The sequence below is a fragment of the Pseudomonas pudica genome (assembly GCF_015680405.1).
GTDB lineage: Bacteria > Pseudomonadota > Gammaproteobacteria > Pseudomonadales > Pseudomonadaceae > Aquipseudomonas > Aquipseudomonas pudica.
The window spans coordinates 1-57,671 of sequence record NZ_JADLJS010000027.1 but is presented as its reverse complement, the minus strand read 5'-3'; the positions used below and the strand labels follow the sequence as shown (position 1 = coordinate 57,671).

Annotated in this window: 47 protein-coding genes and 1 pseudogene (1 of these 48 running past the window's edge); 11 read left to right on the top strand and 37 right to left on the bottom strand. The window is 60.2% G+C overall.

Annotated features, from left to right (window positions below):
* The 7 genes from IRZ77_RS18260 to IRZ77_RS18230 form a co-directional block, all read left to right on the top strand.
* Positions 1 to 1,591: the 3' portion of a DUF6270 domain-containing protein gene (locus IRZ77_RS18260; protein WP_108480545.1), read on the top strand. Its footprint begins 107 nt before the window's first position; the window shows 1,591 of its 1,698 coding nt (coding positions 108-1,698); its start codon lies beyond the left edge, outside the window; it ends in the stop codon at positions 1,589 to 1,591.
* Positions 1,592 to 1,611: 20 nt separating this feature from the next.
* Positions 1,612 to 2,055 (top strand): hypothetical protein, encoded by a 444-nt coding sequence (locus IRZ77_RS18255; protein ID WP_196174060.1) that lies wholly within the window; start codon positions 1,612 to 1,614, stop codon positions 2,053 to 2,055.
* 43 nt (positions 2,056 to 2,098) lie between these two features.
* The gene (locus tag IRZ77_RS18250; RefSeq protein WP_085601044.1) at positions 2,099 to 3,838 is read left to right on the top strand and encodes a hypothetical protein; all 1,740 of its coding nucleotides are present in this window, start codon (positions 2,099 to 2,101) and stop codon (positions 3,836 to 3,838) included.
* A complete protein-coding gene (locus tag IRZ77_RS18245; RefSeq protein WP_196174059.1) occupies positions 3,835 to 5,082 on the top strand; it encodes a glycosyltransferase family 4 protein in 1,248 nt (415 codons plus the stop codon). The genes IRZ77_RS18250 and IRZ77_RS18245 overlap by 4 nt, the downstream gene beginning before the upstream one ends.
* Positions 5,079 to 6,320, top strand: coding sequence for a glycosyltransferase family 4 protein (locus tag IRZ77_RS18240; protein WP_085601042.1), 1,242 nt, complete (start codon positions 5,079 to 5,081; stop codon positions 6,318 to 6,320). Before IRZ77_RS18245 ends, IRZ77_RS18240 begins: the two co-directional genes overlap by 4 nt.
* A 120-nt stretch (positions 6,321 to 6,440) precedes the next feature.
* A complete protein-coding gene (locus IRZ77_RS18235) occupies positions 6,441 to 7,643 on the top strand; it encodes an acyltransferase family protein (RefSeq protein WP_196174058.1) in 1,203 nt (400 codons plus the stop codon).
* A 399-nt stretch (positions 7,644 to 8,042) separates the two neighbouring features.
* On the top strand, positions 8,043 to 9,185 hold the full coding sequence (locus IRZ77_RS18230) for a DUF6270 domain-containing protein (RefSeq protein WP_328315833.1): 1,143 nt from the start codon (positions 8,043 to 8,045) through the stop codon (positions 9,183 to 9,185).
* A 101-nt stretch (positions 9,186 to 9,286) separates the two neighbouring features.
* Here IRZ77_RS18230 and rfbA read toward each other — a convergent pair whose 3' ends face one another.
* The 28 genes and pseudogenes from rfbA to mtnA form a co-directional block, all read right to left on the bottom strand.
* Positions 9,287 to 10,168, bottom strand: coding sequence for a glucose-1-phosphate thymidylyltransferase RfbA (gene rfbA / locus IRZ77_RS18225; RefSeq protein ID WP_046615523.1), 882 nt, complete (start codon positions 10,166 to 10,168; stop codon positions 9,287 to 9,289).
* Between the two features lie 5 nt (positions 10,169 to 10,173).
* Positions 10,174 to 11,070, bottom strand: coding sequence for a dTDP-4-dehydrorhamnose reductase (rfbD, locus tag IRZ77_RS18220; protein ID WP_196174057.1), 897 nt, complete (start codon positions 11,068 to 11,070; stop codon positions 10,174 to 10,176).
* Positions 11,067 to 12,137, bottom strand: a complete 1,071-nt coding sequence (gene rfbB, locus IRZ77_RS18215; protein WP_108480543.1) for a dTDP-glucose 4,6-dehydratase — start codon at positions 12,135 to 12,137, stop codon at positions 11,067 to 11,069. The genes rfbD and rfbB overlap by 4 nt, the downstream gene beginning before the upstream one ends.
* A gap of 101 nt (positions 12,138 to 12,238) precedes the next feature.
* A complete protein-coding gene (locus IRZ77_RS18210) occupies positions 12,239 to 14,236 on the bottom strand; it encodes a polysaccharide biosynthesis protein (protein WP_085601038.1) in 1,998 nt (665 codons plus the stop codon).
* A 58-nt stretch (positions 14,237 to 14,294) separates the two neighbouring features.
* On the bottom strand, positions 14,295 to 15,308 hold the full coding sequence (locus tag IRZ77_RS18205; RefSeq protein ID WP_196174056.1) for an MraY family glycosyltransferase: 1,014 nt from the start codon (positions 15,306 to 15,308) through the stop codon (positions 14,295 to 14,297).
* Positions 15,305 to 16,294 (bottom strand): UDP-glucose 4-epimerase family protein, encoded by a 990-nt coding sequence (locus IRZ77_RS18200; protein ID WP_046615529.1) that lies wholly within the window; start codon positions 16,292 to 16,294, stop codon positions 15,305 to 15,307. Before IRZ77_RS18200 ends, IRZ77_RS18205 begins: the two co-directional genes overlap by 4 nt.
* The gene (locus IRZ77_RS18195) at positions 16,294 to 17,403 is read right to left on the bottom strand and encodes a DUF1972 domain-containing protein (protein WP_046615530.1); all 1,110 of its coding nucleotides are present in this window, start codon (positions 17,401 to 17,403) and stop codon (positions 16,294 to 16,296) included. Before IRZ77_RS18195 ends, IRZ77_RS18200 begins: the two co-directional genes overlap by 1 nt.
* On the bottom strand, positions 17,393 to 18,511 hold the full coding sequence (locus tag IRZ77_RS18190; RefSeq protein ID WP_196174055.1) for a glycosyltransferase family 4 protein: 1,119 nt from the start codon (positions 18,509 to 18,511) through the stop codon (positions 17,393 to 17,395). Before IRZ77_RS18190 ends, IRZ77_RS18195 begins: the two co-directional genes overlap by 11 nt.
* On the bottom strand, positions 18,508 to 19,377 hold the full coding sequence (locus IRZ77_RS18185) for a glycosyltransferase family protein (protein WP_256573739.1): 870 nt from the start codon (positions 19,375 to 19,377) through the stop codon (positions 18,508 to 18,510). Before IRZ77_RS18185 ends, IRZ77_RS18190 begins: the two co-directional genes overlap by 4 nt.
* Positions 19,316 to 20,581: a hypothetical protein gene (locus tag IRZ77_RS18180; protein ID WP_196174054.1), complete on the bottom strand. Its 1,266-nt coding sequence runs from the start codon at positions 20,579 to 20,581 to the stop codon at positions 19,316 to 19,318. Before IRZ77_RS18180 ends, IRZ77_RS18185 begins: the two co-directional genes overlap by 62 nt.
* A gap of 2 nt (positions 20,582 to 20,583) precedes the next feature.
* The gene (locus IRZ77_RS18175) at positions 20,584 to 22,017 is read right to left on the bottom strand and encodes a group 1 glycosyl transferase (RefSeq protein WP_196174053.1); all 1,434 of its coding nucleotides are present in this window, start codon (positions 22,015 to 22,017) and stop codon (positions 20,584 to 20,586) included.
* A gap of 3 nt (positions 22,018 to 22,020) precedes the next feature.
* Positions 22,021 to 23,292 (bottom strand): O-antigen translocase, encoded by a 1,272-nt coding sequence (locus tag IRZ77_RS18170; protein WP_046615536.1) that lies wholly within the window; start codon positions 23,290 to 23,292, stop codon positions 22,021 to 22,023.
* Between the two features lie 9 nt (positions 23,293 to 23,301).
* Positions 23,302 to 24,408, bottom strand: a complete 1,107-nt coding sequence (locus IRZ77_RS18165; RefSeq protein WP_196174052.1) for a DegT/DnrJ/EryC1/StrS family aminotransferase — start codon at positions 24,406 to 24,408, stop codon at positions 23,302 to 23,304.
* Entirely contained in the window at positions 24,401 to 24,871 is a 471-nt protein-coding gene (locus IRZ77_RS18160) for an acyltransferase (protein ID WP_046615538.1), read from the bottom strand. Before IRZ77_RS18160 ends, IRZ77_RS18165 begins: the two co-directional genes overlap by 8 nt.
* Positions 24,864 to 25,238, bottom strand: a complete 375-nt coding sequence (locus IRZ77_RS27330; RefSeq protein ID WP_235431418.1) for a sugar 3,4-ketoisomerase — start codon at positions 25,236 to 25,238, stop codon at positions 24,864 to 24,866. Before IRZ77_RS27330 ends, IRZ77_RS18160 begins: the two co-directional genes overlap by 8 nt.
* Before the next feature lie 57 nt (positions 25,239 to 25,295).
* Positions 25,296 to 25,835 (bottom strand): annotated as a pseudogene (rfbC, locus tag IRZ77_RS27325) (dTDP-4-dehydrorhamnose 3,5-epimerase); the annotation flags it as partial.
* Between the two features lie 130 nt (positions 25,836 to 25,965).
* A complete protein-coding gene (locus tag IRZ77_RS18150) occupies positions 25,966 to 27,012 on the bottom strand; it encodes an LPS O-antigen chain length determinant protein WzzB (protein WP_046615540.1) in 1,047 nt (348 codons plus the stop codon).
* Positions 27,013 to 27,232: 220 nt separating this feature from the next.
* Positions 27,233 to 28,663 carry an MBL fold metallo-hydrolase RNA specificity domain-containing protein gene (locus IRZ77_RS18145; protein WP_153671197.1) on the bottom strand — a complete coding sequence of 477 codons (1,431 nt, stop codon included), beginning with the start codon at positions 28,661 to 28,663 and terminating at the stop codon, positions 27,233 to 27,235.
* A 102-nt stretch (positions 28,664 to 28,765) separates the two neighbouring features.
* Entirely contained in the window at positions 28,766 to 29,029 is a 264-nt protein-coding gene (locus IRZ77_RS18140) for a lipopolysaccharide assembly protein LapA domain-containing protein (protein WP_046615541.1), read from the bottom strand.
* A gap of 19 nt (positions 29,030 to 29,048) precedes the next feature.
* Positions 29,049 to 29,348: an integration host factor subunit beta gene (gene ihfB / locus IRZ77_RS18135; protein ID WP_013971456.1), complete on the bottom strand. Its 300-nt coding sequence runs from the start codon at positions 29,346 to 29,348 to the stop codon at positions 29,049 to 29,051.
* A gap of 705 nt (positions 29,349 to 30,053) precedes the next feature.
* Positions 30,054 to 31,118, bottom strand: coding sequence for an acyltransferase family protein (locus IRZ77_RS18130; RefSeq protein WP_153671196.1), 1,065 nt, complete (start codon positions 31,116 to 31,118; stop codon positions 30,054 to 30,056).
* 82 nt (positions 31,119 to 31,200) lie between these two features.
* The gene (gene rpsA / locus IRZ77_RS18125; protein ID WP_003252673.1) at positions 31,201 to 32,877 is read right to left on the bottom strand and encodes a 30S ribosomal protein S1; all 1,677 of its coding nucleotides are present in this window, start codon (positions 32,875 to 32,877) and stop codon (positions 31,201 to 31,203) included.
* 124 nt (positions 32,878 to 33,001) lie between these two features.
* Positions 33,002 to 33,688, bottom strand: a complete 687-nt coding sequence (gene cmk / locus IRZ77_RS18120) for a (d)CMP kinase (protein WP_046615542.1) — start codon at positions 33,686 to 33,688, stop codon at positions 33,002 to 33,004.
* Positions 33,685 to 35,892: a bifunctional prephenate dehydrogenase/3-phosphoshikimate 1-carboxyvinyltransferase gene (locus IRZ77_RS18115; protein ID WP_328315850.1), complete on the bottom strand. Its 2,208-nt coding sequence runs from the start codon at positions 35,890 to 35,892 to the stop codon at positions 33,685 to 33,687. The genes cmk and IRZ77_RS18115 overlap by 4 nt, the downstream gene beginning before the upstream one ends.
* A 197-nt stretch (positions 35,893 to 36,089) precedes the next feature.
* On the bottom strand, positions 36,090 to 37,184 hold the full coding sequence (gene pheA, locus IRZ77_RS18110) for a prephenate dehydratase (protein WP_013971453.1): 1,095 nt from the start codon (positions 37,182 to 37,184) through the stop codon (positions 36,090 to 36,092).
* Positions 37,184 to 38,269, bottom strand: a complete 1,086-nt coding sequence (gene serC, locus IRZ77_RS18105) for a 3-phosphoserine/phosphohydroxythreonine transaminase (RefSeq protein WP_162491229.1) — start codon at positions 38,267 to 38,269, stop codon at positions 37,184 to 37,186. Before serC ends, pheA begins: the two co-directional genes overlap by 1 nt.
* Before the next feature lie 257 nt (positions 38,270 to 38,526).
* Positions 38,527 to 41,292, bottom strand: coding sequence for a DNA gyrase subunit A (gene gyrA / locus IRZ77_RS18100; RefSeq protein ID WP_085601025.1), 2,766 nt, complete (start codon positions 41,290 to 41,292; stop codon positions 38,527 to 38,529).
* Between the two features lie 353 nt (positions 41,293 to 41,645).
* Positions 41,646 to 42,722: an S-methyl-5-thioribose-1-phosphate isomerase gene (gene mtnA, locus IRZ77_RS18095; protein WP_085601024.1), complete on the bottom strand. Its 1,077-nt coding sequence runs from the start codon at positions 42,720 to 42,722 to the stop codon at positions 41,646 to 41,648.
* A 111-nt stretch (positions 42,723 to 42,833) separates the two neighbouring features.
* On the opposite strand from mtnA, the gene ubiG reads away from it, so the two are divergent.
* From ubiG to IRZ77_RS18080, 3 genes are all read left to right on the top strand, one after another.
* Positions 42,834 to 43,532, top strand: coding sequence for a bifunctional 2-polyprenyl-6-hydroxyphenol methylase/3-demethylubiquinol 3-O-methyltransferase UbiG (ubiG, locus tag IRZ77_RS18090; RefSeq protein ID WP_025338098.1), 699 nt, complete (start codon positions 42,834 to 42,836; stop codon positions 43,530 to 43,532).
* A gap of 2 nt (positions 43,533 to 43,534) precedes the next feature.
* On the top strand, positions 43,535 to 44,206 hold the full coding sequence (gene mupP / locus IRZ77_RS18085; protein ID WP_108480530.1) for an N-acetylmuramic acid 6-phosphate phosphatase MupP: 672 nt from the start codon (positions 43,535 to 43,537) through the stop codon (positions 44,204 to 44,206).
* 151 nt (positions 44,207 to 44,357) lie between these two features.
* Positions 44,358 to 45,098 (top strand): YciK family oxidoreductase, encoded by a 741-nt coding sequence (locus IRZ77_RS18080; protein WP_108480529.1) that lies wholly within the window; start codon positions 44,358 to 44,360, stop codon positions 45,096 to 45,098.
* A gap of 118 nt (positions 45,099 to 45,216) precedes the next feature.
* Here IRZ77_RS18080 and IRZ77_RS18075 read toward each other — a convergent pair whose 3' ends face one another.
* The 7 genes from IRZ77_RS18075 to IRZ77_RS18045 all read right to left on the bottom strand — a co-directional run bounded on the left by IRZ77_RS18075 (position 45,217) and on the right by IRZ77_RS18045 (position 53,161).
* Positions 45,217 to 46,002 (bottom strand): TenA family transcriptional regulator, encoded by a 786-nt coding sequence (locus IRZ77_RS18075; protein WP_085601023.1) that lies wholly within the window; start codon positions 46,000 to 46,002, stop codon positions 45,217 to 45,219.
* 30 nt (positions 46,003 to 46,032) lie between these two features.
* Positions 46,033 to 48,489, bottom strand: a complete 2,457-nt coding sequence (locus IRZ77_RS18070) for an EAL domain-containing protein (protein WP_046615548.1) — start codon at positions 48,487 to 48,489, stop codon at positions 46,033 to 46,035.
* Positions 48,490 to 48,715: 226 nt separating this feature from the next.
* Entirely contained in the window at positions 48,716 to 50,548 is a 1,833-nt protein-coding gene (locus tag IRZ77_RS18065) for an ABC transporter ATP-binding protein (RefSeq protein WP_046615549.1), read from the bottom strand.
* Entirely contained in the window at positions 50,541 to 51,173 is a 633-nt protein-coding gene (locus IRZ77_RS18060) for a DsbA family protein (protein ID WP_085601022.1), read from the bottom strand. Before IRZ77_RS18060 ends, IRZ77_RS18065 begins: the two co-directional genes overlap by 8 nt.
* A 3-nt stretch (positions 51,174 to 51,176) precedes the next feature.
* Positions 51,177 to 52,109, bottom strand: coding sequence for an oxygen-dependent tRNA uridine(34) hydroxylase TrhO (trhO, locus tag IRZ77_RS18055; protein ID WP_108480527.1), 933 nt, complete (start codon positions 52,107 to 52,109; stop codon positions 51,177 to 51,179).
* 220 nt (positions 52,110 to 52,329) lie between these two features.
* Positions 52,330 to 52,626, bottom strand: a complete 297-nt coding sequence (locus tag IRZ77_RS18050) for a BolA family protein (protein ID WP_003252644.1) — start codon at positions 52,624 to 52,626, stop codon at positions 52,330 to 52,332.
* 10 nt (positions 52,627 to 52,636) lie between these two features.
* On the bottom strand, positions 52,637 to 53,161 hold the full coding sequence (locus IRZ77_RS18045; protein WP_003259051.1) for a DUF2059 domain-containing protein: 525 nt from the start codon (positions 53,159 to 53,161) through the stop codon (positions 52,637 to 52,639).
* 155 nt (positions 53,162 to 53,316) lie between these two features.
* On the opposite strand from IRZ77_RS18045, the gene IRZ77_RS18040 reads away from it, so the two are divergent.
* Complete coding sequence (locus tag IRZ77_RS18040) at positions 53,317 to 54,711, top strand: class II fumarate hydratase (protein ID WP_046615553.1); 1,395 nt, start codon at positions 53,317 to 53,319, stop codon at positions 54,709 to 54,711.
* A gap of 122 nt (positions 54,712 to 54,833) precedes the next feature.
* Here the strand turns inward: IRZ77_RS18040 and IRZ77_RS18035 are convergent, their stop codons facing one another.
* Complete coding sequence (locus IRZ77_RS18035; protein ID WP_085601020.1) at positions 54,834 to 55,796, bottom strand: DMT family transporter; 963 nt, start codon at positions 55,794 to 55,796, stop codon at positions 54,834 to 54,836.
* Positions 55,797 to 56,050: 254 nt separating this feature from the next.
* Positions 56,051 to 57,544: a polyphosphate:AMP phosphotransferase gene (gene pap, locus IRZ77_RS18030; protein WP_153671195.1), complete on the bottom strand. Its 1,494-nt coding sequence runs from the start codon at positions 57,542 to 57,544 to the stop codon at positions 56,051 to 56,053.
* Positions 57,545 to 57,671 lie beyond the last annotated feature (127 nt).

Sequence of the window (57,671 nt, the reverse complement as noted above, 5' to 3'; positions counted from 1 at the left end):
ATCCCTCGCCAACCAAAGCAACAGAGACTTTGAGTGGACCATCTTCATTGACGAAGCTCTCCCTATCCTGCATCAAGCACGCCTGGAGGCTGCAATCATTGCATCCGGCTTGAACGCCAAGACGCTGAAGGTAAGCGACTATTCGCTAACCAGCAAAGAGGTGTCCAGGCTTCTAGCAAAAACTCACGAAGATATTGTGCTTACTTCGCGAATTGATGATGACGACTGCATTCATGAAGATGTAATCGCCACGATTCAACAGCATGCGCGCTCGAACGAGCACTCCGAAGAGATGTTACTGATTTCGCTGCACAACGGTTTGGAGTTCTTGCCGTCTGATGAGTGCTATCGCGCCGTCACCTATGACACTCTGGCCTTGGCGTTGACGCTCGTTGACAAAACTTGCGGAACCAAGACCCGGAGCATCACTCAGTATGCCCACCACTTGGTGGTAGATACGCTTAAACAGCAAGAAATCAACGCCAAGCACATCCTGCTGAAATCAAAGCAACCACTTTACACCTATACCAAACATCCTTTGAGTGACTCGTACTTCTTCGGTGCACGCGCACGGATTCTCGGCGACACAAACAAAACTAAAGGATTGAAAGAATCGCAACTGCGCTCATTCGGTTTGAATCAGCAGCGCCTGGATTTCCTGTCCGCGCTCCTCAAACAATCGCCGATAGGTATGCCGCATAAGTATCTTGAAAAACTTGGCAACGTGCGCAATCAGATCAAAGTCGAGCTCAACAAGGACACTGACCAGCCCAATGAATGCCTCGACGCCCTCATGGCACGGAAGGCAAAACTTGAACGCAAAGCTGTTCGACCGAACCCGGCAGGGCCACTTAAAGAGAAAATCCGAGTTGCAATCTTGGGATCCTGTGTCACTCGAGATCTGTTCGAGTTCCAGAAGAGCGCGCTCGGAGCGTTTGAAATCTGTTTCTATATGGCTCGCTCATCCGTCGTTTCCTGGATGGCACCGCCGTGCTTCGATCCAAAACTTGCTATAGACGCAAGCTCATTCGAAGGCAAGCGCTCTCACTGGGACCAGCACAAACTGCATTGGCAGCTTCTCGAGCAATCCCGTCCTGACATCGTGATCATTGATTTCATTGATGAACGGATTGGGATTGTTCAACACCTGAGCTCTCTCATGTCCGCCAGTGGGCCGTTGCTCAAAGCGTTGGAACGCAAAAGCATCCCTCATGAGATCAAGCGCCCTTGGAGTCCGGAAATAAAACAACTGCGAGAGTGGGCACTGCCTGCCTTCCTTGAGCGAGTCGCTAATATTTGCCCGAACATCTTCGTTCACAGAGCAGTATGGGCATACCAATACAAAACGGAATCAGGCCTTGAAAGTTTCAAGGGTGGTGAGTTTGAGAAGCTGATCGAATTGAACAACTCAGTCATCGACCCTCTGCTCGCAACGCTTGAAGACTCGGCAACGGCTGTCGAGCAGATCGGTGGTCTGGAAGCCGGGCTGGTCGCGGGCGGCGACCACAAGTGGGCTTTCTGCCCCTATCACTATGACAGTACCTACTACAAAACTGTTGCCAAGCAACTGCTTGCACGAATCATGAGTTAATCCGAAGGAACAATGGAAACATGAAAATCAAAACTGCTGCTTTGCTCTCCCTGCTCGCTCTCGTAATATCCGGCTGCGACCAACTATCGGGTGAGTCCAACAAAGCTGATAATCAGGCAGCAGAGGCAGTGCGGCCTTCACAGCCTAAAGCCGAACTAAACCTTGCTGATGGCTCGATTCTGCTGCTGAGTGCAGAGCACATGAAATCCTACGCAAAGCCCAATAGCGCAGGGAAATTAAGCATGCATGAGTACAGCTACACTACCGCTGACAAGCTGGCGGAAAACGACGTGTACATGCAATTGCAAAATGCAGGTTTTACTCGAAAAGTAATCAGCAACGACAGTAGCCAGTTCAAAGTCCAGTACTACAAAAAGGACCTGCCGGTAATTGGCGGCATCTACACCACTGTTAACAATAAAAACATTGCCACCATCGCAACTCTTTACTGGCAAGAAAAATGATCCAGCAAGCGTCGATTAAGCCCATTGAACGAAACATTCGCCGATGAAGCTTCAACACCATATTAAGTCGACGCTAGGCTGGTGCCTGTCGATAGGTATAAAACTGTTGCGGGTAGTACCCTTCACGACTATTACCGTGCAGATTACAACCCTGGCGAGCCAGATTTTTCTTCTGCTCGCCTTTTTCCTGCCTCTTAAGGTAATAATCTTATTAGGCTCCGAAAAAATACCGAATTACTTTCCCAGTGCCTTTCAAGCACTGAAAAAAAACCACCTAATTGTGTCACTTAGTGTGGCTGCAGCAGTCTGCTATGTACTCTACCTGCTTAGCGAGCTGTTGATCGCATACTGCTGTCGCCAAGGCGCGCGAACGTTGCTATTGCGTAGCGCCAAGTTAAATATAATTGAGAACCAGGAGAAAATCGCAGCCTATGCATACTCCAGGTTTACTCGCGCCATGGCGGGAGCTCTGTTTTTCTCCATTAGCGCTGTCGTCCTCCTAATAATTTATCCAAAATTACTTGCCATTATACTCGGATATACAGCTCTAATTACGCTCCTATGCGTAATTACTTATAACCTCAGCCCTGTTATTCAAGTACAGTTTCAACGAAACCACGGCAACATACTCAACGCACTGTCGGCCACTGGTTTTCTGCTGAGTTTTTTCTGTCTGGTTGCCGACTTCCTGTACTTCCCGCATCAACGCATCTTTCATGCAGTCATTGCGGTTCTCGTCATGCGCCAAGCCTTACAACGCCTGACCGGCATGGTGCAAGACGTAGTCAGCTTGCGTATGCAACATCGCCAGATCAATGCCATGTTTTTCCAGTCCCAACCTTTGCTCGAGCAACGTCAGAATAACCATCAACTCGAATGTCTGCTTAGCCCATCAAGCCGCGAGGCTTGGGTAGAAAAGCTGATGGACCAAGCGGGTATCGATACTCAGAATGGTCTGAAAATCAGTTGGCACCAGATTGATGCAGTTGATGTCTATGCATTTCACATCACCATTCTAGGTAACGAGAAACCTCAAGAATACTTGGCCAAGCTGTTCGGCAATAATATCGCCACTTTGGCCGAGCAGGAGCGTTTGCTCTTTCAGTACCAACCACACTTGCCATCACTCGAGTGGCTAGGGCATTACCTACTGCAGGGGATCGATTGCCACCTCTTCCGCCTGGATGGCCACAAGAAGCTTATCCGTCGTCAGATTGGCGATGGCGTTGTCGCAATCAGCGAGCAGCTCCTCTACTGCGAGCCAGCAAGCGAACTGATATTGCGCTTCAGCCGTACCCGTCCCTACTTGGAGCAACGACTTGATAGGGGCATGATAGAGCCCCTACGTTTCGTATGTTCGACTCCGGAAGAAGCAGAAAAGGTAGAGCGTCTTCTCGACTCTTTCGAGCTCATTATAAAAAAACTTTGCGCCTTACCTCGGCAGATCGTCTCACTCGATATCACTTCAGAGGCCCTACTCATTTCTGCCTCGCAACAATACCATCTGAGCCATTGGAGCAACTGGCGCATCGAAGCAGTAGGAAGTAACTGGCCCGTGATTGAAAAAGAGCGTTTTTACAAGGCAATCGAAATTGCGCGCAGCAGCCGTCCGAGCTTAGTAAATACAACTACCGCTGACATTGTACTGTCGGCATTCATGTACAGCTTTGAAAGGTTCCTGCTAAGAAAGGACTATCCAGCTGCTTTCAAGTTGCTGGATGACATTCTTGCCGCAACTGAGGCAGAAAAACCACTAGAACTCAGGCAGGAGTCCGCTCAATGAAAAAAATCGCTATGATCGTCTGGAATGAGTTTCTTAATGACGCTCGAGTGCTCAAGGAAGCTCAGACATTACAGCACGCAGGATATCAGGTCCGTGTTTTCGCCTTGCACACGCCCGGCATCACACCGCAGCAAGAGCGCCTCGAAGACGGAATTGAAGTCTTCCGCGTGGCGCGCAGCCCGCTGTGGCGATTGCGCAAAAACAAAATCGTGTCCGCGCCCTCCTCTCAGGCCATTAAAACTCAAGGGCCGATTAGCAAATTGGGCATCAAGCATCAAATATTGCGTCTCATTGCCCGAGCCTGGACTCACACAGCCCTGCTCGTACACATGGTCCGTTATGGCGCAAGCGTGGTGCACTCTCACGACGTAAACACACTACCAACTGCATGGTTGGTCTCTCGTATCAGCCGTGCCCGCTTGGTCTATGATGCACATGAAATAAGCACAAGCCGAGAAGGTTACGATAGCTTCCGCCGCTTGGTGGGGATAGTTGAGAAACACCTTATGCCCACAGCAGATGGTACTATCACTACCACGGATGCTCGCGCCAAGTATTTTGCCCGGGCATATCACGTCATACGCCCGACGGTATTGCAGAACCGGCCACGGTTGACGCGCAGCCCTCCCACAAATCGGATTCGTGAAGAGCTTGGGCTTACTGAGCAATGGCCGATCATTATCTATCAAGGTGGCCTGCAACAAGGTCGCGGACTCGAGAAGCTTATTCGTACCGCAGTTAACGTACCAGATGCCTATTTCGTGCTTATCGGAGGGGGACGCCTGACCCACAATCTGAGCCTGCTCATTGAAGACCTTGAGTTGCATGACCGAGTACGCATCATACCCACGGTCCCGCTGGCAGAACTCCCGAGCTACACGGCCTCCGCTGATATCGGCGTACAACCCATTGAGAACACCTGCCTTAACCACTACACCACAGACTCGAATAAATTATTCGAGTACATCATCGCCGGCTTACCCGTAGTGGCAACGGACTTCCCGGAAATCCGTCGGATCGTGCGCAGACATGATGTAGGTGTCCTCGTTGCATCTGATGATCCAACTGGCCTTGCACATGCTCTTAACGTATTGGTCTCGGATGCCAAATTGCGTGAGGCCTATGCGCAAAACGCACGCTCGACTGCTGGCACTTTAAACTGGGAGGAGCAGGAGTCGCGCTTGGTGGATTTGTATCAAAAGGTTCTCTCTGCTGCACCACACTCATCCCAGGCAAGATCATGACCACGCGGATCCTCCTGCTGAGTTTTTACTATCCGCCGGACCTTTCTGCGGGCTCATTTCGTGCCGAAGCGCTTGTCAATGCGCTTCGTGCCGAACTTGGTGACCTTATAGAAATTGAAGTTGTTACCACTCAACCGAACCGGTACCACTCTTTCACTGCAAACGCGGTCAGCATTGAGCGCCTGCCGCTACTGACCATCAGACGGATTGATGTGCCTGCACATCGCAGTGGTATCAGGGACCAAGCGCAATCATTTGCAAGCTTCGCGATCAATGCCCTTAAGATTACCCGTCATAAGAAGTACGACCTTGTTTTTGCTACCTCTTCTAGGTTGATGACAGCTTTTCTGGGCGCCATGATCGCAAAACGCAACGGATGTGGGCTCTATCTCGATATTCGGGACATCTTTGTCGACACTTTGCGCGAACTATTGCCGTCACGTTGGGGCAAGTTGGCGGCGTCCATCTTTTCTCCAATAGAGCGATGGACAGTCAAGCAAGCGACGAGGATCAACCTAATCTCCCCAGGCTTTTTACCATATTTTACAACTCGTTATCCTGGACGTAAGTTCACGCTTTATACCAATGGTGTAGATGATCTATTCATTGAGCACTCGCAGGCGTCCCAGCTACCCTCACCCGAAAAGAGCCCGCAGCGGTTACAGGTGGTCTATGCTGGAAATATCGGCACAGGGCAAGGGCTACATCAGATTCTCCCAGAATTGGCCATACGCTTGACTGATAAAGTTGAATTTCATCTGATAGGCGCCGGCGGTGCCTTAGAGACCTTGAAAAAGGCGCTTGAACATGCAGAGGTAGAAAACGTGCGCATATCGCCGCCGATGAAGCGCGATCAACTGCTGCGGGTTTATCATCAAGCTGACGTTCTATTTTTACACCTCAATAACCTCAAGGCCTTCCGACGTGTATTGCCTTCCAAGCTTTTCGAGTATGCCGCAACTGATAAGCCAATTTGGGGTGGATTGTCAGGCTACGCAGGCCGATTCGCGCAGAAAAGGATCACGAATGTGGCATTGTTCCCGCCCTGCGATGTCGAGGCGGCAATCCAGGCATTGCAGCGGTTGGAGATAAAGAAGACATCTCGCCTTGATTTCGTGCAACAATTCTCACGTCGCTCGATCAAGAAAAAAATGGCGCAAGATGTTCTGCAAATCTCTCCCAAATACCTTTCTCGGTCATCATGCACGAACCTGAGTACTTTGCCCGAGAATGACTGATTTCTGGCAACCGCTGGCATAAGAGTATCGCTATCGATTTCATTCCCAGCGCATCTAAATTGATTGCTATCCAAGCACAACCATAGGATTGAAATAAAAATGACAAGCGGACTTCATAAAATGAGTCTGTCCAAGTTGGATGGGATCCGCGGTCTTGCCGCAGTGATCGTGATTTTTTCTCATGCGCTGTTCTGGTACTACCCGGCAATGCATCTGGGCGTACGTACCAAAGGCCGCCCGCTAGACGGAATCGAATGGTTTGATAGCCCGTTTTCTTTCTTCTATCGTGGTGGTTTCTCCGTATCAATGTTTTTCATTCTAAGCGGATTAGTACTTACCTATAGTATTTCACGGCACACCGACGTGCTTGATTCAATTCGCAAAGCATCAGTTAAACGCTATATCCGCTTAGGCGTGCCTGTCGCTGCGTCTGTCCTTATCGGATGCATCCTGATGAAGCTTGGCGTTTATGAAGCTCCGAATATCAGCCCGACCCCGGTTCTTTCAACGCCATATCTGTTCAATGCCACATGGAACGGCGCCATTCGTGACGCTATTTATGGCGCTTTGGCTTTGGGCGACAGCCGCTACAACTATGTACTTTGGACCATCCAGATAGAACTAATAGGATCTTTCGCCATCTTTGCCGCATTCGCACTTTTTGGTGGCAATGCTTTGGTCTACCGTATTTTCTGTATCGCCGCGTTCCTCGCACTATCTGCGTCCACAAACAAAACGGCCATGTACACATCGCTCTTTTTTCTCGGCTCGATGCTAATCACGTTTAGATTCGATGAGGAAAAAAACAGCGCCACGCGAACTGCAATATGTTTGATCGGCTTGTTCGTTGGGCTGTACTTGGCTGGCTTTCATTCTGCAAGCGCTTCTTACGCAATTCTCGGCAATATGACCCGTTCCCTGTCAGCCATAACCGGCTATCAGCCTTCCTGGCTATTGATCATACCTGCATTCGGAGGTTTGATTGTTTTGCTAAGCGTACTGAACGCACAACGCGCATTCGCTATTTTGGACAGCGCGCCTATGAAGTGGCTCGGCAAGCTCTCATTCTCTCTTTATCTGCTACATACCTTTATCCTAGTTGTGGTGGCTCAATTCTTCTGCAAGCATCTCGGAATGAGTTTTGCCGCCATGACACTGACATTAGTCACAACAATAGCCCTGACCCTTTTAGCCTCTTATTTCTTCTATTTAAAAGTTGACTTGCCCGCTATTGCTTTAGCAAACAAATTTTCCTCTCTTTTACTGGATCAGAAATCCAAATCTCCGAAAGTCTTATCCGAACAACAGCCGACGCAAGCCTGAATCCAATAGTGAGGACGAGCGCTCCACGAACCCCAAATGGTCGGAGCGCTTAGCTATGCAATTGAGGTGTGCACGTACGCAGCGGAAGAGCTTCATAAGCGTCCACTGGCGACGCTTTCGACTGAGTTGCTCTTTCGCAGCAACGTGCCTGCACAATGATAGCGTCAAGCAAAGCGACCGCTTCGAGGGCAATTAGTTCAAATTATATTCAACTAGGTCAGCATTGATCTAGTGTCTGCTTGAGCCTGCCCGCCCTCGTAGAAAATGGTCAGCAGATCACAGAGCATGCGTTGCATTCCTAAGCCGCTTATGGATAATGAGATCCCTGCTACCGTTACGCGACATCTTGGATATTGCCGAGTTGTCATCAACACTGGGCATGGAGCGACCTGAAATTAGGTGATAGGCCTGACGGAACAGGCCTCCATAAAGCAAGAAAAAAGGCTGAAGAAGATAGTGATCAAAAACTTGATGATTTACGGCAGCTGCGTATCTAGAGATATATTCAATCTAGAGGATAGCCGAGCATTTAAGTTAACTGAATATTTCGCAAGATCTTCAATGGCTTCACTATGCAGTGCATCATACGAAAATGAGAAAGCGCTAAATCGTATCCCATCCGCATTCAGAAGACGGATGGTTGCATACGATTTTTCCAAGCAAATCCTCACTCAGACGGAAGCGATTCAAGCCGCTGATATAATACTGATCGATCTAATTGATGAACGTTTCGATCTTGTGGCTCTGCCATCCGGACAAATTATTACGAAATCAAGCGAATTAGTTGAAAGCGGCCTACTGACGGACGGCAGCGTCGATCGTTTCAGACTAATCAAGCCTGGATCATCTGAGCACCGCGCGCTATGGCTTCAAGGAATGCACAAGTTTATCGAAGCCATAGCACAACAAAACAAACTTCATTGCGTCGTAGTTAACAAAGTGCATTGGGCCTCACGCTTTGAAAACACCAGCAACACAAACTTCCCAGTTTCTTTAGCGACAATTGAAAAAGCCAACCGCGAACTGGACTGGATGTATGACGAACTGGCCAGGAAGTTGGAAAAAAATCAATTTTTGCACTTCCCACCCCAGCTTTTTTCGTCAGATGAACATCACCGCTGGGGCGTGTCTCCCTTCCACTATTGCGAGCAATACTATAAAGAAGCTCTCACACAGCTGAAGTCAATCGCATTTGCGAATAGTTCCTTTGAATCAGTGCCCGAATCTACGCCGAAGGACTCACTGCTTATTTCTGAAGGAGCAACGATTACCGTAACTGCCAAAAAGTCAGAGCAAGGCATCTTTGCGCATTGCTCACTTATAATGAATGGAAGAATGCACGAGAGCGGGATCTTCGCATTTTACTTGCTAGTGGACGGAAAAAAACATGACATTCGCTGGTACGAAGCGTCACAGAGCGTTCATTTCCCTATTCCTGATATATCTGGAGAATTGAGCATAATGGCCTTCTACCAAGACTCTCTAGGCGAAAGAGTCTCTTGTAAATGCATCGTAAAGCCCTTGAACGACCTCACGGAATAGCCTCTGCATGGGCGACAAAAGGCGCCCTCTCCCAATCAAGCTTTGATTATAAGGCACGCCCCCTCAAGACCTCACTCTCAAGGGGCGAGCCCCAGCACCTCTCAATAAACCCTATCCCCCACCAACCTCTTCAAATACTGCCCATACCCATTCTTAGCCAACGGCTCCGCCAGCTTCAACAACTGTTCCGCCCCAATCCACCCCTGCCTGTACGCCACCTCTTCCGGACAAGCCACCTTCAACCCCTGCCGCCGCTCAATGGTCGCGATATACCCACTAGCCTCGAGCAAAGAATCATGCGTCCCGGTATCCAGCCAGGCATACCCGCGCCCCATGATCTCCACCGACAACCGGTTCTGCTCCAGGTACACCCGGTTCAAATCGGTAATCTCCAGTTCACCCCGCGCAGACGGCTTGATCCCTTTGGCAATCTCGACCACGTCCTTGTCGTAGAAGTACAACCCGGTCACGGCATAACTGGACTTCGGCTTGGTCGGCTTTTCCTCCAGGCTGATCGCCTTGCCCTTCTCATCGAACTCGACCACGCCGTAACGCTCGGGGTCGTGCACGTGGTAGGCGAACACACTGGCGCCTTCGTCGCGATCCATGGCGTTGCGCAGCAGTTGCTGGAAGTCGTGGCCGTAATAGATGTTGTCGCCCAGCACCAGCGCCGACAGGTCGTTGCCGATGAATTCCTCACCGATCAGGAAGGCCTGTGCCAGGCCGTCTGGCGAAGCCTGCACGGCGTAGCTGATGTTGATGCCCCACTGGTGGCCGTCGCCCAGCAGTTGCTCGAAACGCGGGGTGTCCTGCGGGGTGGAGATGATCAGGATGTCCTGGATACCCGCCAGCATCAGGGTGGTCAGCGGGTAGTAGATCATCGGCTTGTCGTACACCGGCAGCAGCTGCTTGGAAATAGCCAGGGTCGCGGGGTGCAGACGGGTACCCGACCCGCCCGCCAGAATGATGCCTTTACGCTTCATAGTGGTCATTTCTCGTGTATTTCCGAAAGCATGCGAGCCACACCCAAGCGCCAGTCTGGCAGGGTCAGGGCAAAGGCTTGCTGCAGTTTATGGGTGTCCAGACGCGAATTGGCCGGCCGCTTGGCCGGGGTCGGGTAGGCGTCGGTGGTCAATGGGTTGACCTGTTCGGCGTGGGCTTTCAATGGCACACCCAGGGCCACTGCCTGCTCCAGCACATAACGAGCGTAGCCGCACCAGGTGGTTTCGCCGGCCGCCGCCAGGTGGTACAGGCCGGCCAGGGCCGGGTCGCGGCGGGTGGCGGTGATGGCGTGGGCGGTGATGTCGGCGATCAGTTCGGCACCGGTCGGGGCGCCATGCTGGTCGTCGATAACGCCCAGGCTGTCGCGTTCCGCAGCCAGGCGCAGCATGGTCTTGGCGAAATTGTTGCCGCGAGCGGCGTACACCCAGCAGGTGCGGAAGATCAGGTGCTGGCAACCGGCAGCCTGGATGGCCTGTTCGCCGGCCAGCTTGCTTTCGCCATAGGCATTCAGTGGGCCGACGCTGTCGTCTTCGCGCCAGGCTTGAGTGCCCTGCCCCGGGAACACGTAATCGGTAGAGTAATGCACCAGCAGTGCTCCACAGTCGGCAGCGGCGCGGGCCAGCACGCCGACGGCTTCGGCGTTAACCTTGAAGACTTGCTCGCGGTCGCTCTCCGCCTTGTCAACGGCGGTGTAGGCGGCGGCGTTGACGATTACATCGGGGGCGTAGGCGCGCACGGTTTCAGCCAGGCCCGGCAGGTTGGCCAGGTCGCCGCAGTGTGCCTTGCTGCGGGAATTGAGCGCCAGCACCTGGCCCAGCGGGGCCAGGCTGCGTTGCAGCTCCCAACCTACCTGGCCGTCCTTGCCCAGTAGCAGAATCTTCATGCCGAGCGCCCTGCGTAGTTCTTCTCTACCCAGTCGCGGTAGCTTCCAGACTGTACGTTCTGCACCCACTCCTGGTTGTCGAGGTACCAGGCCACGGTCTTGCGAATACCGGTTTCGAAGGTTTCGGCAGGCTTCCAACCCAGTTCGCGCTCAAGCTTGCGGGCGTCGATGGCATATCGACGGTCATGGCCTGGGCGGTCGGTCACGTAAGTGATCTGCTCGGCGTAGGGCTTGCCGTCGGCGCGGGGGCGCAGTTCGTCCAGCAGAGCGCACACGCGGTTGACGATCTCCAGGTTGGGCTTTTCGTTCCAGCCGCCCACGTTGTACACCTCGCCGGTCTTGCCAGCTTCCAGCACGCGGCGGATGGCGCTGCAGTGGTCCTTGACGTACAGCCAGTCGCGAATCTGCTGGCCGTCGCCGTATACCGGCAGCGGTTTGCCGGCCAGGGCGTTGACGATCATCAGCGGGATGAGCTTTTCCGGGAAGTGATAAGGGCCGTAGTTGTTCGAGCAATTGGTGGTTAGCACCGGCAGGCCGTAGGTGTGGTGGTACGAGCGCACCAGGTGGTCGCTGGCGGCCTTGCTGGCCGAGTACGGGCTGTTGGGCTGGTACTGGTGCGTTTCGGTGAAGGCAGGTTCGTCGGCGGCCAGCGAACCGTAAACTTCATCGGTGGACACATGCAGGAAACGGAACGCCTGGCGCGCCTGTTCATCCAGGCCGCCCCAGTAGGCGCGTACTGCTTCCAGCAGGCGGAAGGTGCCGACGATGTTGGTTTCGATGAAGTCTTCCGGGCCGTGGATCGAACGGTCGACGTGGGACTCGGCGGCAAAGTTGACGATGGCGCGTGGCTGGTGGGTTTTCAGCAGTTGGTCCACCAGCGCGGAATCACCAATGTCGCCATGCACGAAAATATGCCGCGCGTCACCCTGCAGGCTGCTCAGTGTCTGCAGGTTGCCTGCATAGGTGAGTTTGTCGAGGTTGACCACGGGCTCATCATTGCCGGCCAGCCAGTCCAGCACGAAGTTCGCGCCAATGAAGCCCGCACCACCAGTTACCAGAATAGTCATCGTTCAGTTCTTCCCAATTCCCGCGTTCAAACTTCACAGCGTTTGAAGTTCATGTAGGCGTTCCTGTATCGGCACCGCCGTTCATTTTGTAAGTACAGCGTTCAGGGCTCCATGCGTCGGCGCTGGTACAACCAATCCACAATGTCGCCGCCAGGCACGTAGCCGCTTACGGTGTCACGCAGCAGCTGTCGCACGGTGGCAAAGTCATCTTCCGCAGTCGCCACGCGCAGGGCGTCAAGGCGCTGCTTCAGCACATCCCAGGGCAGGTAGTCCTCGTTTGCGCTCATGATCATGGGGTGGCGGGTGGCAATCACGTTGTCGCCGATCAGCAGCTCTTCGTACAACTTCTCGCCCGGGCGCAGGCCGGTGAAGTTGATGGCAATGTCACCCAGCGGGTTGCGCTCGGAGCGGATGCTGAAGCCGGACAGGTGAATCATCTTTTCCGCCAGCTCCACGATCTTCACTGGTTCGCCCATGTCCAGCACGAACACGTCACCGCCTTGCCCCATGGAACCGGCCTGGATCACCAGTTGCGCGGCCTCGGGGATGGTCATGAAGTAGCGGGTGATTTTCGGGTGGGTCACGGTCAACGGCCCACCCGCCTTGATCTGCTTGTGGAACAGCGGAATGACCGAGCCCGACGAACCCAGCACGTTGCCGAAGCGCACCATGGTGAAGCGGGTCTTGTTCACCTGCGAGACGTTGCCGGTGTCGCCCATCAGTACCGGCGCCAGCTCGCGGCTAAGGGCCTGCAGCACCATTTCGGCCAGGCGCTTGGTACTGCCCATCACGTTGGTGGGGCGCACGGCCTTGTCGGTGGAAATCAGCACAAAGTTGGCAACGCCGGCCTGCAGCGCGGCCTGAGCGGTGTACAGGGTGCCGAACACGTTGTTCGACAGGCCTTCGGCAATGTTGTGCTCGACGATCGGTACGTGCTTGTAGGCCGCGGCGTGGTACACGGTGTCCACTTGCCAGGCGCGCATCACATCGAGCATCTTGGCCTGGTCGCGGACCGAGCCGAGGATGGGGATCAGCTGCACGGCCAGGCCTTCGCGAATGATGCGCTGCTCCAATTCGCCGGCAATGGTGTACAGGTTGAATTCGCTGTGATCGAACAACAGCAGGGTGCGCGGTGTCTGCCCGAGGATCTGGCGGCACAGCTCGGAGCCGATCGAGCCGCCGGCCCCGGTCACCATGACCGTCTGGTCGATGATGCAGTGCTGTAGCAGGTCGCCTTGGGCAGGCACCGCGTCGCGGCCAAGCAGGTCGGCAATGTCCACCTCCTGGATGTCGTCCACCTTGACCCGGCCGCTGGCCAGGTCCATGAAGCCGGGCACACTGCGCACGTGCAGTGGGTAACCTTCCAGCAGGTTGAGGATTTCGCGACGACGGCTGCGGCTGACCGAGGGCAGCGCCAGCAGGATTTCTTCGGCGCCGGTATCGTCGATCATGCGTTGCAGCTGTTCCGGCTGGTACACCTGAAGGCCGGCGATCACACGGTCGGTGATGCTGACATCGTCGTCGATGAACGCGACCGGGCGCATGGCCTTGCCCATGCGCAGCGCCGCCACCAGCTGGTTACCGGCCGAGCCGGCGCCGTAGACGGCCACCCGTGGCAGGCCGTCGTCGCGGTTGGCGAAGGGCACGTGCTGTACGGCTGTGGCAAACCAGTCGCCGAGGAAGTACTGGCGCATGGCCAGGCGCAGGCCGCCGACCATGATCAGGCTCAGCCACCAGTAGTTGAAGGTGATCGAGCGCGGTACCACGTTCTGGTGGTTGCTGGCCCAGTAGATGATGAAACCGAGGATCAGCGCCGACAGGGTCACCGCCTTGATGATGGCGATCAGTGCGTCATTGCCGAAATAGCGCATCACCGCCCGGTAAAGACCAAAGCGGATGAACAACGGGATCGAGATGATCGGCGCCGTTATGAACAGCCAGGTGTGATCACGGACAGGGTTGGCCAGGTCATCGATGCCCAGGCGCACGACAAACGCCAGCCACAGCGCGAACCAGACCAGTATTACATCGGTCGCTACCTGGATCAGCCGTTTGTGGCGTCGAGGTAGTCCAAGCAGTCTTGAGCGCAGCTTATCCATAGAACCTCTGAGAGTGTTGCAAAGTGACATGTCTAGCGTCTTCTTTCTATCACTCTAGCTAGTGTTCGAGTTCACCGGCGCGCCAGCGCACGGCCAGAAACGCCAATGGCAGGTAGGCGATGATCACGCCCAACACGCCGTCCAGGCCCAGCAACAGCACACACAGGGCCACCGGCAGGAGCCAGAACAGGTTGAGCCCGGCCACTGCCAGCGTCACCGGCAAGTGCTTGCCGTAGTGACGCGAGGCGAACTGGTAGGCATGGCTGCGATGCGCTTCGTAGACCTTGTCGCCGCGCAGCAGGCGGCGGATCAGGGTGAAGGTAGCGTCGACCACGAACACGCCCAACAGGATCAGCCAGCACCAGAAAAGCTGCGGCGCGGCCCAGGCCGCCTGCAGCGACAAGCCTGCCAGCACGATACCAAGGAAGCCACTGCCGGCGTCACCCATGAAGATCCTGGCCGGCGGGAAGTTCCAGAACAGGAAGCCCAGCGTAGCCGCGGCCAGCAACAGTGGCAGCGCCATCAACTGTGGCATACCGGCCAGGGCCGAGAGCAGCACCATGCCCAGGCAGGCGGTCACCGCTTCGACGCTGGCGATGCCGTCGATACCATCCATGAAGTTATACAGGTTGAGCATCCACACGCTGTAGAACGCGGCCAGGATGTAGCCGAACCACTGCAGGTCCAGGGTAAAGCCGAACGTTTGCAGCGGCGCCAGGCCACCCAGCCAGTACAGCATCCAGGCGGCCGCGGCGAAGTGGCCAAGCAGGCGCCAGCGGGCAGCGATGTGGCCGTGGTCGTCCATGAAGCCGATTACCGCGATCAGTGCCCCTGCCCCGCCGATGGCAACCAGTGCCGGCAGCGGCACTGCGCCCGCCAGGCCCAGTAGCGGCAGGCAGCCAAGAAAGCTCAGCACAATAGCCACACCGCCACCCCGTGGGGTGGGCACGGTGTGCGAACTGCGCGCGTTGGGCACGTCGATGATCTGCTTGTTCAGGGCGTAGCGCCGCAGCAATGCGGTCAAAAGCAGGGATGCCCCTGCGACCAGGGGGATAAGCCACCATGCCATCATTTGTCTTGCTCTTTCAGAAAGTTTAGTGCCGTGGCCCGCAGTGCCTGGTCGACATCCAGCGGGGGCTGCCAGCCCAGCAATTCACGTGTTTTGCCAATGTCTACCTGCAGCGAGCCGCACAGGCGCTGGGCCAGCCCGGCCTTGCCGGCCAAGGTGGCCGCGCCTTTCAACCAGGCGGCGGGCACGGGCAACAACCTGGCTGGCTTGCCCAGCGCCTTGCCCAGCAGTTGCAGCAGTTCGGTGGTGGACAGATCGTGGCCGTCGCTGGCCAGAAAAGTCTGGTTGGCGGCGGCCGGGTGGTCGATGCACGTCACCAGCAGGTCCACCAGGTTGTCCAGCGCCACCAGGCTGCGTTTGTTGTGGATGGCGCCAAACGGCAGCGGAACGCCTTTGCTCAGCCAGTTCATCATGCTGCGGAAGTTGGCTTTCACGCCTGGACCATACACCAGCACCGGGCGCACGATCACCACCTCCAGCCCGGTTTCAGCCGCCAGTTGGCGCAGGCCGTCTTCGGCTTCGCGCTTGGAGATGCCGTACGGATCCGACGGCGCGGGGGGTTCGTCGGCGGTGAACGGCTGGCGGCCGTTGGTAGTTTCGCCGTTCACCTTCACCGAACTTACAAAAATGAAGCGCCGCACACCGGCCTGGGCGGCGGCTCGGGCCAGGCTCAGGGTACCCTCCACGTTTACCCGGCGGAACTCGGCCAGCGGATCGGCGGCGGTTTCCTGCATTACGTGCACACGGGAGGCCAGGTGGATTATGGTGTCGACCTGCTCGAAATGCCCGGACGCAACATCCACCGCTGCCAGTTCGCTGAATGGCCGGTAGTCGACGCCCGCCAGCCGCTGGCCGGGCGCCTGCCGTACCAGCGCGCGCGGCGCCCAGCGAGTGTCTGCAGCAAGCCGCTGCAGCAACACCTTGCCGACAAAACCGCTACCGCCAGTGGCCAGGATACCTGGCCGTTGCCCGTTACCTTGCTCGGCCATCAGCCTCTCCCCGCCCGGCCCAGCAGGCGGGTGAACACGCTACGGTACTGCTCTGCCACCACCGACCATCGGTATCGGCGGTTGGCAATTTCATGCAGGCGCGCCGATAGCTGCGCACGGGCGTCCTCATCGGCAAATAGGGCTTGGGCGTGGTTGCGCAGCGAGCTGCTATCGGCAAAGTACAGCGCCTGATCTTCGGTGGTGGCGCGGTTGAACGACACATCGAAGGCCACCACCGGCAGGCCGAGCCACATGGCTTCGACAAGCGACGGGTTGGTGCCGCCGGCGCTGTGGCCATGCAGGTACACCGTGGCATTGCTGCGCAGCGGGCTCAGTTGCTCCACGTCGTAGATCGGATCCAGCAGGTGAATGTTGCTCACCCCTTCGTATTGCTTGCGCAGTTGCACGCCGTATTCGCTGTGGTTCCAGTTGCCGATGATTGCCAGCGGCATGCCAGAGCCGGCGAAGGCTTCGAGAATGACATGAATGTTGTTCTCCGGCTCGATGCGGCACACCGTAAAGGCATAGGACGCATTCAGGAAAGAGTAAGCCTGGCGGGCTTGCTCGCCTGGCTCACCGGCCCGGGCCTGGTCGCCACCGTAGGCAATCAGTTCGCTGGGTTTGTTGTATTCGGAGGTCACGTATTCCTGCAACACCTTGTTGTCTGTGATGACCGCGTGGGCAAAACGCACGGCCACCGCTTCGGACAACTTCAGGAACCAGCGGGCGAAGTTGGACCACTTGGCACGCTTCCATTCATAGCCGTCGATGTTTACAACGATCGGCTTGCGGGTCAGCAGGCGCATGAATGGCAGGGCAATGCAGCCGGAAACACCCAGAATCAGCATCAGGTCATGTTTGCGGTAGGCGTGCAGCATGCTCAGCACATCGTACGGAATGCTTTGCACGCCATTGGCCTTGAGGTTCAGGTAGACCAGGCGGGCACGTTCGAAAAACTTCGGGCGCTGGGGGTAATGGGGCGCACTGCAATATACGGTGAGTGCGCAGTCACCCGGCAGGTTGCGCACCAATTGTTCGGTCAGTGTTTCCCAACCACCGTATTGAGCGGGCAAACCTACCGTACCAATCACTGCAATCTTATAGGTCATCAAACACCATCACGATATTTTTCTGGAAGTTGGCAGTGGAAAACTCACTCGCTTTCCTGCGTGCGCGCTCGGACAATGCCTGGCACACCTGTGGGTCCTGCGACAGGCGCGTAACGGTACGCACCAGTTGTTCATGGTTCCTCGAATCGATCTGGTAGCCTTCTACCCCATCGCTGACCAGTTCGACCGGGCCGCCTACCGGGGGCACGATGGTCGGGATGCCGAAAGCCATCGCCTCGAGAATGGTCAGGCCAAAGGTTTCGACGCAGCTGTCGACGCGAGACAGATTCATTACCAAGCTGGCGCTTGAGTAGAAACGTCCCACATCCGAAGTGGCAGGATGAAGATCTAGGTTTTCGGGTACTGCCATGTTCTTGAAATATTCGCCCACCTCACCGCGGCTGGCGCTAAGAACCAAAGTGAACTTTACCTGAGGTTGGTCAATCATAGCCGACGCCAACCCCACAAATTCGTTAACGCCTTTGTAAGCCTTCAAGGAGGTCAACATCAAGACGTTAAACTGCCCGTTATGGAGGTGCTTATAAACGGTGGAAGCAGCCTGGCACTGAAATGATTCAGCCAGACCGTTGTAAACCGTGATCCCAGGCACGCACCCAATCGCATCATTTTGCTGCAGGTATTTTGAAACATATAGGACTTTGCAGGCACAGCAACCGATTACCCACCGAAGAAATTTTTTGAGCACGGCCGGTTTGATCGACGTTTCGTGCAGGTGATAGACCACAGCCGCGCCTCGAAGTCTTCCAGCCAGCGCTGCACCAAACGGCATCATTGTGTTGACCAGAACTATTGCACCGGGCCGCAAGCGCCTGAAAAGGACAAGAAACAGAACGAGCTGGGACCAGAGATATGCAAGTAAAGTTAGCCAGCGGCTGCCGAAACGCCTGTACGCATATTTATAAGCGGGAACATCCAGCTCATCCAATACGCCTCGTCCATTGCTCCCGACATACACGCTGCATGCGTGCCCCCGTTCCCGTAAAGCGGAGATGGTCTGCCCCAACACACGTGGGCTGCCGCTGTAATCATTCAGTAGGTGGGCACAATGAAACTGCTTCCCGGCGCCGCTCCTTTGCTTGTCGTTCATTTCGCCAACTCCCTAGTGACAAACAATGCCTTCAAGAAAGACAGGCGACGGTAAGCCACGGCCTTACGCACAGCGGCATACAGCAGATAGGCATTTAGCAAACCACGAATTGCCAACGAGTGTGATTCGAAACTGATACGCAGGCCGAATACCATCTCCTCAAACCGAAACAAAGCGCGCGCAGGAGTATCGGCGCTGTGCTCGGACAGGTCATGTGCAATCATCACATCTAGCACGCAGGCTTTAGGAAATACCTCTTCATAGCGAATAAAAAAGTTGCTGTCGGTGGCATAAAAGCGTAGACGCTCATCGTAAAACGGCGACATGCGCTGGTAGCAGGCTTTGGTGAAGATCAAGCCGCTGTTGATACCTACAAGGTTCTTTGAAGGGACTACGCCGGGGGTTACGGAGGGTGTCAAACGGCCCTTGAATTGCCAACGTGCTCCAGGGCTGACCAATTGGTTGTTACTGACCATCATTGGCAGGTATACACCAACCTGATTACCATCATGCGTGTTGAGCACTTGCTGAATCTGCTCCAGGCAGTGGGAAAGGCTTACATCCGAATAGTTGGTGTCGTCGTCCGAGATCATGAACAGGTCGACCCCGGCGGCAAACGCCTGTTCGGCCACCTGGTTGTAGACCACCGACAACCGCTGGTTGTCCGCCTCGTACCAGCGTACGCCCGGGCACGGCTGTGCCACGCCGGGGGAGTTGTTCCAGACGTACAGCTGCAGGTCGATACCCTCGTCACGCAGCAACGCCTGCTGCGCGAGCAACGACTGCAGGGCAATCGAGTCCTGGCTAGCTTTCCGATACAGAACGATCAGGACTGCCAAGCTCAACTTTTGTTCTTCTGTTTTCACCAATGATCACCATCACCACGATCGCGAAAATATAGAGGACAACACTGTTCGTATAGGACTGGAAGAAGAACGAGCTCAGGAAGAACGGGTAGCTGGCAATCACGAAGTTGCCCAGGCCGTTTTTCCAGGAGCTGGCGCGAGGCCTGTCCCGGACGATGATCGTCACCAGCTTGTGATACCAAAGGATCAACCCGGCCATGATCAGCAGGCCGACCAGACCGCAGGTGGCCAGCAGATTGAGCCAGAACGAATCGAACCAGTGCGACTGGCCCGGGCCTACCGCGCCAAAGCCATAGCCCATAGGGTGCGCGCCAAGCACCTCAAACATGTGCAGCCACTGCCGCTCGCGGTCCAGTGCCGACAAGTCCCCGGTGTAGCCCATCGACAGGTAGGCGAAAATCGCCACGGTCAGGCCCACGAACTGCAGGTAGCCCAGCAGCGAGATCAGCCAGGCCGTGCGCAGCACCCGGGCTGCCACCAGCATCGAGCAGATGCAAACCAGGCCGATCATGGCCGTACGCACCGAACCGATCACAATCAGCCCGCACAGCAGCAGGAAGGCAACACTCAGCAGCAGGCGCCGGGTCAAAGACCAGTTGCGCCCGCTGAGCAACACGGCCAGGGTCATGGCGGCGGTATTGAGGATAACTGCAGAAAATTCCAGCGTGCCGGTAAAGAAGCCCGAAACCCGCGGCAGCCCGTCACGCATCGAGTTGTAGGGTTGCAACTCATAGCCTTTGGCGGTAAGCAGCGGCCAGTACCAGAACTGCTCGGCCGAGGCGATGGTCAGGTACTGGTACAACGCATACACGCCGGTGAGTACGCTCATTGCCAGCACCGACCAGTACACATGGCGCAGCTTCTTTTCGGCAGGCACCGCTTGGGACCAGATAGCCACCGCCATGCCGACGAACACCGGCACGGCCAGTGCGCGGAACATGCGCACCGACGACGCGCTAAGGTCGCCGAACAGCAAATACAGGAAGACGAAGAACAGCACGACGAGCAACCACCGTGCGACTTCGAGGCTGACCATGCCACGTGCCGAGACACTGGCCAGCATCCGCAGCAGCAGCCACATGATCATCAGCAGGCTGATAATTTCTCGCCAACCGGCAAACACACTGCCCAGCCCCAACGTCAACACGACGAAGTCGCTGAAGAACAGCAGGCAGAACAGCACGCCGATAAAGATCTTGATCACACTCACCCTCGCGCTCTGGTCAGCCTGGCCAGCCGGAACAGCGTTACCTTGATCAAGAGCTTGATTCTCGGCACCCAGGCGTAGGCAAACAGCGTTCGCAACGCCAGGTTCGTGTCTATGCGGCACAGGGCGTCGAAGACATCCGCAGGGATCATGCTAGTGACCTTACCTGTCGGTTTCATGAAATCGAGGTTGCCCGTCCACGGCAACATGGCTGCCAGTTCGTTCTCGCTGAATTCGCCCCGCTCGATGCAAGCCAGGTAACGCGCTTTCACCGACTCCAGCGAGTTGACCCGCTGCACCGCTTCCACCACCGAGGCACTGGGCCGGGGTTGTTCGATGCTGGCCAGCAGCTGGTCGATGCTAGCCACCTTCAGGCCGTCTGCCGGGGAATAGCCCTGAATCGGCGCCACCAGCCCCACGCAACGCCGGCCCTTGAGCAATTGCTCGGCGAACGCCGTGCCACCGGGTATAGGGTAGCTGTCCAGGTAGAAGTCGGCTTTTTCCGCAAAGGCCAGGTAGTCCTTGTACGGCAGGTGACGGCGGATGAAGAAGCGCTTGGGGTAGCGCAGCTTCACTGTCCACCACCAGGTGTTGGTCAGGGGGTTGGCACCGATGATCCAGCACTCGGCATTGGGGAAACGCTGAAGAATCGCCGTGATCGACGGACGCATGTCCAGGCCGCCGTGGGGCTTGTACTTGGCCGCCGAGGCAGCGCTGAACACCTTGATCCGCTCGTGGGTTGGCACGGCATCCGGCACTTTGGCGCCGCTGGTCTCGATCGGGATCGCCAGGAAGCTCTTCTGGCAGGTGAGGTGCTTTTTCTTGTCCAGATGGTGCCCGTAGGCGCTGATCTCGAAATACACGTCGGCCACCGACGCGCCAAAGCTGAACACGTGGTCGGCATGGTTGACGAAATACACTGTCAGCGCGGCGCCACGTTGTTGCTTCAGCAGGCCGCAGGCGACGGTGGTGATGATGTCGTCCGGGTGAATGTGCAACACCACCTTGTCGTACTGGGCCAGGGTGTCGACGATGGACTGCAGGCGGGCGCACGGGTCATCGCCGCGCGCCACCTCGATATGGGCGAAATAGCCTGCCAGGCGTTCGAGCACCTGGGGCTTGGCGCTGCGCGCGACCAGCAGGTCCACAGGCCCCTCGTGCATGTGCGCCAGGCGCTCCATCAGCCGGGTATGCCCGCCTTGCATATAGGGTTCGCTGACCACATGCAGGCAGCCGCGCGATACGTTGCTGGCAGCCGGCAGCGTGACCTGGCTGGCGCACCGGGACACCAGGTGGCGCTCCAGCGCGGCAGCCTCGTAGATGTCCAGGTCCACAGCCCAGAGCAGCGCGCCATAGACTTGCGCCTGGGTCAAAGCCGGTCCCGGCGCTGCCGTCAGTATCCGAGCCTGCAGCTGCTCCACCACTTGCTTCATTGCTCAGCTCCGTGCCGAATCAGCGACAATCGACGGCAAACGCCGGAAAACCGTGAAGTACATGACAATCGCGTACAACAGGTAATTGACTGCATAGGCCAGCGTGACCTTCTCGTAACCCCAAAGCTGCGTGAGGTACACCGTCAAGCCGTACAGCGACAGGGTGGCGAGGATTTCCGTCACCAGGTACAGCCGCGTCAGGGCCTTGCCCAGCATCAGGTAGGCCATCAGCCAACTGGCGATCTTCAGGCTGTCGCCGACCATCTGCCAGGCGAACAGCTCGCGCATTGGCAGGAACGATTCAGAGAACAGTACCTGGATAATGAAGTCGCGCAGCAGGTAGATCACCAGCCCAGCGAGAATGGTCATGGGCAGGATCAGCTTGTAGCCCTGCAGGATCTCCCGGCGCAGCTCGCCGGCATCTGCCAGTTCGGACAGCCGCGGCAGGTAGTAAACCGCCAGGGTGGTGGTGATCAGCATCAGGTACGCCGAACTCAGGCGCCACATGGCCTCCCAGTAGCCGGCTTGCTCCCAGCCGAAGGTGTTGCCCAGGTAGTCCCGCAGGAACACATGGCAAACCGGCAGGGAGCAGGCCGTGACCACAGCCATCAGCGCGAACTTCGACAGCCGGCCCAGGGCCTGCCGGTCCAGGCCACCAAAAAAGTCCGCCAGGTGGAACCAGGGCGTGCGCATGCAGATCAGCAAGGTGGCCACAAAGCTCAACGACTGGTACACGGCCAAGGCTACCAGCGCACCGTACAGCCCTAGCTGGATGGTCAGCGCGCAGGTTACGACCAGCGAAATCAAGCTGCCCAGGATGTTGGCCAGCACATAACGGGGCACATCCTTCTTGCCATTGAGTACCCCCAACAACAACGAGTTGAAGGCAAAGAACACCAGGGTGGTGGCAAACCACAGCAGCACCGAAGCCAGCGATTCATCATTGAAGAACCAACTGGCCAAAGGTTTACGCAGCACGATGATCAGCACCGCAAGCAGCAGCGAAACCAGTACCGACAATGTGCCGGCGGTTTTCCACACCTTGCGTTGCTCTTCGGGCTGTTCGGCAAACTCCGCCGTGTACTTGGTCACACCCGTGCTGACGGCACCGCTGGCCAGGGTAGTGAACATGGTCACTGCATTCTGCAGCTGGCCGATGGCCGCATACCCGGCCGGCCCTACGTACAGGGCCAGCACCTTGTTGAGGCCAAGCAAGGTGGCCATCTTTACTGCAACGGCTATGGCATTGAGCAGGCTAGTTCTGATCAGGGTCATACCTGGCACTCAAGGACGCGAAAAGCTGTTGCAGGCGTCAATGACGTGCTGGATTGAGGACTCGGTCAAGGTCGGATCCATGGGCAAGCTCAGCACCTGCTCATGCAGCCGCTCGGTCAGCGGCAACGACAGGTCGGCCAGTTGCGGATAGGCCTGCTGCCGGTGCGGTGGAATCGGATAATGCACCAGGGTCTGTACACCTTGCTGGGCCAGATGCTGCTGCAACTGTTCACGGCATTCGCTGCGCACCACGAACAGGTGCCAGGCATGCTGGCCGGCAACGCCCGGGTCAGGTAACTGGATGGCCGGGTTGTCGATGCCGGCCAGGTACCGCTGCGCAACCTGCTGGCGCAAGCGTGTTTCTTCGTCCAGGTACGGCAGCTTCACGCTCAGCAGCGCAGCCTGCAATTCGTCCAGGCGGCTGTTCACGCCCTGATACATATTCATGTACTTCACGTGCGAGCCATAGTTGCGCAGCGATTTCAGTGTCTCGGCCAGCGCATCGTCATTTGTGGTGACCGCACCGGCGTCACCCAGCGCCCCCAGGTTCTTGCCCGGGTAGAAGCTGAAGCCCGAAGCATCACCCCAGGCACCCGCGCGGCGCCCATCCAGTTCGGCAGCGTGGGACTGGGCAGAGTCCTCCAGCACCAGCAGGCCATGCTGCCTGGCGAATGCGTTGATAGCCGGCATGTCGGCCAGGCGCCCGTAAAGGTGCACCGGCATGATCACCCGGGTACGCGGGGTCAGCGCTTGCGCGAGGTTGTGTGCACCCAGGTTGAAGCTGGCCTCGTCGGGCTCTACCAGCACCGGCACCAGCTTGTTCTCGGTAATCGCGAGGATGGTGGCGATATAGGTGTTGGCAGGCACCAGCACCTCGTCGCCCTCGGCGATACGGCCGAGTTGTTTCCAGGCACGCAAGGTCAGTATCAGCGCATCCAGGCCATTGGCCACGCCAATGCAGTGCTTCACCCCGCAGTAGCTGGCGAACTGGGCTTCGAACTGCTTGAGCTTCTCGCCCATGATGTACCAGCCCGAGTCGATGACCTCGGTGCAGGCATCAATCAATGCCTGACGGTATTGCGCATTCACACCCTTTAGATCGAGAAACTTAACCATTGCGGTCTATCACCCTGATAATTTTTGCTGGATTCCCTACGACAACGGCATAAGGCGGGACGTCTTTGGTCACCACCGCCCCTGCTCCCACCATGGCGTACTCGCCTACGACAACACCTGGCAGCAAGGTGGCATTGGCGCCAATGCTGGCTCCGCGCTCCAGGGTAATGCCGTTGAACTGTTCCGGATAAACCTTGGAACGTGGCATCGCATCGTTGGTAAAGGTGGCATTGGGGCCGATGAATACGTCATCGGCTATGCGGGTGCCATCCCAGAGGTAAACGCCGGACTTGACCGTGACGTTATCGCCCAGCACTACATCGCCTTCAATCAGGGTATGCGCGCAGATGTTGCAATTACGCCCGATCTGCGCACCTTTCATGATCACGACAAATTGCCAGACCCGGGTGCCTTCACCTATGGCATCGCTTTTCACATCGGCCAGTTGATGAATGCTAGGCATCGCGTTTCAGCTCCTTGAACGTGGTGTAGTCACGAATGTAGTCGGCCTCGTCGTAGTGCGCATCGGCCAGCACCAGCAGCACGCAATCCGGGCTGAAATCATGCATTTCATGCCAGACCATGGGCGGAATCAGGATGCCTTTGTTGAACGCGTCCAGCCAATGGTCGGTGCGGGTGGTACCGTCATCCATCACCATCCGGCAGCGCCCGGACACGCAGATCGCCAGCTGGTTGAGCTCCTTGTGGGCATGGAAGCCGCGGGAAACCCCGGGCAGCGTCTCGGTCAGGTAGTACACTCGCTGGATGGCAAAGGGCACATTGTCCAGGGCTTGCAGAGCCACCAACTGGCCGCGGTGATCGCCCAGCACCTTGAAAAGCTCGACCTGGGCCAGGGTGCCTTCATCGGCGGAACTCAAGTGATGCCGGAACGATGGGGCCTGGTTGTCCTTTTCGCTGACGATGAGGCCATCGCGCATCGGCCAGTCAATCGCCAGGTCGGGGTCATCCCAGTGGATACTGCCTTCTGCTTCCTTGTTGTACACATCCGTGGTTTTGTACAGGAAGTGTGTCTCGTCCTCGAGTGCGACAAAACCGTGCGCAAAACCTTCGGGGATCCACAACATGCGGTTGTTGCGCTCGCTCAACTCCACCCCTACCCATTGCCCGAAGGTCGGAGAGCCCGGACGGATATCGACAGCCACGTCGTAGACCGCACCACGCACCACACGCACCAGCTTGCCCTGGGCGTTTGGAGAGCGCTGGAAATGCAGCCCACGCAAGACGCCGCGGTGGGACATGGAGTGGTTGTCCTGAACGAACGCACGGGGCTTGCTCAGGCCAAGCTCGAGCAATGCACCATGAAAACGGGTTTCATTGAAGGTTTCCGTGAACCACCCGCGATCATCCTCGTACACGGCGGGTTCCACTATGACTACATCGGGAATGTTCGTTTGAACAAGCTTCATCGGCAAACCTTTGGCATGAATTTTTGTTGGGGCCAGCCAGGCTGGCCCCCTTTATTACGGCAGTTTCACCGTTTGCACGGCAAATGTCTCGCGCTAAATGTAGCGTGCGCGCTGATGTTCATGTTCCGGGTCAGGCCCGGCGTCTTTGCAGATTTTGCAAGGTATATCTGAGCGTTGCAATCAGGCAACCCAGGCCTAGTCCGACAATCACACCTAGCGCAATTATCAAGTTGCGCTTGGGTTTAACTGGTACGTCTGGTTGCTCTATCGTGCCGTCAAGCTGATAGACACTAACATCGCGCTTTGCTGCCACGAGCCCTTCGTAAAACTGCTGTCTTGTTTGTAGATCGCGGAGTTCGATAATGAACGGATCTTCACTTTTACGCTGTTGCAAATTACTGATTTCCGCAGCCAGCGCCTTGCTCCCGCGCATGTAAGTCAACTCGCCATCCATTTTCGAGGACAACGCCTTGGAAACTTCACCGTCTATCAGCGGTGGATTTTCCAGGCCAATGGCAGTTGCAATGCGCAGCGCCTCTTGCAAGCGAGTAATCTTGTCTTCACGTTGCCGCTCACCGTTTTTCCGCAGGTTGTCGAGCTCCAGTTGCAGCGCACTGGCGCGGACCTCTGCCTCCTTGGTCGCATCGTGCAACAGTTCGGCCTTGGCGGCCGCGCCAGCCTTGTCGATATAGGCGGCAGCCCACTCGGACGCCACGGCAGGGTCACGACCTCGGAAGGCCACATAGGCCCGCGCCGGCTCACCGGCCAGTTGCACCACGTCAAAGGAGCCATTGAACGCAGCATACAATGCGCCTTGCGCGCCCTGCCCCGGCGGCATGGAGGGCAAGTACACTTCCTTGAAAAACTGCCGGCGCAGGGTCTCACCGTTCAAATGTTCGACGAAGATGTCAAAGACCTTCCGCGAAGTGAAAGGCTCGAGCCCAGTCTGACTGGTGCGCCCATAGTTCAGATCGGCAATATCGCTGGACGAAGGTGCTGCCAGAAAAACTTTCGCCTCATAAACCGGCTTGGCCAACAGCGCATAAGCCAGTGCAACCGCAGTGACAGCAATCGTCACCAGAAAGATGAACAGCTTTTGCCGCCATACCCCCTCCAGAAACTCCAACAAATCTACTTCTTCACTATTGCTACTGCGGTGCTCGACGTCATTGCGCATTTCTTGGTTTTTTCCTTGGGTCTGACTGTGCACGGTTTCTGGCATACCAAAACAACACGAGCGACTGCATGGAAACTGGCGACACGCGCTCCATCTCCAGTGTAGCGGCAATATGCCAATACCTAGCCAGTCCAGCGTCGGGGGTTAGCCGCAGTAGATAAACCCTGGCGGGATTAGTTCCCGCGTGGTGTCGGCCAGCATGCATTGTCAGACCAAGGGTTCAGGGTATCGAGACCTCCAGGCAGGCACCCGCCTGTTCAGCCTGCTGGCGCAACGCCCCTTGCAGGGACTTTTTGGCGCCCATTTCGCCATGTACCAGCACTACCTTCGCGGGCCGCACCTGGCCACTCAAGGCAAACCGCACCAGCCCCTGCTGGTCCGCATGCCCGGAATATCCCGGCAACGTCATGACTTTGGCCCGCACCTCATACATCTGCCCATCCAGATCAATCTGCACAAACCCTTCCGCCCCCTCACTCGCCTGTATCACCGCGCCCGGCGTACCCTTGGCCTGGTAGCCGACAAACATCACCTCATGTCGCGGGTCCCCCAGCATGGCCTTCAGGTAATTGACGATGCGCCCACCCGAGCACATGCCATTGCCGGCAATCACGATCGCCGGCCGCCCGGTGCTCTTCAGGTAATTGACCACCTCCTGGTGTCGAGCGTGGGTGTCCACGCTGACAAGCTGGCTGAAACCCAACGGGTCGCGCCCTTCGGCAAGGCGCGCCCGGGCCTCGGCATTCCAGTAGTCGTGCAGTTCCCGATATACGCTGGTGATGCGCTGAGCCAGGGGCGAGTCGAGAATGATGGGCAACTGCGACCAGTCAAGCGGGTCGTCATCGGGGGCCGGTCCGCCCTTGTTCAGCAAGGCCTTGCGATGAAGAATGCCTTCGAGCTCGTACAGCAACTCCTGGGTACGGCCGAGGCTGAAGGCCGGAATGAGCAGCGTGCCCTGGTCGGCCAGGGCGCGGTCGATGGCCGCTTCCAACCGCTGCTGACGGTCGCCCGCAGGCGGGTGCAGACGGTCGCCGTAGGTGCTTTCCAGTACCAGTACATCGGCTCGCTCCGGGGGTTGTACTGGGCGCAGCAAGGGGTTGCCACAGGCGCCGAGGTCGCCGGAGAACACGTAGCGGGTGCCGGCCTGCGCGTGCTGCACATCGCATTCGACATAGGCCGAACCCAGCAGATGCCCGGCGCGCTGCAGGCGAATGCGACAGTTGAGCCCTGTTTGCTCGACCAGGGTGTGCCACTGTTCGAACGGCAGAGGCACGATCAGGTCGCGGATGAACGCCAGGTACCTTGCCACCTGGGCGGGCTCGCTGCTGATGCTTAGCTTGTAGGCGTCTTCCAGCACCAGTGGCAGCAGCCGGGCGGACGGCTCGCTGCACAGGATGGGACCACGGTAGCCGGCAGCCAGCAGTGCCGGAATGCGACCTACGTGGTCGAGATGCACATGGGTGATGACCAGGGCCTGGATGCCCTGCACGTCGAAACCGAGTGGCGCCGATGGTGCGCCTGGCGCGGCATCGGCGCCCTGCTCCAGGCCGCAATCGATCAGCAGGCTGGTGAACGGGTCGAGGTGCAGTTGATGGCAGGAGCCCGTGACGCCGCGGGTGCCACCATGATGGGAAAGAACGGGATATTCCATGCTGCGCACACTCGCCTGGGCCGAAGATGAAGTGCGTTATTACTCCATGACGGCCGGCGCTGGCATAGGTGACAATTTCCCAAACGGTTGTAGGAAATGCCCTTAGTTACCGCTCAATGCTGCCTGACGGGCAGAAGCCTTGATCTTGCGCTTGCTGCGCTGCACGCCGTAGGCACCCAGCAGCGGACCGACTGCCAGGCCAATGACCAGGGCGGCCAGAACCAGCACGGCGACCGGCATGGCCGGGGCAGCCCAACCGAACAGGACCAACGAGACGGTTTGCTGGTTCTCCAGCACGAAGAACAGCACCACAGCCGCCAACAGCAGCACGAACACCGCCGCCAGGGCGCGCTTGAGGTTACGCATCAGATTGCTCCTTGTGGAATCAGGTGTGGGCCTCATGCTCTTCTTCATTGACCCGGTCGCGCAACTCTTTGCCGGGCTTGAAATGCGGCACGAACTTGCCTTCGAGGCTGACCGACTGGCCGGTCTTCGGGTTACGGCCTACGCGAGGGGCGCGATAGTGCAGCGAGAAGCTGCCAAAACCGCGGATCTCGATGCGATCGCCGGTGGCAAGGCATTGTGACATCTGTTCAAGCATGGTCTTGATGGCCAGCTCCACGTCCTTGGACGAGAGCAGCCCCTGATGGGTGACAATACGTTCGATCAGCTCCGACTTCGTCATATTTTTCCCTTCGTTATCAAGCAGCTAGATCATTGCTTAACCAGTTTGTAGCACGCTGGGAGGGATTTGAACAGGGTGGTTCTTGACTTAATAAAAAAATTCAAGATTGAAGTTTTACAGGAATGGTCTAGCCGGCGGCGCCTGGCAGGCCCGGCCTCATCGCCGGCAAGCCAGCTCCCACAGGGATCATGCAGGCTTTTGGAAATCGGGCTTGGGTCGCTGGCCCTGTAGAGATGCTGCCTGCTTCGAAGCCAGGTACCGACCTGTTGAGAGCAGACTTTTCGCGACACAGGGCCGCTTCACAAGGGGATCGTGCAAGTACTGGAAACATGGACCGGACCACTGCCCCCCGCATGGACATCACCTGCCTTGAGGCCAGCACAGCCCATGTGGGAGCGGGCGCGCCCGCGAACACCGGCATAGCCGGTGCCATCCATCGCGTCGCCTGCTTCGCGGGCATGCCCGCTCCCACAGGGGATCGCGCCAGTTTCTGGAGAGTTGGGCACACCGTAATACCACTGAGACAGCACATGCCTTGAAGGCTACACCACCTTCTGTGGGAGCGGGCGATGCCATGGATGGCACCGGCTACGCCGGTGTTCGCGGGTGAACCCACAGAGGGATCGCGCCAGTTTCCGCAGAAGTGGAGACACCATTATCCCACTGAGGGGGGGGCGGATACGCCAGTTGCTGGAAGCCAGACGCCTATGCCAATTGCTGCCGGGAACCCGCTCGGGAAAAGCGTTTGCGCATCGCCAAGGCAGGCTTCTCCACCAGCCCCCAAGACACATATCCCGCCAGCCAGGACGCCGGCACGGCCGCCAACATCAGCCAGTAAGGCCCGGCCCATGGCATCGCCCACGCCAACAATTGCTGGATCGGAAATGCATACAGGTAGATGCCATACGAGTAATCCTCCACAAATGAGGGAAGCTTCAACTGCGGGCAATAAGCTACGTACAACGTGCCGTACATCGTGAGAACCGCAAATGCAAAAACCTCAAGGCGCCCACCCTTGGCCAAGATGAACAAAGCAACGCAGGCAAGCAACAGCCACCTGGTATACGGGATCACCGCCCGACACGAATAGAACGCCGCCCCTGCCAGGAAGCACACCACCAGCTTGAACGGGTACTCCGCAAAGGCTGGATGCAGGGTATGCAACCCCAGTGCGATCACCAAAGCGGCAAGCGCCAACCCCATCATCGGCCACCGGCAAACCTTGGCCACCAGCACCAATAGCCACAGCACCACGTACATGCGCATTTCCAAGGGGATGGTCCACAGGCTGCCATTGACCGAAGCCCCATAGTACCGCGGGGTAAAGCTCACCCCTGGCAAGAGAAACTGGGCATCCTTGAAAACCAGCAATGGGCTATATACATACCTGTAAACCTGGCACTGGGAAAGATACTCATCAAGCGGCAGCGAGGTAATGACAGGCCCTAGTACAAAGGCCATGAGCAGCAGGCATACGAGCAAGCCAGGCAAGATCCGCAATGCGCGGGCCAGGTAGAAATCCCGGGCACTATTCTTTTCTCCACTGGCCGCGATCAGAAAACCGCTGACCATGAAAAATACTTCCACGCCCAGGCTATGAACGGGCACCGGCATGCCCAGCAGCAGGCCGGGGTCGGTGCAACTCAGGCACTCCAGATAGGAGAGCGCAAAGGAATGCCCCACCACTACGGCAGTTGCTGCCAGCAGCCTGATGATCAGGAAATTGTTATCGCGCCCGCGACCTTCCATGACGTCGCCAAAACTCAACATCGCACAATCCCCCGACACGGCCTTCTTTCAGCATAAAAAAAGGCGACCCGAAGGTCGCCTTTTTTTACCGATCAAACAGAACTCAGTTCTGCTTGGCCATTGCTTCGCGCAGCAGCGCAGCCATGGTGGTGTCGGCAGCCGCTTCCGGAGCGTTTTTCAGGCTCTGGATGGCTTCGCGCTCTTCAGCATCGTCCTTCGACTTGATGGACAGGCTGATAACGCGGGACTTGCGGTCAACGCTGATGATCTTGGCTTCGATCTCTTCGCCTTCCTTCAGGACGTTACGCGCGTCTTCAACGCGGTCACGGCTGATTTCGGAAGCTTTCAGAGTAGCTTCGATATCGTCGGCCAGGGTGACGATGGCGCCTTTGGCGTCAACTTCTTTCACGATGCCCTTGACGATAGCGCCCTTGTCATTGACAGCAACGAAGTTGGAGAACGGATCGTCTTCCAGCTGCTTGATGCCCAGGGAGATGCGCTCGCGCTCTGGGTCGACCGACAGGATGACGGTTTCCAGCTCGTCGCCCTTCTTGAAACGACGTACGGCTTCTTCGCCGGTTTCGTTCCAGGAGATGTCGGACAGGTGAACCAGACCGTCGATGCCGCCGTCCAGGCCGATGAAGATACCGAAGTCGGTGATCGACTTGATGGTACCGGTGATCTTGTCACCCTTGTTGAACTGGCCGGAGAAGTCTTCCCATGGGTTGGACTTGCACTGCTTGATGCCCAGGGAGATACGACGACGCTCTTCGTCGATGTCCAGAACCATGACTTCCACTTCGTCGCCAACCTGAACGACTTTCGACGGGTGGATGTTCTTGTTGGTCCAGTCCATTTCGGAAACGTGTACCAGACCTTCAACGCCTTCTTCCAGCTCAGCGAAGCAGCCGTAGTCGGTCAGGTTGGTAACGCGAGCCTGTACGCGAGTACCTTCTGGGTAACGGGCAGTGATAGCTACCCACGGATCTTCGCCCATCTGCTTCAGACCCAGCGAAACGCGGTTGCGCTCACGGTCGAACTTCAGAACGCGTACGTCGACTTCGTCGCCAACGTTAACGATTTCCGATGGGTGCTTGATGCGCTTCCAAGCCATGTCGGTGATGTGCAGCAGGCCGTCGATACCGCCCAGGTCCACGAAGGCGCCGTAGTCGGTGAGGTTCTTGACGATACCCTTGACCTGTTGGCCTTCCTGCAGGGTTTCCAGCAGGGCTTCGCGCTCGGCGCTGTTCTCGGCTTCCAGCACGCTGCGACGGGAAACGACAACGTTGTTGCGCTTCTGGTCCAGCTTGATGACCTTGAATTCCAGCTCTTTGCCTTCCAGGTGGGTGGTGTCGCGCACAGGGCGGACATCAACCAGGGAGCCCGGCAGGAACGCACGGATGCCGTTAACGTCGACAGTGAAGCCGCCCTTAACCTTACCGTTGATAACGCCCTTGACCACTTCTTCGGCGGCGAAAGCTGCTTCCAGAACAATCCAGCACTCGGCGCGCTTGGCTTTTTCACGGGACAGTTTGGTTTCGCCAAAGCCGTCTTCGACCGCGTCCAGCGCAACGTGAACTTCGTCACCGACCTTGATGGTCAGCTCGCCAGCTTCGTTGTAGAACTGCTCGAGCGGGATGACGCCCTCGGACTTCAGGCCAGCGTGTACGGTAACCCAGTCGCCGTCGATGTCGACAACGATACCGGTGATGATGGCACCCGGCTGAAGATTGAGGGTTTTCAGGCTTTCTTCAAAGAGTTCTGCAAAGCTTTCGCTCATTTTAATTCCTGTAGATTCGGGCGAAACAGACGCCCATAGCCACATTCCAGACAATGTGGGTTTGTTTTAAGTAAAGGAAAGCCGGCAGGACGTTGACTGGTGCCCCTGCCTGCTTTCCTGGCTATCAGAGAAGGTCGCGCAGTGCGATCTCGCTCCTGATACGTTGCAACACCTGCTCGATGGACAACTCGGTAGAGTCCAACTGAATGGCATCGACCGCTGGCTTCAGCGGGGCCACTGCACGTTGGGTGTCGCGTTCATCACGCGCACGAATCTCATCCAGCAGACTCGACAGACTAACATCTTCACCCTTGCCCTTCAACTGCAGGTAGCGGCGACGCGCCCGCTCCTCCGCGCTGGCGGTGAGGAAGACTTTCAGCGGCGCGTCCGGGAACACCACGGTGCCCATGTCGCGGCCGTCGGCAATCAGGCCCGGCGCCTCGCGAAATGCGCGCTGGCGCACCAGCAGCGCTTCACGCACTGCCGGCAGCGAAGCAACCATCGAGGCACCGGCACCTACGGTTTCGGTGCGGATGACGTTGCTGACGTCTTCACCCTCGAGGATGATCTGTTGCAGCTTACCGGGCTCGGCGGCGATGAACTGCACATCCAGATGGGCGGCAAGCTTGGTCAGCAGCTCTTCGTTGGTCAGGTCGACGCCGTGGTTGTTGGCGTTGAACGCCAGCAGACGGTACAGCGCGCCAGAGTCCAGCAACCTCCAGCCCAGCTCGCGGGCCAGCAGCCCGGCGACTGTGCCCTTGCCCGAACCGCTTGGGCCGTCGATGGTGATGACCGGCGCCAGGGCACTCACGACTTGCCCTCTTCCGCCACGCGGATGCCCACTTCGGCGCACAGCGCCAGGAAGTTGGGGAACGAGGTGGCGACGTTGGCGCAATCGTGGATGCGGATCGGTGCGCTGGCGCGCAGCGAGGCAACGCTGAAGGCCATGGCGATACGGTGGTCACCGTGGCCATGCACTTCGCCGCCGCCCAACTGGCCGCCGTCGATGATGATGCCGTCCGGGGTCGGCTCGCACTTGATGCCCAGGGTGATCAGGCCGTCGGCCATGACCTGGATACGGTCGGATTCCTTCACCCGCAGCTCTTCGGCACCACGCAGCACGGTACGCCCTTCGGCGCAGGCAGCGGCGACGAACAGTACCGGGAATTCGTCGATGGCCAGTGGCACCAGTTCTTCAGGGATGTCGATCCCCTTCAGCTTGGCACCGCGCACACGCAGGTCGGCCACCGGCTCGCCCCCGACTTCACGCTGGTTTTCCAGGGTGATGTCACCGCCCATCAGGCGCAGGATGTCGATCACGCCGGTACGGGTCGGGTTGATGCCAACGTGCTCCAGCACCAGTTCGGAGCCTTCGGCGATGGACGCCGCCACCAGGAAGAACGCCGCCGAGGAAATGTCGGCCGGTACTTCGATACGGGTGGCAGTGAGCTTGCCGCCGGACTGCAGCGAGGCCACCGGGCCGTTGCTGTCGACGCTGTAGCCGAAGCCGCGCAGCATGCGCTCGGTGTGGTCACGGGTTGGTGCAGGCTCGGTGACGGTGGTCTTGCCTTCGGCGTACAGGCCGGCCAGCAGCAGGCAGGATTTGACCTGGGCACTGGCCATCGGCAGCGTGTAGGTCAGCGCCTTGAGCTTGTGGCCACCGCGGATGGTCAGCGGCGGGCGGCCTTCAGGGCCGGTCTCGACCACGGCACCCATCTCGCGCAGCGGGTTGGCCACACGGTTCATCGGGCGCTTGGACAGCGAAGCGTCGCCGGTCATGGTCACGTCGAATGGCTGGCCGGCCAGCAGGCCCGACAGCAGACGCATCGAGGTACCCGAGTTGCCCACATACAGCGGCCCGGGTGGCGGCTTGAGGCCGTGCAGGCCGACGCCGTGAATGGTCACGCGACCGTGATTGGGGCCTTCGATGACCACGCCCATGTCACGGAATGCCTGCAGGGTCGCCAGCGCGTCCTCACCCTCGAGGAAGCCTTCGACCTCGGTGGTGCCTTCGGCCAGCGAGCCGAGCATGATCGAGCGGTGGGAAATCGACTTGTCGCCCGGTACGCGGATTCGCCCGGACAGGCGGCCACCCGGTTGGGCCAGGAAAATCAGATCGTTGGCGTTCATAGCGTCCACATAGGCCCGGCGGGCCAGGATTTTACTGAAATGCTCGCGGGCAACGCGTGCGCGGGTGAATACACCCAGCAGCTGATGCCCGTCCCCTTCAGCGATCGCGTCGCGCAAGGCGTCGAGATCGCTGCGATATGTATCAAGCGTGCGCAGGACAGCATCGCGGTTGGCGAGAAAGATGTCGTGCCACATGGTCGGGTCGCTGCCGGCGATTCTCGTGAAATCGCGGAAGCCTCCCGCAGCGTACCGGAAGATCTCGAGGTTTTCATTGCGCTTGGCCAGTGAATCGACCAGGCCGAAGGCCAGCAGGTGCGGCAGGTGGCTGGTGGCGGCAAGCACTTCGTCGTGGCGTTCGACCGACATGTGCTCCACATCGGCGCCCAGCTCGCGCCACAGGCGGTCGACCAGGGCCAGGGCGGCCGGGTCGGTTTCGGCCAGCGGCGTGAGGATGACCTTGTGCCGACGGAACAGGGTGGCATTGGAGGCCTCTACCCCGCTCTGCTCGGAGCCGGCGATGGGGTGGCCGGGGACGAAGCGTGGCAGGCGCTCTCCAAAGACGGCGCGCGCCTCACGCACGACATTGCCCTTGGCGCTGCCGACGTCGGTGATGACGGCATCGCCAAGGTCGAGCATGGCCAGGCGGGCCAGGACTTTTTCCATGGCCAGGATAGGCACGGCCAACTGGATGACATCGGCACCGACACAGGCGGCGGCAAGGTCTTCCTCACAGCGATCGACCACGCCCAGGGCCACGGCCTGCTTGCGCGAAGGGGCATCCAGATCGACACCGACCACTTCGCGGCACAGGCCGCTTTCACGCAGGCCCTTGGCGAACGAGCCACCGATCAGGCCAAGGCCGACCACGACCAGGCGGTTGATGATTGGCGCGGGTTTGGTTGTTACTGCTTTTACCACTGGTGCGAACCCTGTTCAGAAATCTAGACAGCCTGCTGGACCCATTGGGGCCGCTGTGCGGCCCTTCGCGGGCACGCCCGCTCCCACAGAGTTCGACATCACGCTGTCACTGTGGGAGCGGGCGTGCCCGCGAAGGGCTGCAAAGCAGCCCCAAAGGCCTTGAATCAAAGCACCGCCTTCGGATACGAACCCAGCACCTTCAGCGCCACAGCCTCCTGGCTGATCTGCTCGAGCACCGCCTTGATCAGCGGGTCGCGGTGGTGGCCGACGAAGTCGATGAAGAACACGTAGGTCCACTTGCCGCTGCGCGACGGGCGGGTCTCGATGCGAGTCAGGTCGATGCCGTTCTGGTGGAACGGTACCAGCAGCTCGTGCAAGGCACCCGGCTTGTTGCTCATCGATACGATGATCGAGGTCTTGTCGTCGCCGGTCGGCGGTACTTCCTGGTTGCCGATCATCAGGAAGCGCGTGGAGTTGTCCGGGCGGTCTTCGATCTTTTCGGCCAGGCGAGTCAACCCGTACAGGTTGGCCGCCATGTCACCGGCGATCGCCGCCGAATTCCACTCGCCCTTGACCCGCTTGGCCGCCTCGGCATTGCTCGATACTGCCACGCGCTCCACATTCGGGTAATGCGCATCCAGCCACTTGCGGCACTGGGCCAGCGACTGGGCGTGGGAGTAGATGCGGGTGATGCTGTCGGTCTTTGTGTTCTCGCCCACCAGCAGGTGGTGGTGGATGCGCAACTCGACCTCGCCGCAAATCACCATGTCGTGCTCGAGGAAGCTGTCCAGGGTGTGGCTGACCGCGCCTTCGGTGGAGTTTTCCACCGGCACCACGCCAAAGTTGACGGCACCGGCCGCCACTTCGCGGAACACTTCGTCGATGGCCGCCATCGGCCGGCTGATCACCGCGTGGCCGAAGTGTTTCATGGCCGCGGCCTGGGTGAAGGTGCCTTCAGGGCCGAGGTAGGCGATTTTCAGAGGCTCTTCCAGGGCCAGGCACGACGACATGATTTCGCGGAACAGCCGCGCCATCTCTTCGTTGTCCAGCGGGCCCTTGTTGCGCTCCATCACGCGCTTGAGCACGGCAGCTTCACGCTCGGGGCGGTAGAACACCGGCTTTTCGCCTTCCGCCAGCGAGGCGGTCTTGACCTTGGCCACTTCCTGGGCGCAGCGGGCGCGCTCGCTGATCAGCTCGAGGATCTTCTCGTCGAGGCTGTCGATGCGAACGCGCAGCGCCTTCAGTTCGTGCTCGGACATCAGCCGTGCTCCTTCTCGAATTCGGCCATGTAGGCCACCAGGGCTTCGACTGCTTCAAGGCCCAGGGCGTTGTAGATGGAGGCGCGCATGCCGCCTACCGAACGATGGCCCTTGAGGTTGAGCAGGCCACGGGCGTCGGCGCCGGCGAGGAAGGCCTTGTCCAGGCGCTCGTCAGCCAGGCGGAACGGCACGTTCATCCACGAACGGGCGTTGTGGCTGATCGGGTTGGTGTAGAACTCGCTGCTGTCGATGAAACCGTACAGGCGGTCTTTCTTGGCGCGGTTGCGCTGCTCCATGGCATCGACGCCGCCCTGCTCTTTCAGCCATTCGAACACCAGGCCCGAGAGGTACCAGGAGTAGGTGGCCGGGGTGTTGTACATCGAGCCGTTGTCGGCCGAGACCTTGTAGTCGAGCATGGTCGGGCAGCTGCTGCGGGCGCGGCCCAGCAGGTCTTCGCGCACGATCACCACTACCAGGCCGCTCGGGCCGATGTTCTTCTGCGCGCCGGCGTAGATCAGGCCGTACTGCGACACGTCGATCGGGCGCGAGAGGATGTCGGACGACATGTCGACCACCAGCGGCACGTCACCGGCTTCCGGCACCCAGTCGAACTGCAGGCCACCGATGGTCTCGTTGGACGCATAGTGCACGTAGGCGGCGTTCTTGGTCAGCTTCCACTCGTTCTGGCCCGGGATGGCCAGGTAGTCGTAGGGCTTGGCGCTGGCGGCGACGTTGACGTTGCCGAAGCGGCGCCCTTCCTCGATGGCCTTTTTCGACCAGATGCCGGTCTCGATGTAGTCGGCGGTGCCGTTTTCCGGCAGCAGGTTCAGCGGGATTTCGGCGAACTGCTGGCTGGCGCCACCCTGCAGGAACAGCACCTTGTAGTTGGAGGGGACGGACAGCAGGTCACGCAGGTCCTGCTCGGCCTTTTCGGCGATGGCCACGTAGTCGTCGCTGCGATGGCTCATTTCCATCACCGACAAGCCCTTGCCACGCCAATCCAGCATCTCGGCCTGAGCGCGCTGCAGAACAGCGTCAGGAAGCGCAGCAGGGCCTGCGCAGAAGTTAAAGGCTCGTTTGCTCACATCCACTCTCGCTCTGCCAAATGGTACAAAATCTTAATTCGGTGCCGACCCGTCAAGACTGTGTCGCCTGCCATGGGCCTGCTTTGCAGGCCATCGCCGGCAAGCCAGCTCCCACAGGGACCGCACAAACCTCAAAGCTCGCGCCGGACCTGTGGGAGCCCGGCTTGCCGGCGATGGGCCGCACAGCGGCCCCAATGACCTGGCCTGATCAGTCAAACGGGGCGACCTTGGTCGCCCCGTTCGGGTTTTACGCTTGCTTACTCCTGCGGGGCCTCTTCGGCGCCAGCAGCTTCTTCGTTGTCTGGCGCTTCAGCCTCGACGCCCTCTTCGTCCGCCTCGATCACATCATCGAGTTCGTCCTCGGAAGGCTCCTGGATACGCTCCAGGCCCACCAGCGTCTCGTCGGCAGCCAGCTTGATCAAGGTCACGCCCTGGGTGTTACGGCCCAGGCTGGACACTTCACCAACGCGGGTACGCACCAGCGTGCCCTGGTCGGAAATCAGCATGATCTCTTCGCCTTCCTGCACCTGGATGGCGCCGATCAGCAGGCCATTGCGCCCCTTTGTGCCCATGGCTATCACGCCCTGGCCACCACGGCCGCGACGCGGGAACTTGGACAGCGGGGTGCGCTTGCCAAAGCCACGCTCGGAGGCAGTGAGGATCTGCGCGCCGGATTCCGGGATCAGCATGGAGATGATCTGCTGGCCCTTGCCCAGCTTCATGCCGCGCACGCCACGGGCGTTACGGCCCATCTCGCGCACCACGCTTTCAGCGAAGCGGATCACCTTGCCAGCGTCGGAGAACATCATGACTTCCTTGGCACCGTCGGTGATGGCCGCAGCGATCAGGGTGTCACCTTCCTTCAGCTTCAGGGCGATCAGGCCGTTGGAGCGCGGACGGGCGAACTGCACCAGCGGGGTCTTCTTCACGGTACCCGAAGCGGTGGCCATGAAGATGTAGGCGCCGGTCGGCTCGGCCACCCACTCAGGGGTATCGCCGTCTTCCTCGTCCACTTCCTCGGCCTCGACCACTTCGCCTTCGAGCACGGTGTCTTCCGCGTCCTCCAGCTCTTCGTCGGCGTCAGCATTCTGCTGCAGGGCCTCGAGGTCGATCTGCAGCATGGCGGTGATGCGCTCACCTTCCTCCAGCGGCAACAGGTTGACCAGCGGGCGACCGCGGGCGGCGCGGGACGCTTCAGGGATGTCGTAGGTCTTCAGCCAGTACACCTTGCCCTTGCTGGAGAACAACAGCAGGGTGGCGTGGCTGTTGGCAACCAGCAGGTGCTCGACGTAGTCCTCGTCCTTCACACCGGTAGCCGACTTGCCTTTGCCGCCCCGGCGCTGGGCCTGGTAGGCGGACAGCGGCTGGGTCTTGGCGTAGCCGCCGTGGGAGATGGTCACCACGCGCTCTTCTTCCGGGATCATGTCGCCGTAGTTGAGGTCGTGGCGCGCATCGAGGATTTCGGTACGGCGGGCATCGCCATATTCGGCGCGGATAGCTTCCAGCTCTTCGCGGATCACTTCCATCAGGCGCTCGGCGCTGCTGAGGATGCGGATCAGTTCGCCGATCTGCTCGAGGATTTCCTGGTACTCGGCCAGCAGCTTCTCGTGCTCCAGGCCGGTCAGGCGGTGCAGGCGCAGGTCGAGAATGGCCTGGGCCTGTTCCGGCGACAGGTAGTACTTGCCTTCACGCAGGCCGTACTGCTCCGGCAGGTCCTCGGGGCGGCAGGAATCGGCGCCGGCACGCTCGACCATGACCTGCACGGCACTGGATTCCCAGGCAGTGGAAACCAGGGCTTCCTTGGCTTCGGACGGGGTCGGCGAGGCCTTGATCAGGGCGATGACCGGGTCGATGTTGGACAGCGCGACCGCCTGGCCTTCAAGGATATGGCCGCGTTCGCGGGCCTTGCGCAGCTCGAACACGGTACGGCGGGTCACCACTTCACGGCGGTGACGCACGAACGCTTCGAGCAGGTCCTTGAGGTTGAGCAGGCGCGGACGGCCGTCGACCAGGGCCACCACGTTGATGCCGAATACGCTCTGCAGCTGGGTTTGCTGGTAGAGGTTGTTGAGCACCACCTCCGGCACCTCGCCACGGCGCAGCTCGATGACGATGCGCATGCCGTCCTTGTCGGACTCGTCGCGCAGCTCGGTGATGCCTTCGATCTTCTTCTCTTTGACCAGCTCGGCGATCTTCTCGATCAGGCGAGCCTTGTTCAGCTGGTACGGCAGCTCGGTAACCACGATCTGCTGGCGGCCACCGACCTTGTCGATGTCTTCGACCTCGGAGCGGGCACGCATGTAGATGCGACCCCGGCCGGTACGATAGGCCTCGATGATGCCCTGACGGCCGTTGATCAGGCCTGCAGTCGGGAAGTCCGGGCCAGGGATGTGCTGCATCAGCTCATCGATGGTGACTTCGGGGTTGTCGATGAGCGCCAGGCAGCCATCGATGACCTCGCCGAGGTTGTGCGGCGGGATGTTGGTCGCCATGCCCACGGCGATACCGCTGGAGCCGTTGACCAGCAGGTTGGGAATACGGGTCGGCATGACCGCCGGGATCTGCTCGGTGCCGTCATAGTTTGGCACCCAGTCGACGGTCTCCTTGTGCAGGTCGGCCAGCAGCTCGTGGGCCAGCTTGGCCATGCGCACTTCGGTGTATCGCATGGCGGCGGCGTTGTCGCCGTCCACCGAACCGAAGTTGCCCTGGCCGTCGACCAGCAGGTAGCGCAGCGAGAACGGCTGGGCCATACGCACGATGGTGTCGTAGACCGCGGTGTCGCCGTGCGGGTGGTATTTACCGATCACGTCACCGACCACACGGGCGGATTTCTTGTACGGCTTGTTCCAGTCGTTGCCCAGTTCGCTCATCGCATAGAGAACGCGACGATGCACGGGCTTCAAGCCGTCACGCGCATCGGGCAGCGCTCGCCCGACAATCACGCTCATCGCGTAGTCGAGGTAGGACTGTCTCAGTTCGTCTTCGATATTGACCGGGAGGATTTCTTTGGCCAGTTCGCCCATGAGAAGCCTGATTCCTTTTTCTGGTGAAACTTCGCAGCTCCATCAAGGGCCGAACGAAGCTCGCCGCCGCAACGCATAAGGGTGCGACGACTTACGACAAATCAATGAGTTGTGCCATGGATCTGCGCAATGAAGGCCGCCGTGGTGGGCGGTCTTGGAAACTGCCGGATGTTATCACAAAGGCAGGGGCGGTGGGGAGATGTGGCAGGTGGCCTCACACGAGGTTGAATCTTCGGATTTTCACTGGCTTCTTCGCGGGCACGCCCGCTCCCACAGGGATATCGCAACACTCGAGAGTGGTGGTGTCCCTGTGGGAGCGGGCGTGCCCGCGAAGAGGCCAGCGAGGTTTCCGATCAGTGCAGGCGCTTGCGGCAGACCAATTGTGCCAGCTTGGCGGCATCCGGCCGCTCGACGATACCGCGCTCGGTCACGATCACATCGATCAGGTCGGCCGGGGTCACATCGAATACCGGGTTGAACACCTCCACATCCGGCGCCACCCGGGTGCCGCCGATGTCCAGCAACTCGTCGGCAGCGCGTTCTTCCAGCGGGATGTCCTCGCCCGTGGCCAGGTTCAGGTCAATGCTGGTGCTCGGCGCCACCACCATGAATCGCACGCCGTGGTGCATGGCGCTGACCGCCAGCTGGTAGGTACCGATCTTGCCGGCCACGTCGCCGTTGGCGGCGATGCAGTCCGCCCCCACCACCACCCAGGTGATGCCCTTCATCTTCATCAGGTGGGCCAGCGCCGAGTCGGCGCACAGGGTCACCGGGATGCCTTCGTTGGCCAGTTCCCAGGCAGTCAGGCGCGAACCATGCAGCCAGGGGCGGGTCTCGCCGGCATACACCCGCTCGACCATGCCCTCCAGGTAACCGGCGCGGATCACCCCCAGGGCGGTACCGAAGCCACCACAGGCAAGGGCGCCGGCATTACCGTATGTGAGCAGGGCCTGGGCGTTGCCCTGGTGGCGGCGGATCAGCTCGATACCGTGCTGGGCCATGGTCAGGTTGGCTTCGCGGTCACTTTCATGGATGGCCACCGCTTCGGCCTCCAGCGCCGCCAGCACGCCTTCGTCCGGACGCAGCCGCTGCAGGCGCTCACGCATGCGGTTCAGCGCCCAGAACAGGTTGGCGGCGGTAGGGCGCGCTTCAGCCAGGACGAGGAAGTCTTCTTCCAGGTCCATTTCCCAGTCGCCGCCCTCGGCCAGCCGCTCTTCCAGGGCCAGCACCAGGCCATAGGCCGCGGCAATGCCGATGGCCGAGGCGCCGCGCACGGCCATGTCGCGGATCGCCACTGCCACCTGCGCGACATTGTCGCAGGCCAGCCAGCGTTCTTCCGACGGCAGCAGGCGCTGGTCGAGCAGGTGCAAGACGCCGCCCTGCCAGCGGATCCCGGTCACCTTCTCCGCCGCCAAAAGTCGCTCGCGCATCGCCTCTCCCCGTCGTTCGGATATCAAAAGCCGGCGATTATAGCGACCCTCGGGGCCGAGCGCTCGGGTATACTCCGGCGCAATTTTGCGAAGTTTCAGAGGACTGTTCTAATGAGCAACGTCGACCGCGCCGAAATCGCCAAGTTCGAAGCGCTGGCCCACCGCTGGTGGGACCGCGAAAGCGAGTTCAAGCCGCTGCACGAAATCAACCCGCTGCGCGTCAACTGGATCGACGAGCGCGCCAGCCTCGCCGGCAAGAAAGTGCTGGACGTGGGTTGCGGCGGCGGCATCCTCAGCGAGGCGATGGCCCTGCGCGGTGCCACGGTCACCGGCATCGACATGGGCGAGGCGCCACTGGCGGTGGCCCAGCTGCACCAGCTGGAGTCGGGCGTGCAGGTGGAATACCGGCAGATCACCGCCGAAGCCCTGGCCGAGGAAATGCCTGAACAGTTCGACGTGGTCACCTGCCTGGAAATGCTCGAGCACGTGCCCGACCCGTCTTCGGTCATCCGCGCCTGCTACCGCATGGTAAAGCCGGGCGGCCAGGTGTTCTTCTCCACCATCAACCGCAACCCCAAGGCTTACCTGCTGGCCATCGTCGGCGCCGAGTACATCCTGAAGATGCTGCCGCGCGGTACCCACGACTTCAAGAAGTTCATCCGCCCATCCGAGCTGGGCGCCTGGAGCCGTGTTGCCGGCCTGCAGGTGAAAGACATCATCGGCCTGACCTACAACCCGCTGACCAAGCACTACAAGCTCAGCAGCGACGTTGACGTCAACTACATGATCCAGACCCTGCGCGAGGAATGAGCATGCGTTTGCAAGCAGTACTCTTCGACATGGACGGCACCTTGCTCGACACGGCGCCGGACTTCATCGCCATCTGCCAGGCCATGCTCGCCGAGCGCGGCCTGCCGGCCGTCGATGACAAGTTGATCCGCGACGTGATCTCGGGCGGTGCCCGGGCAATGGTCGCCGCGACCTTCGCCATGAGCCCGGAGGCCGAGGGCTTCGAGGCGCTGCGCCTGGAGTTCCTCGAGCGCTACCAGCGTGACTGTGCGGTGCACAGCAAGCTGTTCGACGGCATGGCCGAGCTGCTGGCCGACATCGAGAAAGGCAACCTGCTGTGGGGCGTGGTCACCAACAAGCCGGTGCGCTTCGCCGAGCCGATCATGCAGCAACTGGGCCTGGCCGAGCGGTCGGCGCTGCTGATCTGCCCGGACCATGTCAAGAACAGCAAGCCCGACCCCGAGCCGCTGATCCTCGCCTGCAAGACCCTGGGCCTGGAGCCGGCCAGCGTGCTGTTCGTCGGCGACGACCTGCGCGACATCGAGTCTGGCCGCGACGCCGGCACCCGCACAGCGGCGGTGCGCTACGGCTATATTCATCCAGAGGACAACCCCAACAACTGGGGCGCCGACGTGGTGGTGGACCACCCGCTGGAACTGCGCAAGGTGATCGACAGCGCGCTGTGCGGCTGCTGAACCCCGTCTAGACCGCAGCACAGCCCCTGTGGGAGCGGGTTCACCCGCGAATGCGCCAGCCCAGGCGACACCGGCGCCTGATAGTACGCATTCGCGGGCAAACCCGCTCCCACGGGGAGGGTGCCGCGCCAACGAACTCGAAGGACCTACCATGTTCGACTACACCGCCCGCCCCGACCTGCTGCAAGGTCGGGTCATCCTGGTTACCGGTGCCGGCCGCGGCATCGGCGCCGCTGCTGCCAAGGCCTACGCTGCGCTGGGCGCCACCGTGCTGCTGCTGGGCAAGACCGAGGCCAACCTCAACGAGATCTACGACCAGATCGAAGCCGCCGGGCACCCGCAACCGGTGGTGATCCCGTTCAACCTGGAAACCGCCCTGCCCCACCAGTACGACGAACTGGCGGTGATGATCGAGGACCAGTTCGGCCGCCTCGACGGCCTGCTGAACAACGCTTCGATCATCGGCCCGCGCACGCCGCTGGAGCAGCTGTCGGGTGACAACTTCATGCGCGTGATGCACATCAACGTCAATGCCACCTTCATGCTCACCAGCACCCTGCTGCCGCTGCTGAAGCTGTCGGAAGACGCTTCGGTGGTGTTCACCAGCAGCAGCGTCGGGCGCAAGGGCCGGGCCTACTGGGGCGCCTACGGCGTGTCCAAGTTCGCCACCGAGGGCCTGATGCAAACCCTGGCCGATGAACTGGAAGGCGTGGCACCGGTGCGCGCCAACAGCATCAACCCGGGTGCCACGCGCACGGCGATGCGGGCACAGGCCTACCCCAGCGAAAACCCGCAGAACAACCCGCTGCCGGAAGAGATCATGCCGGTATACCTGTACCTGATGGGGCCGGACAGCAAAGGGGTGAATGGGCAGGCGTTCAACGCCCAGTAGGCCTGCACCGGCCTCTTCGCGGGCACGCCCGCTCCCACAGGATCACCACAGCCCTTGAGGACTGCGCCATACCTGTGGGAGCGGGCATGCCCGCGAAGAGGCCGGGACAGGAGAGCGATCAGCCCGCTGCCAACACCGGGCGCATGCGCCCCTGTTGGCGCCCTTCCAGCTGCATGCACCGTTCCAGGAACAGGTACATGCAGTCATAACTCTTGCAAATCGCCTTGCGCAGTTCATTGCGCAGCCCCTGGGTCGGGTTCTCGCCGGCCAGGGTGCAGATGATCTCCAGCGCCTCCCACGGGTGCGCATCGTCATACTGGGCATGCATCTTCAGCCACTTCATCGCCCGCTTGCGCTGATCCTCCGGGAAGCCCTGCGCATAGGTGTCGGTGGAGCACACCACCGCCGACCATTCACCGGTCGCACCTTCGATGGCGTAATTGGTCGCCGCCATGGAAATGGCCAGGTTCTCGGTGGCGCACACGCGCCAGCACCAGTCATTCAGGCCGTTCAGCTCTGGCGGCACATCCTGGGCCTGCAGCTCGTGCAGGTGCACGCCATGCGCCTGGCACCAGTTCACCCAGTAGTCAGCGTGGTTGAGCTCGACACGGATGTTGCGCATCAGCCAGCGCCGCGCCATGTCTTCGCCCTGATGGCGGCCATAGCGGGTCTTGGTCAGGTTGTGGGCCATGTACAGCGAAAACTGCTCCACCACCGGCCAGCCACCTATCAGGTACTGGCGAATGGTCGATTGCTTCAGCTGGCCATCGCGCAGGCGCGCGTAGAACTCATGCTCCACTACCCGGCGCTTGCTCTCGCGGCAGTCTTCAATCAGTTGCTGGGCCCATTGGGGGTAACTGGCGGGGTCCATCAAAGGCCCGATACGAACGAATGCGTCAATCACTTTCAGCTCCTTGATCCTTGTGATTTCTAGCTAGCGAAACGTGCCAGGTGCCCGCTGCAACAGAGGCCGGGCGGCGATCCGTTGGCGCTGCAGACTGTCACAGGTGAACACCTGAGGGCGTTCGATGAGATAGCCCTGGGCGTAATCCACGCCAATTTCCTGCAAGGCCTGCTCGATCAAGGGTGTTTCGACGAATTCGGCGATGGTGCGCTTGCCCATTACATGACCGATATGGTTGATGACCTCGACCATGGCCCGGTTGACCGGGTCGTCGAGCATGTCCTTGACGAAACTCCCGTCGATCTTCAGGTAGTCCACAGGCAAATGCTTGAGATAGGCGAACGACGACATGCCGGCGCAGAAATCATCGAGCGAGAAGCGACAACCGAGCCCCTTCAATTCGTTGATGAAGCGGATGGCGCTGCCAAGGTTGGCTATGGCGCTGGTTTCGGTGATTTCGAAACAGATCATCCGTGGCGGAATGGCGTATTCGACGAACAGGCGCTGCAGGTACTCGAGGAACTTGTCATCGCCAATGCTCGACCCCGACAGGTTGATTGCGCAGATCGACAACGGCCCCTCGCGCCCTTCGTCCAGGCATTGGCGGATGACCAGGAACACATTGCGCACCACCCAGCGGTCCAGCGCGGTCATCAGGCCGTAGCGCTCGGCCGCCGGGATGAAGCTGCTGGGCAGGATGGTACGCCCGCTTTCGTCGTGCAGGCGCAGCAGGATTTCGATATGCCCGGGGCCCTCGAAGGTTTTCAGTGGGGCGATTTCCTGGGCGTACAGGCAGAAGCGGTTTTCTTCCAGGGCCACGTGCAAGCGCTGGATCCAGGCCATTTCGCCAAAGCGCATGGACAGTTCGCTGTCGTCGGCATGGTACACCTGCACGCGGTTGCGGCCCTTTTCCTTGGCCATGTAGCAAGCCATGTCGGCGGCGCGCAGCGAGGTCTCGAGGGTGCCGGGGGACTGGGCCATGTGCACCAGGCCGACGCTGACGGTGGTGACGAACGGCCGCCCTTTCCACACGAAATGCAGGCTCTGCACCAGCTGGCGCAGCTGCTCGGCAATGCGCTCGGCCTGGTCGGGCGGGCAGTTTTCCAGCAGCACGCCAAATTCATCCCCACCCAGCCGCGCCAGGGTGTCGCCTTCGCGCAGGCCGGACTGCAGCACGGCGCAGATGTGCCGCAGCAGCTCGTCGCCAGCGGCATGCCCGCAGGTATCGTTGACCAGCTTGAACTGGTCGAGGTCGAGGAACATCAGCGAATGCCGCCCGGCCTGGCGCGCCAGGTCATTGAGTGCCTGCTCCAGGCGGTATTCGAACTCGCGGCGGTTGGCCAGGCCGGTCAGGGCGTCGTGGGTCGCCTGCCAGGACAGGTTGGCGATGTACTGGCGCTCCTGGGTCATGTCGTGCAGCACCAGCACGATGCCGCTGACCTGGCCGTCATTGACGATCGGCGAGCCGACCAGGTTGACCGACACGGTGCTACCGTCCAGGCGCTGGATCAGCCGGGCATGCTCGGCGCCACCCTTGAGGCTGCCGCTGAGCACCTGTTCGACCAGGCTGCGGCCATCTTCCTCGGCCTGCTCGTCCACCAGGCTGAACAGCGCCGACAGCGGCAAGCCCTGGGCCTGGCCGGCCTGCCAGTGGGTCAGTTGCTCGGCGGCCGGGTTCATGTAGCCGATACTGCCCTCCACATCGGCGGTAATCACCGCATCGCCAATGGCCTGCAGGGTGATCTGCGCCCGCTCCTTTTCTTCCTGCAGGGCGCTGGCAAAGGCCTGGCGCTGGGCCAGCAGCTTGCTGGAGCGGCGCCAGGCAATGGCAATCAGGAACATCGCGGTCAGCAGGTTGGTGATCAGCAGCACCCGCAGCAACATGCGCGAGCCCTCGCCCAAGGCATCGCTGAACGCCTTGGCGGCCGGGGTTACCCCTTCGTTGATGGTGACGATGCGCGCCTTCCAGTCGCTGAGCGTGCGGGCGTCGACCGGGCCAGCAGCAAAGCTGCTGCGCATTTCCATGGCCAGCATATCCAGCTTGCCCAGGTAGTCGTCGCCGATATCCCAGTAGTCGATGGCCGTCTGCATGTAGCTGACGTTGCGAAAGTTGCGGTAGAACCAGATGATCCGCTCGACATCGTCGGGGTGGTTGCCGCCTTGCAGCACGGCCTGGCGCGCGGCGTCCAGGTCGGGGCTGGGCTGGTCCAGCACTTCGCGCAGCTGGTGGTCGCCCTGGGGCACAGTGATGGCCTGGCGATAACGATGGTAGGTGCTGTCGTCGCGGGTTTCGCCGTACAGGGTGAGGTAGTAGATGGCGTCTTTCTGCGCCTTGGACCACAGGCTTTCGCCCGCGACATAGGCACGCACGGCCGAGAGCGTATAAAGGCTGAGGCTGCCCAAGGCTACCTGGAAGACCACAACAGCGATGAAGGGCCAGGTGATGCCGAGCAACTTTGGCGCTTCTAGAGTGCGATGTCCCTTCATGGAGTCCCTGTCACAGAGCAGATAAGGCGCAAATCAACCCAGACAAAGCACAGCGTAGGCCATTTGCCATCCTCGCGGATGGGTTTTTTATGACAGGGAACCCGGGGGCCTGCACGGCCTTCCCGGCCCTATCGCCGGCAGGCCAGCTCCCACAGGTACCCCACAATGCTCAGGCATGTGGTAATCCTTTAGGAGCTGGCTTGCCGGCGATAGGGCCCCCACAAACTCAGCTCTGCTGCAGGTGCCCATACAACTTGGCATACAACCCACCCTCGGCAATCAGCTGCTGGTGGTCACCATCCTCGGCCACATGCCCGCCATCGAACACCAGCACCCGGTCGGCCTGTTTCACCGCCGACAGGCGGTGGGCGATGATCAGTGTGGTGCGGCCGCTGAGGAAGCGCGCCAGGGCCTGGTGCAGGTTGTATTCGGTGGCAGCATCCAGGGCCGAGGTGGCCTCGTCGAGGATCACCACCTTGGGTTCGGCCAGCACCATGCGGGCAATGGCCAGGCGCTGCCGCTGGCCACCGGACAAGCGCACGCCGGAGCGCCCCACCACACTGTCCAGGCCCTGCGGCAGGGCGGCGATGGTCGCATCAAGCTGGGCAATGCGCAGCGCCTGCCAGCAGGCCTCGTCGCTGCAGTCACGGCCCATGGTCAGGTTGGCGCGCACGGTGTCGTTGAACAACGACGGGTGCTGCAACACTACCGCGACGTTTTCACGCAGGGTTTCCAGGCCGATTTCCTGCAGGCTGGCACCGCCAAAGCGGATGGTGCCGGCCTGGGCGCTATAAAGGCCCAGAAGCAGCTGCACCAGGGTGCTCTTGCCACCACCGCTGGCGCCGACGATCGCCACCTTCTCGCCCGGGGCGATGGACAGGTCGAGGTGCTCGAGCACCGGCTCTTCGGCATAGGCAAAGCGCAGGTCGCGCACTTCGATGCCCACCGTCTCGCGGCCGGCGAACGGATCGCTGGCAGCCGGGTACTGCGGCTCGTCGTCGCGTGCCAACAGTTCGTTGAGGCGGCTCAGCGCACCACCGGCGGCGTAATAGGCATATTGCAGGTTGAGCAGCTGCTCCACCGGGCCGATCATGAACCACAGGTAGCTGAACACCGCGAGCATCTGGCCGATCGACAGGTCGGAGAACAGCACGGTAAGCATGGCCGCGGCGCGGAAGATATCGATGCCGAACTGGAACAGCAGGCCACTGGCGCGGCCGCTGGCGTCGCTCTTCCATTGCGAATCCACTGCGTAGTCACGCACTTCGCGGGCGCGCAGGCCAAGGCGACCGAGGAAATAGCCCTGGCGGTTGCCGGCGCGGATCTCCTGAATGGCGTCGAGGGTTTCCGCCAGCGCCTGGGTAAAGCGTGCGGTGCTGTCGTTCTCGAGCTTTTTCAGGTGTTTGACGCGCTTGCCCAACTGCACCGTGAAGTAGATAACCAGCGGGTTGAACAGCAATATCAGCAAGGCCAGCTGCCAGTGCATCCAGATCAGGATGGCCGCCGTGCCGGTCAGGGTCAGCATGGCCACCAGGAAGCGGCTCAGGGTTTCGCCGACAAACTTGTCGAGGGTGTCCAGGTCGGTGACCAGGTGGGTGGTCACCGTACCGCTGCCCAGGCTTTCGTATTCCTTCAGCGAGATGCGCTTGAGCCGCTCGATCAGGCGAATGCGCAGGCGGTAGACGATGTCCTTGGCCAGGCCGGCGAACAGCTTGGCCTGGAGCACGTTGAATGCCAGGGCGGCCAGGCGCAGGCACAGGGTCAGCAGCAACATCAGGCCGATGTAACCTGCCGCCACCTGCCAGTTGGACGGCAGCAGGTGGTTCATCCACTTCAGCGCGGCATCGCCATGGCCCAGCAGCACTTCGTCCACCAGCAGCGGCAGCAGCAGCGGGATAGGCACGCTGCAGCAGGCCGCCAATACGGCGATGAGGTTGGCGGACCAGAGGTTTTTTTTGTGATGCAGGGCCAGGCGGCGGATTTCCGCCCAGCTCAGTCGATCGGCCGCAGTGTGAGGCTTGCCCGGCACCGGGTCGGGTGACCCAGGCACATCAAGCACAGGCGGCCTGCTGCAGCCAGCGGCCGAGCAAGGGTTGCAGGCGCTCCAGCGGCTGGTAGCCGTTGGTCAGCAGGGCCAGCTGGCCATTACGTTCGGCAAGCAAGGTCGGGAAACCGGCGATGCCCAGGTCCTGGGCCCAGCTGAAATCGGCTGCAGTGGCGGCGCGGGTGTCGGCACGGGCGAAGGCCTCGGCGAACACGGGGCGGTCGAAGCCCGCCTGTTCGGCCAGGTCGACCAGATGCGGTGCAACGGTCACGTCCACGCCCTGCTCGTAGAACGAACGCTGGATCAGCGCCAGCAGCGGCCAGACGCGCTCGGCGTCCAGTTCGCGGGCGCTGACCAGGGCACGGCAGGCCGGCTCGGTGTCGTAGACGAAGCCGTCGGGCATGGCCCCCTCGAAGCGGAACGGCTGGCCGGTGGCATCGGCCACCGCCTGCCAGTGCTCGAGGATGTACTTGCGGGTAGAGCTGTCCAGGGCACTGCCGCCGGTACGCAGCCCGCCCGGCACCAGGTGGGTGGGCACACCTGCATCACGCGCCTGGGCGATCAGGGCCGCTGCCACGGGTGCAAAACCCCAGCACCAGGAGCACATCGGGTCCATCACATAAATCAGGCGTGCAGACATGCATCAAGCCTCGGCTTTGTAGTTGTAACCGATCGGGTGCGGCAGGTTGCGGGCCTTGGCCAGCTCGATCTGCTTCTGCCGGTCGATGGCGCTACGCCGGGTCTTTTCGCTCAGGGTGTCCCAGCAATGCGGGCAGCTGACACCTGGCGAATAGTGCTCGGACGCGCGCTCCTCTGCATTGATCGGGTGGCGGCAGGCGTGGCACTGGTCGTACTCGCCTTCGCTCAGGTCATGACGCACCGTGACTCGGTTGTCGAAGACGAAGCAGTCGCCGTCCCACAGGCTTTCTTCCTGAGGCACTTCCTCGAAGTATTTCAGGATGCCGCCCTTAAGATGATAGACCGCCTCGAAGCCTTCACCGAGCATGTAGCTGGAGGCTTTTTCGCAACGGATACCGCCGGTGCAGAACATGGCAACCTTCTTGTGCTTGCTGGGGTCGAAGTTGGCCTTGATGTAATCGGGGAACTCGCGGAAGGTTTCGGTCTTCGGGTCGATGGCGCCCTTGAAGGTACCGATGGCCACTTCGTAGTCGTTGCGGGTGTCGATCAGCAGCACTTCCGGGTCGCTGATCAGCGCGTTCCAGTCCTTGGGCTCGACGTAGGTGCCGACTGCCTTGTTCGGGTCCACGCCCGGTACACCGAGGGTGACGATCTCTTTCTTGAGCTTGACCTTGGTGCGATAGAACGGCTGTTCGTCGCAGTACGATTCCTTGTGGTCGACATCGGCCAGACGCGGGTCTTTGCGCAGCCAGGCCAGCAGGCCGTCGATGCCTTCGCGGGTGGCCGACACGGTGCCGTTGATGCCCTCGTGAGCCAGCAGCAGGGTGCCCTTGACGTTGTTGTCGAGCATGGTCTGGAGCAGCGGCTCGCGCAGCTCGACGTAGTCTTCCAGGGTGACGAACTTGTACAGCGCCGCGACGACGATGGTTTGGGACATGAAGCAGAATCTCCAGGTGGTTGCCCTCGTAAGGGGCGGACCGGGTTACACAAGAAACAGGGGGCCGCTGCGCGCCCCATCGCCGGCAAGCCAGCTCCCACAGGTATTGCGCCACACTCAAGAAGGGCACTTTACCTGTGGGAGCCGGCTTGCCGGCGATGGGCTGCACAGCAGCCCCCTTTTGGGATGTTGCGGATTCTACCAGAACAACAGCAAGGTTTCAGTGCCCGCCGCCCGCGCACACCGGCGAGGCCGGTGCCACGCCGACCTTGGCCCACTCTTCGGCGGTGTAGGTGTGGATGGCCAGGGCATGGATCTCGCCCATCAGCTCACCCATGGTGGCGTACACCTTCTGGTGGCGCTTGACGCTGTTCAACCCGGCAAACTGCTCGCTGACGATCACTGCCTTGTAGTGGGTCTCCTGACCACGACTGTGCATGTGGCTTTCATTGAGCACTTGCAGGTGTTGCGGCGCCAGGGCGGCCAGCTGCTGTTCGATACGCTGTTGCATGGTCATCGCGGCGTACTCACTTCTTCGCCGGGGCGGCGGCCTTGCCAGCGTTCGGGTCCAGTTCCTTGGTCATGTCGTCCAGCAGCTTGTTCACCACCGGTACCGCTGGCTCCAGGCTCTGCTGGGTCAGCTGGGCCGACTGCTGGGTGACCTTGGGCATTTCGCGCAGCACTTTCTTGCCCAGCGGCGATTCGTAGAACTTGACCAGGTCCTTGAGCTCCTGCTCGGTGAAGGTCTGGGTGTAAAGGTCGACCATCTTCGGCTTCAGCTTGTTCCAGCCGATGGCGTTGTCCAGCGCGGCGTTGGCCTTGGCCTGGTAGCTTTCCAGCACCGGCTGCTTGGTGGCCGGGGCCTTGGTCTGGGCGAAACGCTGGGCGAACATCTGCTGGACCTGCATGTACACCGGGGTGCCCAGCTTGTCGGCGTTGGCCAGGGTCAGGAATTTCTCGGCAGCAGCGTTGTGGCTGGCGGTGGCAGCGAGTACCTGGCCGCTGGCGCAAGCCAGGGCAACGGCGGCACAAAGGACACGGAGACGGGTCATTGCATTTCCTTCAGAAGAGAGGGAGGCGGGTACCTCAGAGTAGAGCATTCTGCGCCGTGGTGGCGATGTGCTCAAGTGGCACGACGAGCGACGGAACCGCTCGGTCGAATCAGGGCCTAAACTGCGATTTCGAACTACACAGGAGTGAGTACAGAATGAGCCGTATCGAGACAGACAGCCTGGGCCCGGTCGAAGTTCCTGAGGACGCCTACTGGGGTGCGCAGACCCAGCGTTCGCTCATCAACTTCGCCATTGGCAAGGAACGCATGCCCATCGCGGTGCTGCACGCCCTGGCGCTGATCAAGAAGGCCGCAGCACGCGTAAACGACCGTAACGGCGACTTGCCAGCCGACATCGCCCGGCTGATCGAACAGGCCGCCGACGAAGTGCTGGGCGGCCAGCATGACGACCAGTTCCCGCTGGTGGTCTGGCAGACCGGCAGCGGCACGCAGAGCAACATGAACGTCAACGAAGTGATCGCCGGGCGGGCCAACGAACTGGCCGGCAAGGGCCGTGGCGGCAAGGCGCCCGTGCACCCCAACGACCACGTCAACCGCTCACAGAGTTCCAACGACTGCTTCCCCACCGCCATGCACATCGCTGCGGCGCACGCGGTGCACGACAAGCTGCTGCCGGCCATCGCCGAGCTGTCCTCGGGGCTGGCCGAGCTGTCGGCACGCCACCACAAGCTGGTAAAGACCGGCCGCACGCACATGATGGACGCCACGCCGATCACCTTCGGCCAGGAAGTGTCGGCCTTCGTCGCCCAGCTCGACTACGCCCAGCGTGCCATCCGCGCCACCCTGCCGGCGGTGTGCGAACTGGCCCAGGGCGGCACTGCCGTGGGTACCGGCCTCAACGCCCCGCATGGTTTTGCCGAAGCCATCGCCGCCGAGCTGGCGGCGCTGTCCGGCCTGCCGTTCGTCACTGCGCCGAACAAGTTCGCTGCCCTCGCCGGCCACGAGCCGCTGACCAGCCTGGCCGGCGCCCTGAAAACCCTGGCCGTGGCCCTGATGAAAATCGCCAACGATTTGCGCCTGCTGGGTTCCGGCCCGCGCGCCGGGCTGGCCGAGGTACGCCTGCCGGCCAACGAGCCGGGCAGCTCGATCATGCCAGGCAAGGTCAACCCGACCCAGTGCGAAGCGCTGTCGATGCTGGCCTGCCAGGTGCTGGGCAACGACGCGGCGATCGGCTTTGCCGCCAGCCAGGGGCATTTGCAACTGAACGTGTTCAAGCCGGTGATCATCCACAACCTGCTGCAGTCGATCGAGTTGCTGGCTGACGGCTGCCGCAACTTCCAGCAGCACTGCGTGGCGGGCATCGAGCCGGATGCCGAGCAGATGAAGGCGCACCTGGAACGTGGGCTGATGCTGGTGACGGCGCTGAACCCGCATATTGGCTACGACAAGGCGGCGGAAATTGCCAAGAAGGCCTATGGCGAAGGCAAGACCTTGCGCGAAGCGGCACTGGAGTTGAAGTACCTGACCAATGAGCAGTTCGACCAGTGGGTGAGGCCGGAGAACATGCTGGCTCCGGGGGGCAAGGGCTAAGTTCTTCATTGCCTGTACTGGCCCTATCGCCGGCAAGCCGGCTCCCACAGGTTCCCCATAATGCTCAGGCCTGTGGTAATCCCGTGGGAGTGGCTTGCCGGCGATGGGGCCATTACAGGCGATCAATTAACCTGGGCCAACCGCGCCCTGCGGGCTCGCCACCCGGCCACCAGCGAAGGCCCCAGCGCCACCAACGCAGAGCCCAGCACCACGGTCACCGCCCCCACATAGCCCAGGGCATTGATGTCCTCGGCGTGCACGTACTCAGGCCACACCAACGCCGCCAGCGCCACCGCGACGAAGGTCACCAGCGGGGTCAGCGCCAGAGTGGCACTCACCCGCGACGCCTCCCAGTGCGCCAGCGCCTCGGCGAACGCGCCGTAGGCCACCAGGGTGTTCAGGCAACAGGCCAGCAACAGCCAGCCTTGAACCGGGGTCAGCTGCAACGCCTCCAAGGGGTGGGCCCAAGGCGTCAGCAGCGCGGCGCAGCTGAGGTAGATCACCATCATTACCTGCTGCGAATGCCATACAGTCAGCAGTTGCTTCTGGCTGAGCGCATAGAACACCCAGACACTGGTAGCCAGCAGGATGGTCAGCACGCCGGTGGTGTAGGTACCGAGCGAGGTCAGCAGCTCTTCCAGGCGCTGGTTGAAAAACAGCCCGAACCCCGTCAGCAGGATCAGCAGGCCCACGCCCTGCCCCAGGCTGAAACGCTCGCGGAACACGAACACGCTGGCCACCAGCAACAGCACCGGGCCGATCTGCACGACCAGTTGCGCGGTGCCCGGGCTTAGCAGGTTCAGGCCGATCAGGTACAGCACGTAGTTGCCCATCAGGCCGAACACGGCCACTACCACCAGGCCTTTGCCCTTGGGCGCCAGTTTGCTGAAGGAAGGCAACCTGCGCTTGGCGGCCAGCCAGGCGAACAGCAGGCCACCGGAAACCAGCAGGCGGTACCAGGTGACGGTGACCGGGTCGACCACCTGCAGCACCTGCTTGAGCTTGATCGGCAGGATGCCCCAGAGCAGCGCAGTCAGAAGTGCCAGGAACAGCCCATAGCCCCAGCGGCCGGTAATGGTGTGCATAAAATCCTCGATCAAGCCCGTGGTGGGGGTAGTTGAATTCTACGGGCTTGGAGGACGGGGACGGTGGCAAGTGCCGAGAAAAGAATTCATCAGGTCATTCTTCTGCGGCATGGCTTGGCGGGTGTGCTGCCTGTTCTGGCCTCTTCGCGGGTAAACCCGCTCCCACAGGGATCACACAACATTCAGCCCTGTGGTATTCCTGTGGGAGCGGGTTCACCCGCGAAGAGGCCGGCACAGGCAAACAGGAACTTCGATTATTTCTTGTCCTTGGCAAACGCCGCCTCAAGCGCCTGGTTGATGGTGCGCAACACCTTCACTCGCGCCCAGCGCTTGTCGTTGGCCTCCACCAGCGTCCACGGCGCAATCTCGGTACTGGTGCGGTCGACCATGTCGCCCACCGCCTGGACATACTCGTCCCACTTGTCGCGGTTGCGCCAGTCGTCCTCGGTGATCTTGTAGCGCTTGAACGGGATCTGCTCGCGCTCTTCGAAACGCTCCAGCTGGGTCTGCTGGTCGATCGCCAGCCAGAACTTGACCACCACCGTGCCGGCATTCACCAGCTGCTCCTCGAAATCGTTGATCTCGCTGTAGGCACGCATCCAGTCGGCCGGGCTGCAGAAGCCTTCCACCCGCTCCACCAGCACCCGGCCATACCAGGAACGGTCAAAGATGGTGAACTTGCCACGCGCCGGAATGTGCCGCCAGAACCGCCACAGGTAAGGCTGCGCGCGTTCTTCTTCAGTGGGCGCGGCAATCGGCACGATGCGGTACTGGCGCGGGTCCAGCGCGGCGGCCACGCGGCGGATGGCACCGCCCTTGCCGGCAGCGTCGTTGCCTTCGAACACCGCCACCAGGGCATGCCGGCGCATGTGCTTGTCGCGCAGCAGGCCGGCCAGGCGGGCCTGCTCGGTGACCAGTTGCTCCTGGTAGTCGGGCTTGTCCAGGCGCAGGGTCATGTCCAGCGCGCCGAGCAGGCTGCGCTGGTCGATGCTGCGGCCCAGCGGGGCGACATTGCCCCGGTGCTTGCCTTTGGGGTTGTTGTCCAGTGCCGCCTGCAGGCTTTCCAGCAGGATGCGCCCTACTGCCAGGCTGCGGTAGTTCGGGTCGACGCCCTCGATGACATGCCACGGCGCGTAATCGCGGCTGGTGCGGCGCAGCACGCGCTCACCAAAGCGCACGAAACGGTCGTAGGTTTTTGACTGCTGCCAGTCCAGCGGGCTGATCTTCCAGCTGTGCAGCGGGTCGTCCTTGAGCGACTTCAGCCGCGCCTTCATCTGCTTCTTGGACAGGTGGAACCAGAACTTGATGATCAGTGCACCTTCGTCGCAGAGCATCTCCTCCAGCCGTTCGGCGCCGGTGATGGCCTGGTCGAGCACGGCATCCTTGAACACCCCGTGCACCCGCCCCTGCAGCATCTGGCTGTACCAGTTGCCGAAGAACACGCCCATCCGCCCCTTCGGTGGCAGGGCCCGCCAGTAGCGCCAGGCCGGCGGGCGGGCCAGTTCTTCGTCGGTCTGCTGGTCGAAGGTGAGCACATCGATCATGCGCGGGTCCATCCACTCGTTGAGCAGCTTGACCGTCTCGCCCTTGCCGGCGCCTTCGATACCGTTGATCAGCACGATCACCGGGAAGCGTGCCTGCTGCTTGAGTTCGTACTGGGCTTCGAGCAGGGCCTCGCGCAAAGCGGGTACCTCGGCGTCGTAAGCCTCCTTGTCGATGCTGTGGCCGATTTCTGCGGATTCGAACATGCACTGGCTCCTTCAATGGATAAGCAAGACTAGCGGATTTATGTATCGCCTGTATGGGCCCTATCGCCGGGGGGGCAGCACCCCCCAAGGATAAGACTGTTTGGGGGGGGGGGTGGGCGGGGAGGGC

Excerpts from the sequence above, each read along its gene's own strand:
- IRZ77_RS18255 (WP_196174060.1), top strand. The coding sequence starts at position 1,612 with ATGAAAATCAAAACTGCTGCTTTGCTCTCCCTGCTCGCTCTCGTAATA.
- IRZ77_RS18250 (WP_085601044.1), top strand. The coding sequence starts at position 2,099 with ATGAAGCTTCAACACCATATTAAGTCGACGCTAGGCTGGTGCCTGTCG.
- IRZ77_RS18245 (WP_196174059.1), top strand. The coding sequence starts at position 3,835 with ATGAAAAAAATCGCTATGATCGTCTGGAATGAGTTTCTTAATGACGCT.
- IRZ77_RS18240 (WP_085601042.1), top strand. The coding sequence starts at position 5,079 with ATGACCACGCGGATCCTCCTGCTGAGTTTTTACTATCCGCCGGACCTT.
- IRZ77_RS18235 (WP_196174058.1), top strand. The coding sequence starts at position 6,441 with ATGAGTCTGTCCAAGTTGGATGGGATCCGCGGTCTTGCCGCAGTGATC.
- rfbA (WP_046615523.1), bottom strand. The coding sequence starts at position 10,168 with ATGAAGCGTAAAGGCATCATTCTGGCGGGCGGGTCGGGTACCCGTCTG.
- rfbD (WP_196174057.1), bottom strand. The coding sequence starts at position 11,070 with ATGAAGATTCTGCTACTGGGCAAGGACGGCCAGGTAGGTTGGGAGCTG.
- rfbB (WP_108480543.1), bottom strand. The coding sequence starts at position 12,137 with ATGACTATTCTGGTAACTGGTGGTGCGGGCTTCATTGGCGCGAACTTC.
- IRZ77_RS18210 (WP_085601038.1), bottom strand. The coding sequence starts at position 14,236 with ATGGATAAGCTGCGCTCAAGACTGCTTGGACTACCTCGACGCCACAAA.
- IRZ77_RS18205 (WP_196174056.1), bottom strand. The coding sequence starts at position 15,308 with ATGATGGCATGGTGGCTTATCCCCCTGGTCGCAGGGGCATCCCTGCTT.
- IRZ77_RS18200 (WP_046615529.1), bottom strand. The coding sequence starts at position 16,294 with ATGGCCGAGCAAGGTAACGGGCAACGGCCAGGTATCCTGGCCACTGGC.
- IRZ77_RS18195 (WP_046615530.1), bottom strand. The coding sequence starts at position 17,403 with ATGACCTATAAGATTGCAGTGATTGGTACGGTAGGTTTGCCCGCTCAA.
- IRZ77_RS18190 (WP_196174055.1), bottom strand. The coding sequence starts at position 18,511 with ATGAACGACAAGCAAAGGAGCGGCGCCGGGAAGCAGTTTCATTGTGCC.
- IRZ77_RS18175 (WP_196174053.1), bottom strand. The coding sequence starts at position 22,017 with ATGAAGCAAGTGGTGGAGCAGCTGCAGGCTCGGATACTGACGGCAGCG.
- IRZ77_RS18170 (WP_046615536.1), bottom strand. The coding sequence starts at position 23,292 with ATGACCCTGATCAGAACTAGCCTGCTCAATGCCATAGCCGTTGCAGTA.
- IRZ77_RS18165 (WP_196174052.1), bottom strand. The coding sequence starts at position 24,408 with ATGGTTAAGTTTCTCGATCTAAAGGGTGTGAATGCGCAATACCGTCAG.
- IRZ77_RS18160 (WP_046615538.1), bottom strand. The coding sequence starts at position 24,871 with ATGCCTAGCATTCATCAACTGGCCGATGTGAAAAGCGATGCCATAGGT.
- IRZ77_RS18150 (WP_046615540.1), bottom strand. The coding sequence starts at position 27,012 with ATGCGCAATGACGTCGAGCACCGCAGTAGCAATAGTGAAGAAGTAGAT.
- IRZ77_RS18145 (WP_153671197.1), bottom strand. The coding sequence starts at position 28,663 with ATGGAATATCCCGTTCTTTCCCATCATGGTGGCACCCGCGGCGTCACG.
- IRZ77_RS18140 (WP_046615541.1), bottom strand. The coding sequence starts at position 29,029 with ATGCGTAACCTCAAGCGCGCCCTGGCGGCGGTGTTCGTGCTGCTGTTG.
- ihfB (WP_013971456.1), bottom strand. The coding sequence starts at position 29,348 with ATGACGAAGTCGGAGCTGATCGAACGTATTGTCACCCATCAGGGGCTG.
- IRZ77_RS18130 (WP_153671196.1), bottom strand. The coding sequence starts at position 31,118 with ATGTTGAGTTTTGGCGACGTCATGGAAGGTCGCGGGCGCGATAACAAT.
- rpsA (WP_003252673.1), bottom strand. The coding sequence starts at position 32,877 with ATGAGCGAAAGCTTTGCAGAACTCTTTGAAGAAAGCCTGAAAACCCTC.
- pheA (WP_013971453.1), bottom strand. The coding sequence starts at position 37,184 with ATGTCCGAGCACGAACTGAAGGCGCTGCGCGTTCGCATCGACAGCCTC.
- gyrA (WP_085601025.1), bottom strand. The coding sequence starts at position 41,292 with ATGGGCGAACTGGCCAAAGAAATCCTCCCGGTCAATATCGAAGACGAA.
- mtnA (WP_085601024.1), bottom strand. The coding sequence starts at position 42,722 with ATGCGCGAGCGACTTTTGGCGGCGGAGAAGGTGACCGGGATCCGCTGG.
- ubiG (WP_025338098.1), top strand. The coding sequence starts at position 42,834 with ATGAGCAACGTCGACCGCGCCGAAATCGCCAAGTTCGAAGCGCTGGCC.
- mupP (WP_108480530.1), top strand. The coding sequence starts at position 43,535 with ATGCGTTTGCAAGCAGTACTCTTCGACATGGACGGCACCTTGCTCGAC.
- IRZ77_RS18080 (WP_108480529.1), top strand. The coding sequence starts at position 44,358 with ATGTTCGACTACACCGCCCGCCCCGACCTGCTGCAAGGTCGGGTCATC.
- IRZ77_RS18070 (WP_046615548.1), bottom strand. The coding sequence starts at position 48,489 with ATGAAGGGACATCGCACTCTAGAAGCGCCAAAGTTGCTCGGCATCACC.
- IRZ77_RS18060 (WP_085601022.1), bottom strand. The coding sequence starts at position 51,173 with ATGTCTGCACGCCTGATTTATGTGATGGACCCGATGTGCTCCTGGTGC.
- trhO (WP_108480527.1), bottom strand. The coding sequence starts at position 52,109 with ATGTCCCAAACCATCGTCGTCGCGGCGCTGTACAAGTTCGTCACCCTG.
- IRZ77_RS18050 (WP_003252644.1), bottom strand. The coding sequence starts at position 52,626 with ATGACCATGCAACAGCGTATCGAACAGCAGCTGGCCGCCCTGGCGCCG.
- IRZ77_RS18045 (WP_003259051.1), bottom strand. The coding sequence starts at position 53,161 with ATGACCCGTCTCCGTGTCCTTTGTGCCGCCGTTGCCCTGGCTTGCGCC.
- IRZ77_RS18040 (WP_046615553.1), top strand. The coding sequence starts at position 53,317 with ATGAGCCGTATCGAGACAGACAGCCTGGGCCCGGTCGAAGTTCCTGAG.
- IRZ77_RS18035 (WP_085601020.1), bottom strand. The coding sequence starts at position 55,796 with ATGCACACCATTACCGGCCGCTGGGGCTATGGGCTGTTCCTGGCACTT.
- pap (WP_153671195.1), bottom strand. The coding sequence starts at position 57,544 with ATGTTCGAATCCGCAGAAATCGGCCACAGCATCGACAAGGAGGCTTAC.